Source organism: Actinomadura fibrosa (assembly GCF_900659615.1).
In the GTDB taxonomy this organism is placed as follows: domain Bacteria; phylum Actinomycetota; class Actinomycetes; order Streptosporangiales; family Streptosporangiaceae; genus Spirillospora; species Spirillospora fibrosa.
Map to the genome: position 1 here is coordinate 1 of NZ_CAACUY010000035.1, position 55848 is coordinate 55848.

The window sequence follows — 55848 nt, forward strand, 5'->3', positions numbered from 1 at the left end:
CGCTGCTCGGCGACGGCTGGCCCGCGCCCGAGCTGCGCGTCCCGCCGCAGAATCCGCCGCCCGCGGCGCCGCCGGCACCGGCGCGGCCGCCGGGGCTGCGCGAGCGCAAGAAGGCCCAGACCCGGCGGGCCATCAACCGCGCGGCGCTGGACCTGTTCACCGAGCGCGGCTACGACGACGTCGGGGTCCGCGAGATCGCCGACGCCGCGGGCACCTCGCTCGCAACCATGTTCACCTACTTCCCGGACGGGAAGGCGAGCCTGGTCTTCCCCGGCAGCCGGGCCGAGCGCACGGCCGCCCTGGTCCGCGCCGTCCGCCTCCGCCGGCCCGGGCAGACCGTCCTGCGGGCGCTGCACGACCACATGGCCACGCGCGGCCCGTTTAAGGCGGATCCCGCACCCGAGAAGAGACGCGTGCTCGACCTCGTCCGCGCCACCCCGCAACTCCGCGACCACGCGCTCCACTCCTGGACCGCCGCCGAGGACGACCTCACCGCCGCCATCACGCGAGAGGCCGCCCTCCCCGCCGGGGACCACACCGCCCGGCTGCTGGCCCGCTACGTCCTCCAGATCCCCGACCTGGCCCGCACCGCCGCCGACGCCCGCCGCGTCCTGGACGTCGTCACCGCCCTCCTCGAACACGGCTGGCCCGCAGGCACATGGGCGGCGGCCCCGGACGACGGCCGGTGAAGAGCGGCCGGCGTCGTCCTGGTGCCGATGTCCATCTCGGGGACCGCGGTGGCACGGGGTCGTCACCGGTGACGACCTGGCCTTCGCGGCGCTGTGGAGCAGGCTCGGGTCAGCTCGCGCTGCAAGTGACGGTGGGCCAGGTCGTGTTGCCGTTCTTCATGATGGTCACGCCCCAGTTGTTGCCGTTGCCGTTGGGTTTGGCGGTCATGACGTACCCGCTGGCGTCCCAGCTGGGGCTGATGTTCCAGGTGGCGCTGATCCTCTCCGGGTACGGCACCGTCATCACGACGGTCCAGTTGTTCGATCCGGTGACGCTGACGTTGAGGTTGTAGCGATCGGACCAGGACTGGCCCGCGGACAGGGTCGCGGTGCAACCGCCGCCACCGCCGTTACCGCCGCCGGTCCCGCCGTTGAGGGCGTCGAGGACGGAGGTGTAGGCGGGCTTCTTACTGCCGTTGCCGTCGAACAGCAGCGGGGTGTCGCCGGACCGCCAGGAGTCGGTGTCCCGCACGCCCCAGACCGTGATGCCGACGCAGCGCGACACGGCCAGGCATGCCTTGGTGACGTTGGCGTAGTCCGTGGGAGAGGCGCCCGCGATGTCCAGCTCGGTGATCGCGACGTCCACACCGAGGGCGGCGAAGTTCTGCAGCGTGGTCTGGAAGTTGCCGGGCACCGGGTTGCCGCTGTTGAAGTGGCCCTGGAAGCCGACGCAGTCGATCGGCACGCCGCGTGACGTGAAGTCCTTGACCATGTTGTAGACGCCCTGCGTCTTGGCGGCGCTCCAGTTCTCGATGTTGTAGTCGTTGTAGCAGAGCTTGGCGTTGGGGTCGGCCGCCCGCGCGGTCCGGAAGGCGACCTCGATCCAGTCGTTGCCGGTGGCCTGGAGGTTGGACTGGCGCCGGCCGCCGCTGCCGTCGTCGGCGAAGGCCTCGTTCACCACGTCCCAGTAGGCGAGTTTGCCCTTGTAGTGGGCCATCACACCGTTGATGTGATTGATCATCGCCTGGCGCAGCGCGCTGCCGCCGAGGCCCTGCGCCCAGCCGGGCTGCTGACCGTGCCACGCGAGCGTGTGGCCGCGCACCTGTTTGCCGTTCTGCGCGGCCCAGTTGTAGACCTGGTCGCCGGCGGTGAAGCTGAACTGTCCCTGGCTCGGCTCCGTGGCGTCCCACTTCATCTCGTTCTCGGGCGTGACCATGGTGAACTCGCGGTTCGCGATCGTGGTGTACGCCGAGTCGCCGAGCTTCCCGGAGCTGATCGCGGCGCCGAAGTACCGGCCGGTGCCGGCGGCCGCGGCGCCCAGCGTGGTGGCGGCCGGCGTGCCGCCGTCGCCCGTCCCGTCGAGGCCGAGGAAGGCGATGGCACGTTGGATCATGCCGCTCAGCGGCAGGTTGTGCCCGGCGCCGGAGACGCTGATCCCCTCGACCGGTGCCTGCGTCGTGTCGGTGCCGTAGCGGGTCCGGGTCCAGCCGGACTGCGGGCTGTCGCTGCGGACGGGTGTCTGGCCGACGCCCCGCAGGTTCGTCCACTGCTCGATCTCTTCGCCGAAGTTGTTGTAGTTCAGCGTCGCGTCGGCGGTGCCGTGCCACAGCTGCATGCGCGGGTAGGAGCCGCTGTAGCCGGGGTACATCGCCCGCGCCGCGTCGCCCCACTGCTGCGGCGTCTTGCCGACCTGGCCGTTCGCGCACTGGCTGTTCCAGGTGTTGCTGCTGCTGCCGGTCGCGAAGCAGGTGGCGGGCACCCCCATGAACGCCGATCCGGCCTTGAAGACGTCGGGGTACTCGGCGGCCATGACATTGGTCATCATCGCCCCGGACGAGACGCCGGTGGCGAAGACGCGGTCCGGGTCGACGTTGTAGTGGGACTTGGCGTAGTCGACCATCGACACGATGCCGACCGGGTCGCTGCCACCGCCGCGGGTGAGGGCCTGCGGGGAGTAGACGTCGAAGCAGTTGCCGCTGCGCGTCGCCTCGGGGAAGACGATGACGTAGTGGTACTGGTCGGCGGCGGTGACGTAGTCGTGGAAGGAGCCGTTGTAGACCGCGGACGCGCTCCCCTGGCAGAAGTGCATGGCGACCAGCAGCGCCGGATGGGAGGCGACGTTGTCCGGCACATAGACGTACATGTTGAGGTTGGTGGGGTTGTCGCCGAAGTTCGTCACCCGCGTCAGCGAGGCCGCGGCGGCCGGCTGTACGCCCAGCAGGGCGGTCCCGGCGACCAGCGGGAGCATCGCCAGGACCACCAGGGCTCTGAGGAATCGGTTCATCGGGAGCAGTCCTTCCTCTGGCGGACCCGGTCCGGCCGTGCGGAGGAAGCGATGCGGGAGCGTCCCGGCTCCGCCCTCACCCACCTGTCGCGCGCCCCGCCACCCACCGAACCGGGTGATCCTGGTGCGATGGTCTTCGAAATATTGCGATACAGCACGAGGGTTTTCAGAGCTTTCAGCGTTCATCTACGGCCTTCCTCCCTTCTTCCAGGGAGCATGAAGGCGTTCGAGCCGGTGACGCTGAGGAGTGTTCACGCCAGCATCGCGATGGCCAAAGGTGGTCATGTGCTGCGTGAGCTTCCGTCGGTCTCCGTCGGCGGGCGAACCGGAGGTGCCTCCGTCCGGCCCACGGCAGGCGCCCAACTGGCGCCAGAAATCTCTCGAAACTTTTCGAAAGTTGATCTGAACGCACTCAGGGAGCACCGCCGACGTCGTAGCCGCCTACCGCCCCGGCCTGCCGTTCGTCCCCGGCACCTGGGCCGCGCAGGTGGCCGCCCCGCTCACCGCAGTATGCACCGAGCGGGTCCAGCGCGGTGCATCCGCGGTCAGCCGTCGTGGGCCTGGTTCAGGAAGCCGGTGACGACGGTGTAGTAGTCGTGCGGCCGCTCCTCCTGGAGGTGGTGGGAGGTGTGGTCCATGACGTACAGGTGACCGCGCGGCACCATCCGGGCGAGCATCAGCGGATAGTCGGGGGTGAGGAACGCGTCGTGCATCCCCCACGCGAACAGCGCGGGAGCCGTGATGCGCCCCAGTTCGTCGGTGAGGTCCTGCCAGTCGCCACGCGGGTTGTCGGTGGCCGCGGCGAGCGCCATCTCCTCCGGGTCCAGGCTCTGCTGGTAGCGCAGGGAGACGGTCTCGTCCGGGACCGCGTCGGGGTCGTACCACTCCAGCCGCGCTATGAGGTCGCGCATCTTCTCCCAGGACGGGCCACCGCCGCCGTAGTAGGCGTCGCGGGCGTTGCGGCCGCGGCGGGCCCCTTCGGGCAGCGGCGCGAGCGGGCCGTAGAAGACCGGCATGCTCCCGGTGACCACCAGCGAGCGCACCCGCTCGGGGTACTTCGCCGCCAGGTTGAGCGCGATCGTCCCGCCCCAGGAGTTGCAGACGAAGTCGGCCCGGGCGATGCCGAGCGCGTCCATGAGCGCGACGGTCTTCGCGGCGTGGAAGTCCCACATCGGCCCGGTGATGACGCATTTCTCCGACCGGCCGTACTGCAGGATGTCGACCAGGAGGCACTCGCGGTCGCGCGCGAACAGCGGTGCGACGGGGCCGAAGTCCGACCAGGCGGTGCAGCCCGGCCCGCCGCCGTGCAGGAAGATCGTCGGGCTGCCCGCGCCCATGCGCAGGTAGTGGTACTTCACGCCGTCGGCGTCGGCGTACGCCCCCTCGGGAGCCGGTTGGATGTCCATGGCGCGATCCTCGCGCCGCCGGGGCCGCGCGCCGAAGCTCCTCGGTCCGCTGAGCGGTCCGCGTTCCTGACCGGCGGCGGGCGCCGTGCGTAGCGTGCACCGCAGGTGAACCCACCCCGGGAGGTGCCATCGTGGAAGCCGCGCTCGACGTCGCCGAGCGGCGCGCCCGCGCCCTCGTCGGCCGGGTCGGGCACCGGTCGCTCGGCGTCGTGCGGGCGGCCGAGGCCGCCGGGTTCGCGCGGGCCGCCGGGGAGACCTCCCCGTGCCTGGTCGACCCGGACGACGCCGGCTTCGTCGTCCACCCGATGTACGTCGTCAGCCTGCTGCGCGGCGTGCCGGGCGCCGGCGACGAGGAGTTCCGCCCGGACGGGATGTACCGCGACGAGGTCCCGGGGACCGACGGCCTCGACGTCGCCCTGATGGCCGGCGGCCAGGACGTGCGCTGGATCGCCGATGTGCGGCCCGGCGACCGGATCGACGTACGGCGCACGCTGACGGAGGTCGCGCGCAAGGGGCGCGGCGCCGGTTTCCTGCTGCTGACCGTCGAGAAGACCTACGGAACGGCCGAGCGCGGTGCCCTCGTCGAGGTCACGGAAAGGTTGATCGTCCGATGACGGACCAGGACGCCTCCACCACGGCCGGCGGCCGGCCGGCACTGCCCGGCGCGGAGATCGCGCCCGTCCGGGCGGTGCCGGACGCGGTCCGGCTGCTGCGGTTCGGCGCGGTGACGCGGAACGCGCACCGCATCCACTACGACGCCGAGTTCGCCCGCTCCGAGGGGCTGGCCGGCCCCGTGGTGATGGCGCAGCTGCACGGTTGCCTTCTCCACCGGGCGGCGACCGCCTTCGCCGGCGGCGACCCGCGCGCCGTCCGGGCGCTCGGATGGCAGAACCGCGCGCCCGCGCGTCCCGGTGACCGCCTCACCGTCACCGGCACCGTGCGCATGGTCGACGAAGCGACCGGTGAGGTCACGCTCGACCTGGAGGAGGCCCTCGACGACGGCACCGTCTGCTGCCGCGGGCATGCCGTCGTCGTCCTGCCGCCACCGATGCCGTCCGGGACCGGTGACGGCGCCGCCGACCGGTAGTCCGCTCGGCGGCGCCCTTGCCGGACGCGGTCAGTCCATTGTCAGGGCGACCTTCCCGACCGCCTCGCCGGTGCGCAGGCGTTCGATGGCCTCCGCGAACCGGTCGAGGCCGTACCGCTCCACGTTGAGGGCCAGGTCCCCGGCGGTGATCTCGGCCAGGAGCCGCCGGCCCACCTCGGCGAGGTCCCGGGCGCGGGTCATCAGGTTGACCGGCAGCAGCGCGACGTCGGCGAGCAGCCATTCCGCGAGGTCGACGGTGAGCTCCCGCCCCGCCGAGTAGCCGACCAGGGCGGCCCGGCCGCCGGGCCGGACGAGCGCGAGCGCGGCGGTCAGCACCGGCCCCCCGACCGTGTCGACGAGGGCGTCGACCCGGCCGCCCACGGCCTGTTCCGACAGGTCGCGGGCGAGGATCGTCTTGGCCCCGGACGGGACGTGCGGCAGCTTGGACGGCCGTCCGACGACGCCGATCACCTCCGCACCGGCCCGCGCGGCCAGCTGCACCGCCATGGACCCGACGGCTCCGGCCGCGCCCGTCACGATGACCCGCTCCCCTTCGCGGATCGCCGCCACGTCGTGCACCGCCGCCCAGGCGGCGCCCGCCGGGGAGAAGAACGAGCACGCGACGGCGGGGTCCGCGCCGGGGAGCGCGGCGGCGGCGGCCTTGTCGGGGACGACCGCGTGCTCGGCCCAGCCGCCGTCACGGCGCAGTCCCACTCCGGCGCCTCGCAGGAGCACCAGGGAGCCCACAGGGTGGACGTCCGACTCGATGACCGTGCCGCACGCGTCGGTGCCCGGCACGAACGGCGGCTCGGGCAGGATGCCGAACCGGCCGTCGATGACGTTCAGGTCGAGATGGCCGACCGCCGCGGCCCGCACCCGGACCAGCGTCTCGCCCGGCGACCGCGCGGGCACGGGCCGCTCCACGATCCGCGGCGGCGATCCGAACTCGTCCAGGACGAGCGCGCGGGAGTTCTCCGTGGTCACAGCTTCACCCCATAGCGGCGCAGGACACGTGAGGAGACGATGCGCAGCACCCGGTCGAAGACGAACCCGAGGATGCCGAGCGTGATGATGCCGACGAACACCCAGTCGATGCGGCCGTAGTTCCGCGACGTCCAGATCAGCGCGCCGAGGCCGACCTGCGCCGCCACGATCTCGGCCGAGACGATGGTCAGGAAGGAGTTCCCCATGGCCAGGCGGGCGCCGGTGACGATGTGCGGCACCGTGGCGGGCAGCACGATGCTCCGCATGACCTGCCACCGGTTCGCGCCGAGGCTGGTGGCCGCGCGGAGCTTGGACTCGTTGATCGACAGCACGCCGGCGATGGTGTTGAGCGTGACGATGAAGACGGACGTGTAGAAGATCAGCACGATCTTCGACGACTCGCCGATGCCGAGCCACACCACCGCCAGGGTGACGAAGGCGACCGGCGGGATGAACCGGAAGAACTCGATGTAGGGATCGAGCAGCTGCCGGATCACCGGGAGGCGGCCCATGAGCAGGCCCACGGGCACGCCGACGGCCACGCCGAGGCCCCAGCCGATGAGGATGCGGCGGCCGGAGGCGATGACGGAGTTCCCCAGCGTGCCGTCGGAGGCGAGCTCCCGGGCCGCCTTCAGGGTCTGCGCCGGCGAGGCGACGAGCGCGGAGCCGTACCGCATCGCCAGGAGCTGCCAGACCCCGATCCCGATGATGATGGAGATCGCGTACATGCCGGCGGTGCGGAGCGGGCCGGACGCCGCGCGGGGACGCCGGGCCCGGATCCGGGGGACGGCGTCCCCCTGCCGGGCGGTGTCGACGGTCGTCACCCGTCCTCCTCTCCGGAGGCGAGGCCCTGCTCCCGCAGGGCCGTGCGAACCTCCTGGCCGATGTCCTGCCGCAGCTTCTGGTGGAGCGCGATCGCGCCCGGCGACGTCTCGTCGCGGGGCCGGGGCAGCTTCACCTCGTAGACGTTCTTGATCGACGCCGCCGGGCCCGCCGTCATGACCGCGATGCGGTCGGCGAGGATGATCGCCTCGCCGATGTCGTGGGTGACGAACACGACGGTGCACCCGGACTCCCGCCAGATGCGGTCCATCTCCTCCTGCATGACCTGCCGGGTCTGGGCGTCCAGGGCGCCGAACGGCTCGTCCATGAGCACGATGCGGGGCCGGTTCGCCAGCACCCGGGCGATCTGCACCCGCTGCCGCATGCCGCCCGACAGCTGGTCGGGGAACGTGTCGGCGAACTTGCGGAGGCCGACGAGCCCGAGGTACTCGTCGGCCAGGGCGGCCTGCTTCGCGCGGGACATGCCGCGCATGCGGGGGCCGAAGGCGACGTTCTGCCGCACGGTCAGCCAGTCGAACAGCGCGTCGCTGTTCTGGAAGACCATGCCGCGCTCCGGTGACGGCCCGCTGACGGGCCGGCCGTCGACGGAGACGGTGCCGGCCGTGGCCCGGGTGAATCCGGCCAGCGCGGACAGCAGGGTGGACTTGCCGCACCCGCTCGGGCCGAGCAGGCAGAGGAACTCCCCCGCGGCGACGTCGAGGGAGATGTCCTCGACGGCGCGGTAGGCGCCGAAGCTGATGCCCACGCCGTCGATGCGCGTGGCCGCGCCGCGGGCGGCTTCCCGATCGATCTCGGTCGTCACGGCGTCCTCACTTCCCCGCATGCTGGGAGTACCAGTTCTGGAGCACGGCCGTCCGCACGTCCGGCTTCGCCTTGGCCTTGCCGGTCTCCAGGAAGAACTCGGCGGTCCGCTCGTACCCCTCCAGGTCGGCGGCGGTGATGTCGCGGACCCCGAAGTCGATCTCCCTGGCCGCGGTGACGGTCTGCTCGGCCGGCACCTTCGCGATCTTCTGCGTCGCCCGCGCCGCCGCCTGCGGATCGCTCTCGGTGAGCCTGGCCGCCTCGTCGAGCGCCGCGGCGACCTTGGCGGCCGTGCCCTGGTTGGCGGCCAGCCACCGGTTGCCGGCGATGAGCCACTGGACGTAGGACAGGCCGTAGTCTCCGCTGGTCTCGGTGATCTTCCCGCCGAGCTCCGCGCCCTTGGCGGGCCACGGCTCCCACAGGACGTAGGCGTCGACACTGCCCTTCTGCAGCAGCGCCGGGATCTCCGGCGGGTCGGCGGTGACGAAGGCGACCTTCTTCGGGTCGATCCTCTTGGATTCGAGGAACCGCGTCGCGGCGAGCTCCGACAGGCCGGGCACGGTCGCCATCTTCCTGATCTGGGACGGGTCGCCGACGTCCTTGCGCTGGACGACCTTCAGGAACTTCCCGGACTGCTCGTAGACGAGGAGCGCCCGCAGGTCGGGGTTCTGCTGGAGCTTGCCGATCGTCGTCGTGTCCGAGCTGCCGGCCAGCTGCACCTGCCCGGAGGCGATCGCGTCGACGGCGTCGCCGCCCTTGCCGAACTGGACCACGTCGACGTTGACGCCGCGCTTGGCGAACAGCCCCTTCTCCTGGGCGACGAACACGGGGGCGTACGCCGCGTCGATGCCGACCGCGAAGCGGACCTTGGGCCCGGCGGCGTTTCCGGCACCCCCGGAGTCGGTCGAGCCGGCGCTGCAGGCGGAGATGGTCGTGATCAGGGTGATGACGGCGGCGGCGCGCCAGAAGGTGGGCCGTGCTTGCATAGAGCACCTCGATGGCTGTGGGCCGGGAACCCAGGCGTGGATTCGGCGTAGGCCGGAGTTCGCTGAACCGTAAGGTGCCCGGCACCTGCGCCGCATGACCGAGGGTCCGCTCACCGGACCGTCCCCGGATCGCCGTCGCCGGCGGCCTCCGGGCGGCGGCGGTCTGCTGAGCGAGACGTTCCCGTAGGCGGGACCCGTCCGGCGTCCGATCATCTCGGCATCGCCAGTTGCATTTCGGGAGGACGACGCATGACCGAGCCCGACCCGTCCGCTTCCGGAGCCGGGGAGACCCGCGCGCCGGCACGGCGGCCCAAGCGACCCGGCCGGCAGGACTGGTCGACGTGGCCCGAGTACGACGCCGCCGCCGCGGGCTTCCGCGGGTACTGGTACCCCGTCACCTGGTCGAGCCATGTGACCGGCAAACCCATCGCGGTCACCCTCTGCGGCGAGAAGATCGCACTGGTCCGCGACGCCGGGAAGGTGCACGCCCTGCACGATCGCTGCCCCCACCGCGGCATCCCCCTGTCGCTCGGCGACCAGCAGTTCCCCGGCACGCTCAGTTGCGTGTACCACGGGTGGACGTTCCGCCTCGGCGACGGCGAGCTGTGCGCGGTCATCACCGACGGCCCCGACTCGCGGATCTGCGGCAAGGTGCGGGTGCAGACGTATCCGGTGGAGGAACGCCTCGGCATGGTGTGGGTGTACGTCCCGCTCGCCGGCGAGGAACCGCATCCGCTCGACTCGCAGCTGCCCGAGGAGCTCGTCGGCAACGCCTTCATGCTGGGCGGCCGCATCGAGCCCCGGACCGGGAACTGGCGGTTCGCGTGCGAGAACGGCTTCGACGAGGGGCACGCGAAGTACCTGCACCGGACGTCGCTGTGGCGGCTGCTCAAGCCGATGCCCACCTGGAACATCACGAGGATCGTGCCGGAGGGCCGGTGGATCTACCGGGTGCAGGACGAGGTGCACTGGGAGGCGGACTTCCCGGGCGTGGGCCGGTGGACGACCAAGCGCTGGTGGAAGTTCCAGCCGCCCAAGGAGACCTTCAACCTCGGCAACACCGGCAAGCCGAAGAAGGTCGACCCCGTCATCGAGTCCTGCGGGTTCCCCGGCTTCGCCTCGCTGTCCATGCCGGGCATCCTGCGCATCGCCTACCCGGGCTTCATCCACTACGAGTTCTACGTCCCGGTCGACGCGGACAACCACCAGTACGTCGGCATCATGGTCAACTTCACCGAGGGCTGGAAGAGCCTCGGCTTCTACGCCAAGTACCTCGGCGCGATCCGCTGGCTCTTCCACGGCCAGTTCTCCGGCCAGGACGCCTGGATGGTCGACGTGACGGACGCGCCTCCGGAGAAGCTCTACCGCCCCGACGTGTCGCTCACCGCCTGGCGCTCCCTCGCCGAGGAGGAGTTCGCCAAGAAGCGGGCCGAGATCGGCGCCAAGTGATCCCCGAGGAGCCTTCCGTGCGACGCACCCTGCTGACCCTGATCATCGGCGCGGCCCTCGCGGCGGCGGCACCGCCGCTGTGGCGCTGGATCGCCCGGACGAGCAACACCCAGGTCCACCGGATCAACCAGTGAGCGGACCGGACGGGCTGCACACGCTGGACGGACCGGACGCGCTGGACGGACCGGACGGGCTGGACGGGCTGGACGAGCGGCGCCGCGACCTGGTCGCGGCGGCGTGGAAGCACGTCACGGCGGCGCGGCTGCGCGAGCTGGTCGTCGGCCTCGTGAACGAGCCCAGCCCCACCGGCGGTGAAGGAGCGCTGGCGGGGCACATCGCGGGCACGCTCGGCGCGTCCGGCATCACGGCGGCGGTGCAGCCGCTCGACGACCGGCAGGCCAACGCGTGGGGGCGGCTCCACGGCGACGGCACCGGCCCCGACCTGATGCTGTACGCGCCGATCGACACGCTGACCACCGGCGACGCGGCCGAGGACGCGCCGTGGACGGGCCCGGACCTGCGACCCGACATGCGGCCCAGCGCCTCCGTCGTGGGTGACCTCGTGACCGGGCTCGGCGCCTCCAACCCGAAAGGGCACGCCGCCTGCGTGATGATGGCCGCCGAGGCCGTCCACCGGGCGGGGCTGCCGCTGACCGGGGACCTGCTGGTCGCGTTCGGCGCCGGGGGCATGCCCACGAACGCGCTGGACGGCGGTGTCCGGCGCAACACCGGCCAGGGCGCCGGCTGCTCCTTCCTCCTGGAGCAGGGGCACTGGGCCGACTTCGCGGTGATCGCCAAGCCCGGCTGGACGGTGTCGTGGGAGGAGGTCGGGCTCGCCTGGTTCGAGGTGACCGTACGCGGGATCCACACCTATGTCGGGTCCCGCCACCGGCTGCCGTACGACAACGCGATCGCCCGCGCGGGCGAGGTGGCCGTGCGGCTGGAGCGCTGGTTCGAGGAGTACGCCGAGCGGCACACCGAGGGCACGGTCGCCCCACAGGGCATCGTCGCCGCGATCGAGGCGGGACGGCCGCGGATGGCGGCGGTCACCCCGGCCTCCTGCCGGCTGCTGGTCGATCTGCGGCTGAGCCCCTGGACGACGCCGATGCAGGCCAAGCGGGAGTTCGCCGCCGCGATCGAGGGGATCCGTGCCGAGCTGCCCGGCGTCGAGCTGGTGTCGGAGATGGTCCTCGCCATTCCGGGCTCCGCGTCCGATCCGGGCATGTGGGCGTCCCGCAGCGCGATCGCCGCCTGGGAGGCGCTGGAGGGCCGCCCGCACGAGGTGATCCGCGGCAACAGCGGCGCCACTGACGCCAACATCCTGCGCAACCGGGGCGTGCCGACCGTGCGGATCGGCATGCCGAAGGTCACCGGCGCGCCGTCCGAGATCGACTTCGCCATGGGGATGAACGCCGTCGACGTCCGGGAGATGGAGCGCCTCACCCGGCTCCTCGTCCGCACGGCGGTCGACACCGTCACCCGTACCCGACGGGAGGTGGGGCTGTGACACGGATCGTGCTCGGTGTCGGCGCGTCGCACAGCACGCTGATGAACACGCACTGGGAGGAGACGGTCCACAAGGACGAGGCCGGGCGGTTCCGCGACGCCCTGTACGCCGCGCGCGACCGGATCGCCGCGGCCCGTCCGGACACCGTCGTCCTGGTGGGCTCGAACCACTTCCGCGGGTTCTGGCTGGACCTCATCCCGAGCTTCACGATCGGGGTCGGCGAGTGCGTCGCGAGCGGCGAGTCCGGCACGCCGAAGGGCCCGCAGCCGGTGGACGAGGAGCTGGCCCGCCACGTCGCCGGCAGCCTCGTGGAGGGCGGCCGCTTCGACGTCGCCTTCTCGGCCCGGCTCCAGATCGACCACGGCCAGTCGCACGCGATCCAGTACCTGCTCGCCGGGCTCGATGTGCGGATCGTCCCGATCGTCGTGAACGTCTTCGCGCCGCCGCTGCCCACGCTCGCCCGCTGCGACGCGCTCGGCCGCGCGGTCCGGGAGGCCGTCGAGGCGTTCCCCGGCGAGCGCCGCGTCGCCGTGATCGGCTCCGGCGGCCTGTCGCACCGGCTCCCCTGGCCGGACTGGCGCAGCCCGGACGGCGAGGACGAGGAGTTCATGGTCCGGGCGTGGCTCGACGGCCGGAACAACTGGCAGGACTACGACGCGCGCCGCCGCGAGATCATCCGGGCCGCCCGGGCGGCGATCAACCCGGAGTTCGACGACGCGTTCCTGGCCATGGTCGAGAAGGGCGAGCTGCACCGCATCACCGCCTACACCACCGAACGCCTCGAAGAGGCCGCCGGCAACGGCGCGCAGGAAGTGCGCACCTGGCTGGTCATGGCCGCCGCGCTCGGCCACGTCCCCGGCCGGCGGCTCGCCTACGAGGCCGTCCCCGAATGGCTCACCGGCATGGCCGTCGCCGTCATCGAGCCCGAGAACCACGGAAGGGTCCCCGCATGAGCATCTGGAACGCACTGGCCGACACCGACTACCGGCACGCGTACGTCGACGCGGGCGGGGTCAGGACCCGGGCCTTGCAGGCCGGACCGGAGGACGGCGAACACGTCGTCTTCCTGCACGGCACCAGCGGCCACCTGGAGGCGTTCGTCCGCAACGTCCCCGAGCACGCCCGGCACTACCGCTGCCACGCGATCGACATGCTCGGCCACGGCTACACCGGCAAGCCGGACGTCCCGCAGGAGATCCCCGCCTACGTCGACCACCTGATCGCCTACCTCGACGCCGTCGGCGCCGACCGCGCGCACCTGGTCGGCGAGTCGCTCGGCGGCTGGGTGTCGGCGTGGGCCGCGAGCGAGCACCCGGAGCGGGTCGCGTCCCTGCAACTGCTGTGCATGGGCGGGACCAAGGTCAACCCGGAGGTCATGGAGCGCCTGAAGAGGACGACGACCGCCGCCTCCCTGGAGGACGACATCGAACTGACCCGCGGCCGGCTGCGCCTGCTCTGGGCCGAGTGGGACGAGGAGTTCGGCGACGAGCTCACCGAGGCGCGCTACGCCATCTACCACCGGCCGGACTTCCAGAAGAACCTGCCGAACCTGCTGGCCTTGCAGGAGGTGGAGATCCGCGAGCGCAACCTGCTCCGCCCCGACCGGATGGCCCGGATCACCGCGCCCACGCTGGTCGTGTGGGGCAACAAGAACCCGTTCGGCGACGTCCCGGAGGCGCAGGCGATCGCCGCGGCCATCCCCGGCGCGCGACTGGAGATCTTCAACGAGTGCGGGCACTGGCCCCAGCACGAGCAGGCCGGCCGGTACAACCCGCTCAGCCTCGCGTTCCTCGCGGAGGCGCGATGATCCGAAAGGGGTACGCCGACACGTCCTTCGGGCAGGTGCACTACGCCGAGTGCGGAACCGGCGCGCCCGTGGTGCTCCTGCACCAGACGCCGCGCTCCTGGGACGAGTACCGCGAGGTGCTCCCCCTCCTCGGCCGGACGCACCGCGCGATCGCCATGGACACGATCGGCTTCGGCGCCTCCGCGCCGCTCGCCGAGCACAGCATCGAGAACTACGCCGCCGCCGTCCTGGAGTTCCTCGACGCGCTCGGCCTGGACCGCGCGACGCTGGCGGGCCACCACACCGGCGGCGTCATCGCGGTCGAGGCGGCGGCGCGGGCGCCGGAGCGCGTCGAGCGGCTGGTGCTCTCCTCCACCCCGTACGTCGACGCCGCCGCGCGCGAGGCGCGGCGGCACCGCCCGCCGATCGAGCATGGGGAGAGCGACCCCGACGGGGGTCATCTCACGGAGATCTGGCGGCGCCGGCAGCCCTTCTACCCCGCGGGCCGGCCGGACGTGTTCGACCGGCTCGTCCGGGACGTGCTGGTCCTCGGCCCGGACGCGGAGAAGGGCCACCGGGCGGTCGGCGCGTACCGCATGGAGGAGCGGATCGGCCTCGTCCGCTGCCCGGTGCTGTGCATCGGCGCGTCGGCCGATCCGTTCAGCTTCCCCGACCTGGAGCCGCTGTCGGCGCGCCTCGGCGATCCGGCCATTGCGGTGATCGAGGGCGGCATGGTCCCATTGATGGAGCTGCACTCCTCCGAGGTAGCCGATCTCATCGCGAGGTTCGCGTCATGACCGTGGTTCCGTTCGCTCGCCCCGCTACCGATCCCCCGCTCACCGCCCAGAACGATGCCGAAGCGATGAATTCGGTTCTCGGCAAGGCGCGATTGATCATCGAGTCCTTCACCGCGGAGGACGACGTCCTCTCCCTGGCCGAGCTGGTACGGCGCTCCGGGGTGGCGAAGGCCAGCGTGCACCGGCTCGCGCAGGAGCTCCTCGACTGGGGGGTGCTGGAGCGGGCCGGCAACCGCTACCGCCTCGGCCTGCGGCTGTTCGAGATCGGCCAGCGGGTGCCCCGGCAGCGCACCCTGCGCGAGGCCGCCCTCCCGTACATGGAGGACCTGCTGATCGCCACGCAGGAGGCCGTCCACTTCGCGATCCACGACGGCCTCGACGTGCTGTACGTCGAGAAGCTCATCGTGCACCGCGGCATCAACAAGCAGTCCCGCGTCGCCGGCCGCCTCCCGCTGTACTGCACCGCGACGGGGAAGATGATCCTCGCGTTCTCGCCGCCGTCCCTGTTCCGCGAGGTCGTGGACAACGGCCTGCGGCCGCTCACCCGCAAGACCGTCGTGCAGCCCGGGCTGCTGCGCGCGCAGCTCGCCAAGGTCCGCCACGACCGGCTGGCGGTCGAGGTCGAGGAGACGAGGCTCGGCTACATGAGCGTCGCCGTCCCCGTCTTCAGCGGCCCCACGACGCTCGCGGGCGCCCTCTCGATCACCGCGCCCACCTGCCGCATGCACATCGTCCGTTTCACCGCCGCGCTCCGCACCGCCGGCCTCGGCATCTCCCGCACCCTCCAGGCCCAGGCCTGACGCCCGGGCCCGGCCCGACTGTCCAAGGCCGACTGTCCAGGCCCGGGTCGGACGGTCCGGGCCCGGGCCTGGGACGCTCCGTCAGTGCGCGAGGTAGCCGCCGTCCACCGGCAGCGTCGCGCCGGTCAGGTAGCCGGAGTGCTCGCCGGCCAGCAGGAGCAGCGCGGCGGTCAGCTCGTGGGTCTCGCCCCAGCGGCCCACCGGCACCTCCTTGCGCACCATGGCGAGCGCCACCGGATCGTCGCGGGACGCCTCGTTCATCTCCGTCAGCACCGGCCCGGGCAGCAGGCAGTTGGCCGTCACGCCCGACCCGGCCAGCTCCAGCGCCAGGGACTTGGTCAACTGCACCACCGCGCCCTTCGACGCGGCGTACCCGGCGCGTTCCGGAGCACCGACGACGCCGAGGACCGAGCCGATCGTGACGATGCGGCCGTAACCGGCGGCGGCCATCCGCCTGCTCGCCTCCCGCACGGTGTACCAGGTGCCGAAGAAGTTGGTCGCCATGCAGGCGTGGAGCGCTTCCGTGCCGAGGTCGGCGACGCTGCCCCGGGCGAGGGTCCCGGCGCTGGTGACCAGGATGTCCGGGCCGCCGATGCTCTCGGCCACCCGCTCGACCGTGGCGCGCACCTGGTCCTCGGACGAGACGTCGCAGCCCAGCCCGACGGCCTCGGGGCCGATGCGCTCGGCGCACGCCGCGGCCCGGTCCGGGTCCCGCGAGGTGATCGCGACGCGCGCGCCGGCCGCGGCCATGGCGCGCGCCGCGGCGAGACCGATGCCGGAGGCGCCGCCGGTGATCAGCGCCGTCCGGCCGGCGAGGGAGAACATGTTCGACATGCGGCGAGCGTAGGAGCCGGCGCTGCTCCGGGCACCCTGTCCGGTCTGGTGACCGGAACGGCCACTCGATCAACCGGACGGGACGTACACCTCGACGGTGCCGGCGGCGCAGACGGTGCCCTCGGCCGCCGTCCCGGTGAGCGCCAGCTCGACGAGGTGGCCTTCGCCGGCCTCCCTGACCGCCGTCACCGTCGCCGAGAAGGTCAGGGGGACGTCGGCGTACGCGCTGGCGCGGTTGCGCCACTCGACGCGGCGCAGCACCGCGCCGGGACCGGCCCAGCGCAGCACCGTGCGGGCGAACATCTCGCCGTGCAGCGTCGACTGGACCACGACGTCCGGGAAGCCCTCGGCGCGGGCGTGCTCCTGGTCGTAGTGGATGCGGTGGGAGTTCCAGGTGACCGCGCTGAAGCGGAACAGCTGCACCCGCGTGGGCGTGAACTCCAGCGGCGGGCATACCGTGCCCGGTTCAGGCTTCATCGGCGTCCCCCAGCACGATGACGGACTCGTCCGACACCACCAGTGGCGTACCGGCCTCGTCGAAGTACTCGGTGCGCAGTCCGAGGACCACGAAGTCCCCGGCCTTGCCGCGCTTGCGGTCCGCGCCGGTCAGGGAGCGCTCCGCGTGGATCGTCATGCCGGCCTCCACGGGGGCGAGGAGGCGCACGGCCTGCCCGCCGTGCACCTGGCGGACCGGCAGCCCCTCGGTGCAGGGCGACTCCCGCACGCCCAGGCCGTCCGGTCGCAGCTCGCCTTCGGGCGGGCCGTCCTGCCAGCTCAGGATGCCGGTCAGGAACATCGGCGGCGCGGCGACCGGGCGGTCCGCCGCCTCCGCCGCGCGGGCGGCGACGGCGTACCCGTCGTCGCCGACCGCGATGGCGTACCGGCACAGGTCCCGGACGGTGATCCGGCCGAGGCGGACGCGTTCGGTGCGGCCGCGCAGCCGGGCGGCGCGGGCGCGGACCTCTTCCAGGGGGTCGCCGGTCACCTGGCGTACCTCTCGTACCAGCCGCGGACCATCACGGTCCGGAGGTCGGGCCGCGCCTTGATCAGCCCCTGTCCGAGGAGGAAGTCCAGTTCCCTGCCGGCGGAGGCGTAGTCGGCGTCCGTGAAGCCGCGCGCCGTGAAGTCGATCTCGGGGAGGACCTTGACGGTCGCGTCCACGGGCAGCTTGACCTGCCGCCGCGTCGCCTCGGCCGCGGCCCTCGGGTCCTTCGCCACGATCCGGTCGGCCTCGGCGACGACCTTGAAGATCTTGCCGGCCGCGTCGTCGTGGCCGCTCAGCCACTTCTGGTCGGCCAGGAGCCACTGCACGTAGCCGACGCCGAAGTCCCCGATCCGGCCGGCGATGTGACCGCCCTCCTTGACGCCGTTGGCCGCCCACGGCTCGAACAGGATGTAGCCGTCGATGGAGCCGCGGCCGAGCAGGCCCGGCATGTCCGGCGGAGACCCCTTGGCGATCTTGACGTCGGCGGGGTCGATGCCGTTGTGCTTCAGGTACGCGTGGGTGGCGTACAGGCCGATGCCCTGGATCGACCCCATCGTCCTGATCTGCTTCGGCGCGTCGACGCCCTTGCGCAGCACGACCTTGAGGTAGCGGTCGGAGGACTGGAAGACGCCCAGGGCACGCAGGTTCGCGTTGTTCGCCATCAAAGACAGCGCGGTGGAGTCCGCGTTGGCGGAGATCTGGGCCGTTCCCGCGATGACGGCCTGCGCCGCGGTCGGCCCGCCCTCGGTCTGCATCAGCTGGACGTTCACGCCCGCCTTGGCGAACATCCCCCGCTGGACGGCCAGGTAGAGCGGCGCGTACGCCGGGTCGACACCGGCGGCGATCCGGATGACCGGGCCCTTGGCCTGCGCGTTCGCGCCGCCGCTGTCCGTCGACCCCGCCGAGCACGACGCGGCCAGGACCAGCGCCGCGCACGCGGTGAGCGCTCCGGCCGCCCTGCCCGGGACCCGACCCGCTGCGCTCGCCGGGCGAGCGTTCCTCTTGACGGACATCAGTTCTTCTCCTTGGCGAGATCGTGGGCGATCCGGGTGATCCGGTCCTCCTGACCGCCGGGCGGGCGGCGGTCACCGCAGCGCGACAGGATCCGGGCCGGGCCGGGGTCGTACCGCTCGGCACCGCGGCCCGCATGCCCCGCGCCTCCTGTCACGCGGAGGATCCCAGCCGCTTTCCAGGGCGGACAGCCGATCGTCCTGCTCAGCGGACCGCCCGCCCCGGCGCCGGCGGACGCCGCCGCGCGGGCCGAGGAAAGGCCACTGAGCTCCGGGAAACGCCCGCTGCGGGCACGACGCCGAGGGCGGACGGGCGCCCGCGGCGGAGCGGACGGGCCGGCGTGGTCGGTGAAGGCATGAGTCCGCTGAGCGGACTGGCGGCATTGCACGCCTTTCAGGCGCGGCGAAGCATGACCCTCCCCCTCGTCCTCCCGGGAGGATCAGTGCGATCCATCGTCCGACGAGCGCTCGCCGTCCTGGCGGGCCTGCTCGCCCTCCTGACCGCCGTGTCAGCCGTACCCGCGTCGGCGACCCCTCCCCCTCTGACCGTCTCCACCGACAAGGGCCTGGTCACGGGCGCCTCGACAGGCGGGGTCGAGAAGTTCCTCGGCATCCCGTACGCCGCGCCGCCGGTCGGCTCCAGGCGCTGGCAGCCTCCCGCCCCCGCCTCTCCCTGGACGGGCGCGCGGTCGGCGACCACCTACGGCCCGCACTGCCTCCAAGGGGCCAACGGTGCAGCCTCGGGCATGAGCGAGGACTGCCTGTACCTGAACGTCTTCACTCCCGCCCGCCGCGCGAACCGTCCGCTGCCGGTGCTGTTCTGGATCCACGGCGGCGGCTTCTCCAGCGGTTCGGGGGACATCGACGGCTCGCAGATGGCGCGGACCCAGAACGTCGTGGTCGTCTCGATCAACTACCGGCTGGGCGTGTTCGGCTTCCTCGCCCTTCCGGGGCTGAGCGGCCGGGGTGCGGGCGACTACGGCCTGCTCGACCAGGAGGCGGCGCTCCGCTGGACCCGGCGCAACATCGGCGCCTTCGGCGGGGACCCGCGCCGCGTGACCATCGCGGGGCTGTCGGCCGGCGGCCACTCGGTCTGCGCCCTGCTGGCCTCGCCCCCGGCGCGGGGCCTGTTCGCCGGCGCGATCATCCAGAGCGGCGGATGCCCGAGCCACACGGTCGCCCAGGCCGTCTCCCGGGGGCGGAGCTACGCGGCGGCCGCCGGCTGCTCCGATCCGCCGGCCGGCGTGCCGTGCCTGCGGGCCAAGCCGGCCGGTGAGCTGCTGGCCGCCGGCAGCGGGTTCGTCGGCGGCATCGTGACCGGCCCCCTGCCCGTGGCCGGGGTCCCCGAACTGCCCCTCGCGCCGGCCGCCGCCGTCCGTTCCGGCCGGTACGCGAAGGTCCCCTTGCTCATCGGCAGTACGCGCGACGAGGTGCGCCAGTGGTCGCTGCCGTTCGCGAAGGCGACGAAGGACCAGTACGAGCGCGCCGTCCGGCTGGAGTTCGGCGAACAGGCCGGCGCCGTGCTCGCGCACTACCCCTACGACGCCTACGGCGGCTCGTACGCCGCGACGTACGCCATCAGTTCGCTCTGGAACGACAGCAGCGTCTTCTACGGGCTGGGCGGCTGCCGGTACCAGAACCTCACGGCCCGGTTCGCGGCCCGGCAACCACGGACGTACCTGTACGAGTTCGACGACCCGCACCCGCCCGTCTCCGGCCCGCCCGGTTTCGACGCCGGGGCGCCGCACGCCAGCGACCAGGCCTACGTGTGGCCCTCGTCGGCCTCGCGGCTGCTGACCCCGGAGCAACAGCGGCTGTCCAAGGAGATCGTGAGCTACTGGGGCTCGTTCGTGAATAAGGGGAACCCCGCGACTCCGGGGCTGGCCGCTTGGCCGCCGTACCGCGCCGGCACGTACATGTCGCTGCTGCCCGGTGGCGGCAGCCGGGCGCTCCCGTCCGGCGAGTTCGCGGCCCGGCACCAGTGCGCCTTCTGGAACTCCATCGGTTACGACTGGCTCACCACCGACCCGGGCAGCCTCGCCGCCCAGGTGGGCGTCCCCGCCTGATCACCCTTCTGCCTACGGCCGGCACGGTTCGCCGTGCCGGCCATAGGCATGCCATCAGGCGGATCGACGCGACGGCGCAGGCGTCCTGCTCACCGGACCGGATCCGTTGGTAGGACGCGGCGCCGTCCCTACCGTCCCGTGTCATGAGCACGCTTGCCGAGATCTCGACGCCAACGGACGAGAGCCCGCCCACCGAGGTCGACATCCTGATCGTCGGCGCCGGCCCGGCCGGCCTGTACGGCGCGTACTACGCGGGCTTCCGCGGCCTGCGGGTCGCGGTCATGGACGTGCTTCCCCAGCCGGGCGGACAGATCACCGCCATGTACCCGGAGAAGCCCATCCTCGACATCGCCGGCCTGCCCTCGGTCCGCGGCCGCGACCTGGTCGACGACCTGCTGACCCAGGCGGCGCCGTACGGACCGGAGTACCTGCTCGGTCATCAGGCCGTGGAGCTGTCCTACGACGGCGGCCTGCCCGTCGTCCGCAGCGCCCAGGGGGCGACCGTGCGGGCCGGGGCGGTCGTCGTCACGGGCGGGATCGGGACGTTCACCCCGCGGCCGCTGCCCGCCGCGCGCGCGTTCGAGGGGCGCTGGCTCGTCTACTTCGTGCGGCGCCTCGCCGACCACACCGACCGGGACGTGGTGATCGCGGGCGGCGGGGACAGCGCCTTCGACTGGGCCCACAGCCTGGCGCCCCTCGCCCGCTCGGTCACGCTGGTCCACCGCCGCGACCGGTTCCGGGCGCACGCCGCGACGGTCGAGCGCGTCCGGGAGGCGGGCGTCGACATCCTCGTCAACAGCGCGGTGACCGCCGCGGCGGGGACGGACGAGCTGGAGTCCGTCCAGGTCACCCACCTGCCGGACGGGACCGCGCGGGAGCTGAAGGCCCAGACCCTCATCGCCGCGCTCGGCTTCACCGCCGATCTCGGGCCGCTGCTCGGCTGGGGCCTCGACCTCCGGTCGCGGCGGATCGCGGTCGGCACCGACATGGCCACCAACCTGCCCCGCGTGTACGCCGCGGGCGACATCACCGACTACCCCGGCAAGGTCCGGCTGATCGCGGTCGGCTTCGGCGAGGCCGCCACCGCCGTCAACAACGCCGCCACCGTCATCGACCCGGAGGCGGAGCTGTTCCCCGGGCACTCCACCGACGGCCCCGCGGAGAGGAAGTGACATGCCCTACGTCATCGGCCCGGCCTGCGTGGACGTCATGGACCGGTCCTGCATGGAGGAATGCCCGGTCGACTGCATCTACGAGGGAGCGCGCAAGCTCTACATCCATCCCGTCGAGTGCATCGACTGCGGCGCCTGCGCGGAGGTCTGCCCGGAACAGGCGATCTCCGTCGACCGGACCGCCGACCCGGACCACCGGCTGGACAACCGGCGATTCTTCGAGAAGCCGCTGCCCGGCCGGGAGGAGCCCGTCGGCTCGCCGGGCGGCGCGGCGAGGATCGGCCCGATCGGCGCGGACACCGAGCTGGTCGAGGCGGGCTGACGTGCGCATCGGGATCCGCCTGCCGCCCTGCCGCCCCGTCGGCGAGGTGGCCGAGGCCGCACGGCGAGCCGAGGAGCTCGGCTTCGACGACGTCTGGGTGCCCGACTCCCAGACGCTGTGGCGCGACGCCTACGCCGCACTCGCCTGCGCGGCCCTGCGCACCGAACGGATTCGCCTCGGCACGGCCGTCACCAACCTGGTGACCCGCCATCCCAGCGTCGTCGCCGCCGCCGCGCGGACCATCGCCGAACTCGCCCCGGGCCGCTTCGTGCTGGGAGTCGGCGTCGGCAACAGCTCCGTCGAGCCCGTCGGGCTCCGCTCGTCCACCACCGCGGAGCTGCGCGCGGGCGTGCTCGGGCTCCGCGCCACGATGCCGGGAATTGCCGTCCACGTCGCGGCGAGCGGACCGCGCAACCTCGCGCTCGGCGGCGAGCTCGGCGACGGCGTGATCCTGCTCGCGGGGGCCTCGGCGTCCCGCGTCCAGGACGCGCTGAGCATCGTCCGCCGGCACGGCACGTCGCCCGAGGTGACGGTCTCCGCGTTCTGCCGCGTCACCGACGACCTCGAACGGGACGCGCCCGCACTGAAGCCGGTGTGCGCGGCGCTGGCCCAGAAAGGCGGCGGCGCCGCCCTTGCCGCCGCGGGCATCGAGGTGCGCGTCCCGCGGCAGGTGCCCGAGGTCCGTCCCGACCTGCTGCACGCGGCGGACTGGGAGCACGCCGTCGAGGTCTGCTCCGCATGGGTGAGCGACGCCGACGCCGTCCGGTTCGCCGAGGAGTTCTGCCTGTACGGCTCCGTGGAACGGATCGCCGACCGGATGACCGTCCTGGAAGGGCTGGGCGTCACCGGCGTCCTGCTCCAGCACGTCGGCTCCTACACCCTCCCCCACGAACTGATGGAATCGCTCGGAAAGGTGCTCGCGTGATCCGTGTCCTGGAGATAGGCGACTACGCCGCGCCGGACGCCGGGCGCATGCTCGTCGGCCTCGGCGCGGAGGTGACGGTCGTCGAGCCGCCCGAGGGCGTCGCGGCCCGCCGAACGGACCCCGCCGGCTTCGCGCACCGGACGGCCGGGAAGTCCTCCGCCCTACCGAAGGACGCGCTCGCGCTCGCGCCCCAGTGCGACGTCATCCTCGACGGCACATGGGGCGGTCCGCTCGCACGGGTCGCCGCCGACCTGGCGGAAGCCGCCGGAGACGGGGTCGTCCACGTCGTGCTGGCGCCGTACGGGGACGCGGGTCCGGCTGCCGGCTGGGCCGCGACCGACCTCACCGTCGCCGCCGCGGGCGGCATGCTCGCGCTGATCGGCCGGCCCGGCCGCCCGCCGCTGCGCCCGTACGGCGAGCAGGCCGACCAGCTCGCCGGGCTGAACGCCGCGATCGCGACCCTGATCGCCGCACGAGCGGACGGCGGGCAGCGCGTGGTCGTCTCCGGGCAGGCCTCGGTCGCGGCGAGCCTGGAGTTCGGCGCGATCACCTACATCCACACCGGCCGGGTCCCGGAGCGGACGGGCAGCACCCACCCGCTGGCCCCGCACACGCTGTTCGCCACGGCGGACGGCCTCATCGCCGGCGGCCTGGGCGGCAGCCCGCGGATGTGGGACGCCACGCTCGCCTGGCTCACCGAGAACGGCACGGCCGGCGACCTGACCGACGAGCGATGGCAGGACCCGGTGTACCGGGCCCGGCACCGCGAGGAGATCTTCGACCGGCTCGCCGGCATCGTCCGCGAGATGAAACGCGACCAGCTCTTCCACGAGGGACAGGCGCGGCGGCTCCCCTGGGCCGCGGTGCTGCGCCCGGAGGAACTGGCCGGCAACGCCCAACTGGTCGACCGCGGCTTCTTCGCCGACGTCATGACGCCCGAAGGACCGGCGCGCGACGTGGGCTTCGCGGCCCGCGTCGGCGGAGCGGCCCCACCGGCCCCACTGCGCGTCCCCGAACCGGGCGAGCACGCCGCGACCACCGAACGAGCACGGCCCGCCCCGGCCGAACCCCGGCGGCTGCGGAACGCCGCACCGGCCCCGCCACGGCAAGGGGCCCTCGACGGGATCCGGGTCCTCGACCTCACCTGGGTGCTCGCCGGACCGTACGCGACCAAGACCCTCGCCGACCACGGCGCGGAGGTCATCAAGATCGAATCGCGGCACCGGCCCGACCCGACCCGCTTCGCCCCCGGGTTCCACCTCTCCCGGTCCGGCGAGACCGACCCCGACACCAGCGGCTACTTCAACAACGTCAACCGGAACAAGAAGAGCATCACCGTCAACCTGCGCACGCGGGAGGGCCGCGACCTCGCGCTCCGGCTCGCCGCGCACTGCGACGTCGTCGTGGAGAACTTCGCGGCCGGCGTGCTCGACCGGCTCGAACTCGGCTACGACCGGCTGCGCCGGGTCCGCGAGGACATCATCGTCGTGAGCATGTCGGGCATGGGCCACACCGGCCCCTGGCGCGACTACGTCTCCTACGCCGACGCGGTCTCGGCGCTGTCCGGCTGGACGGCGCTCACGGGAGAGCCGGGCGAGCGGCCCGTCGGGGTGGTCTACGGCCTCGCCGACATCATCGCCGGCCATCACGCCGCCCTGGCCGCGCTGGCCGCCCTCGCCGTCCGCGACCGCACCGGCGCCGGGCAGCACGTCGACATGTCCCAGCTGGAGACCGCCGCCGCGCACCTGGGCGACGCGATCCTGCGCGCCGACCGCGGCGAGACCGTCGAGCCGCTCGGCAACCGCCATCCGCGGATGGCTCCGCACGGGGTGTTCCCCTGCCTCGGCGACGGCACCTGGATCGCCGTCGCGGTCCGGACGGACGAGGAGTACGCCCGCCTGGCGGCCGTCGCCGACCTGCCCGACGACCCGAACTGGGCAACCCTGGCCGGACGCAAGGCGAACGAATCCATCCTGGAGGCCCACATCGCCGCCTGGACGCGATCTCAGCCCGCCGAGGCCGTCGCGGAAACCCTCCAGCGCAACAACATCCCCGCCTACCCGGTACGCGACGGCCGCACGCTCGTCGAACACGACGCCGCACTGCGCGCCTGGGAGTTCTACGTGCCGCTCACCCACCCGGCAGCGGGCACTTTCCTGCACGAAGGACTCCCGGCGCGGCTCACCCGCACACCGGGCAGCATCCACACACCGGCACCCCGCCTAGGCGAGCACACCACCGAACTCCTCACCGACCTCCTCGCCCTGGACGAGACCGAACAAGCGGCACTGCGAGCCAACGCCGTCCTCGAATGACGCCACCACCGACACGTAGACACCTCGCACTCGTGGATCTCTCCGCTGGCCAAGTGCAGGCGGACGCCGGTCTCATAGGCGCGTCCGTCCCGCTGCTGAGCGCCGAGGTAAGGTCGAGATCAGATTCTTGGGCTTTCGGTCCCGACAGATGCGCGCGTGAAGTGGAGGTGATCACGGTGCATCCGGTCTTGTGACAGCCCCAGCCCGGGGCGTCGCGGAGCCGAAAGGTGACCGTATGAGCAAGACCGACAAGACCCGGCCCTGGTGGGTGGGTATGGCCGAAGCGCCGATGGTGAACTGCCGGCCCGTGCATGACCACCGTTTCGGGCCCTGCACGCTGCCGCAGGAGATCACCGCTGAAAGCGCGTCCATGAACCGCCGCGGGACGAGCGGCTGCTATTGGGGCGCCACCGACCACTTCCTGTTCGACTGCGGCAGCCTCACCGGTGGCCGGGAGTGGTACCGCTTCCGGCGCGACGACCGCCGCCGCAGCCGCCGCCAGGCACGCCGCGAACTGCGCGCCTACAACGGCGAAGACTAACCAAAAAAGGCCGGGCCCAGATCAGGGCCGGCCCCGTCCCTTCCTGCCAGCGATCAGCACTTCAGGCTCGCTGCCACCGGTTCACTACACGAAACGGCGACTTTCATCGTCAGCCCAAGGGCGTTCACCAACGTTGAGACGGGATGTCGCTTTAGATCGACACACATGCCTTGTCACGCCGCAGAGGACCGCTCCATGGTCCAGGCGACACCGTGTCCCACCTCACCGGCGCGGCCCAGGCGCCCGCGAACTCATCCAATTAAGGAACGAGGAGGGCTGGAGGCGGGCGAGGGTTCCGATCCGGAGAGGCTTTCCCAAGTTGTCATTGTCGCAGCGCGCAGCGAACTCGACTGGAGGTCCGCGATGCGGTCGTCCAGGGCTGTCGGTTCCCGGGTTGACCTTCTCATCGGTGTGAAGGGTTAACGTCGTCCGGAAACGATCATTTCGTGACGCTGGGGACATGGATGACCACACTCGTTCACCGCGACGGGCAGCCGGTGACCATCGCGGAACTTGCGCCGCTCGCCTTCGCCGGGTACGCCCACTTCACCGCCATGCAGGTACGCGGAGGCCGGATCCGGGGCCTTGACCTGCATCTGGAACGGCTGCGGTCCGCGTCGGCGGAGCTGTTCGGCCGGACGCTGCCCGACGACCGGGTGCGGTCCTTCCTGCGGACCGCGCTGGAGGCCGGTCCCGCGGACGTCTCGCTGACCGCCACCGTGTACGTGGCCTCGGGGCAGTTCACCGCGGACGAGACCGCGGAGCCCGAAATCTTGATCCGCACCGGACCGCCCGCGTCCGGCCCGGCGGGGCCGCTGGCCCTGGCCGCGGTCGAGTACGAACGGTTCCTGCCCGCGGTGAAGCACGTCGGTGAGGTCGCCAAGACCTACCTCATGCGGCGGGCCGTCCGGGACGGCTTCGACGACGCCGCGTTCGTCGACCGCCGCGGTCGGATCAGCGAGGCCACGATCTGGAACCTGGCCTTCTGGGACGGCGACGCCGTGGTGTGGCCCGACGCCGCGATGCTGGCCGGCACCATGATGGGCATCGTCCGCAGGCAGCTCGACCGGCTCGGCGTCCCCCAGCGCGTCCAGGAGATTGCACCCGCCGACGTGCCGGCGATGGCCGGCGCGGCGGTCATGAACTCCTGGACGCCGGGCGTCGCTGTCCACCGGATCGGGTCGGCGCCCGTCCCCGAAGCGCCCCGCTTCCTCGACCTGCTCCACCAGGCCCATCAGGCCGAACCGCTCACCGAGCCCTAGGTGTGTTCGCGGGCGCGGGTTCGACAACGTCGTGCACTCTCAGCTGGCCTTCCCTGGATACTTCCGGAGAGGATTGCCGGAGAAGCACCGGGGAGGGGACGATGCTGTTCAGGCGGGAGGTCCTTGAGGGGATCGCGGGCGGGCGGATCGATCGGGTGTTCCGGGTGTGGGCCAAGCCCCCGGTGCGCACTGGGAGCACTCAACGCACCTGGGCGGGGATCATCGTCATCGACGCGGTCACGGCCGTCACTCCCGAGGAGATCACCGAGGAGGACGCCCTCCGTTCGGGTTTCGCGGACCGCGCGGCGCTGCTCACCGCCCTGTCCAAGAGCCGCAAGCAGGGCGGCTACCATCGCGTCATGCTCCATCTGGGCGGCCCCGACCCCCGGTCGGAGCTCGCCGGGAACGCCGATCTGACCGATGAGGAGCTGGCCGGCCTCAAGGCCGCCTTGGACGCCATCGACACCCGCAGCCGCCGCGGCCCCTGGACCCGCGAGGTCCTCCGCCTCATCGAGGAGCACCCCGGCCTGCGCGCCCTGGACCTGGCCGAACGCCTGGACCGCGACAGGCTTCCTTTCAAGGCCGACGTCCGCCGCCTCAAGGCCCTCGGGCTCACCGAGAGCCTGGAGACCGGTTACCGCCTCTCCCCACGCGGCGAGGCCCTCATGGCCTACCTACGGTCCCTGACCGGATGATCCATCGGGACGCGGTCACGTGATGCGCCTGAGTTACAGGCCAGTGCGGCGGTGGATTCGAGCTGTAGGGTCCGCCCCATGACGATCCGCCGTGCCGTGCCGGACATCACGACTGCCGACCAGGCGGCCAGCAGCCGGTTCTACCGGCTTCTGGGCTTCCGCGAGGAGATGAACCTGGGCTGGGTGGTCAACCTGGTCTCCCCGTCCAATCCGACCGCCCAGGTCATTCTCATGACCCAGGACGCGTCGGCCCCGGTGAATCCGGACATCAGCGTCGAGGTCGAGGACGTGGACGCCGTCTACGAGGCGGTGCGCGCGACCGGCGCCGAGATCGTCCATCCGCTCTCCGACGAGGAGTGGGGCGTGCGCCGCTTCTTCGTCCGCGACCCGGACGGCACGGTGGTGAACGTCGTCGGCCACCGCTGACCCGGCCCGTGGGATCCAGCCGAACTGGGGTGACGCGCCCTAGCCCCCAACCCCCTTACCTTGGCATCCTGCCTACAGTCGAGAAGGTCCCGAGTTCCCGCACCGCCCTGACGGTGAACGGACGGTGGTCTTCTGCGGCCACTGGGACGGCGACCCGGCGTCGCTGCCGCTCACCGAAGGGGTCCGGTTGGCGTTCTTCGCGCCCGCAGCGCTCGGCGGGTTGCTGGTCCCGCCGTGGGTGCTGAAGGCACTGGACTGCTCCTGCCCGCCTAAGCGTGCGTGTGACCGGTGGTCGGCCGGTCCGCTCGGTCGCGGTCGCCTCCGGAGACCTGGGTGTAACTGGCCACGACGGCCTCCAGTTCGGCGGGGGTGATCACGTCCTCGATGCGGTCGAAGCCATCCGGAGCCCGGCGCTCGACCTCCTCGATGACCTGTTCCGGGCCGCCGAGCCGGTTGCGGAGGACGATCTCGGTGGTGGCGGGCAGGCGGTCGCGCTGGTACGCGAGCAGGGCCTGGGCGGGGTCGGTGTGGGCGGCCAGGTGGGCGCTCAGGTTCACCGCGTCCAGGATGGCCTGGCCGGCGCCGTTGGAGCCCATCGGGTACATGGGGTGGGCGGCGTCGCCCAGCAGGGTGACCCGGCCGCGCGTCCAGTACGGGAGGGGATCGCGGTCGCACATGGGGAACTCGAACCGGTCCCGGGTCGACTCGATCATCGCGGCGTGGTCGAACATCTCGCAGGTGAAGCGCTTGACGTGCGCGGCCAGGGCCGCCGGGTCCGCCGGACGCGTCCAGTCCTGCTCGTCGGGCGGCGGGTCGCCGGGACGGCCGGTCGCGATGCCCATCGCCCAGTTGGTCAGCCTGGTGCCCGGCTCCGCGCCCGCCGCGATCGGGTACACGACCAGTTTGGCGGTGTTCCCGCCGGCGATCACCATGGTCCGGCCGGTGCCGAACGCGGGCAGGTCGGTGGCGCCGCGCCAGGTCATCATGCCGCTCCAGCGCGGTGGACCCTCCTCGGGGAACAGGGTCGACCGGGTGACCGAGTGGATGCCGTCGGCGCCCACCAGGACGTCCGCGCGTGCGTGCGAGCCGTCGGCGAACCAGGCGGTCACGGCGTCGGCGTCCTGCTCGAAGCCGGTCAGGCGGTGACCGGTGCGCACCGCGTCCGCGCCGAGCCGCTCCACCACCGCGCGGTGGAGCAGGCCCTGGAGCCGGCCGCGATGCACGCTGATCTGCGGGTGCGCGAACCCGGCGGCCATCCCGCAGGGCCTGCGCATGATCTCCTGTCCCAGCCGGTGGGTGTAGACCAGCTCGCCGGTGCGCACCCCGATCTCGTCCAGGCCGTCCAGCAGGCCCACCGCGTCCAGTTCCCGGACCGCGAACGGCAGCGCGTTGATCCCCACACCGAGCTCCCGGATCCGCTCGCCGCGCTCGTAGAGCACGCAGCCGATGTTCACGGCGTGCAGGCGCAGCGCGGTGAACAGCCCGCCGATCCCGGCTCCGACGATCATGACTTTCACGACTTCGCCTCCTCGTCGCCGTCGCCCGGCGAGCCATCGACCCGGCCGTCCGCGGTTCTCGGACGGAGCGAACGGGTCCTGATCAGCTGTGCGATGACGCGGACGATGGCCAGAGCGGCCACGCCGACCAGGCCGGAGAGCACGAGACGCAGGGTGGGCGCCCACGGCCACGCCGGGCCGGACGGGCCGCGTCCGGCGTCGGGGTACTCCAGGATCTTGCGGGTCCACCGGGCCGTGGGCCTGTCGAACGTGCGGGCCAGGGAGCCGAGCACCGGGTCGAACGCGAAGCCCGGCTGCCGGTGCGGGTACTCCAGCGGGACGCCGGCGCGGCGGGCGGCGGCCGCGATCCCGGCGTCGGGGTTCGCCGCGGCGGCCGTGCCCGGGACCATCAGGCGGTCGACGTCGTCTCCTGTGTCGGCGAGCCGTCTCCGTGGCAGGAAGGTCAGCCCGTGCCGTGAGCGCACGGTGGCCGTGGACGCGATCGCGACCGTCCGGGCGGCCTTGACCTCGCCGTACGGGCTGAACACCGAGGCGAGTTCCAGTTCGCCGACGCCGCCGGTGAGCACCACCCCGATCGTGCTGGTGTCCGAGCGGTATCCGAGGTTCAGTATGTGCACGATCGCGTTGGACGGGGACAGCCGCGACTCGGGCATGCGCGCGGGCGCGCCGGGAGAGTAGTGACGCCACCCGGCGGCCCGAGCGGCCGCGGCGGCGGTGTCCGGGCCGGCCAGCCGCTCGATCACGCGCAGCGACCCGTCCACCGAGGACAGCAGCCCGCCCGTGGAGATCACGTTTCCGTCGTCGAGGTAGCGGACCCCGCGCCGCCAGCGCACCGCGGGATGCGCCCGCCGCAGGCCGGCGAGCCGGTACCAGTGCGTGGTGGCCTCGCGGCCGTCGAAGAGACCGGCGTCGGCGACCAGCCGGGCTCCGGTGCACACGCTCAGCACCAGTCCCCGGCTCGCGGTACTTCGCAGCCAGGCGACGACGCGCCGATCGCTGTCCTCGTCGGACGGCATCTCCGGCACCACGGTGACGTCCGGCGCTTCGCCGCCCAGCCGCCGGTCCAGTTGCGCGAAGTCCAGGTCCGGGACCAGGTCCAGTCCTCCGAGCAGCGGCACGGGACGGCGCTCGGGCGCGACCGTGTAGACGTTGAACTTCCCCGTGCTCGCCAGGACGTCGTAGGGGACGAGCGTGTCGGCCACGTTGGCACCTGCGTTGCCCACCACGATCGCGACGGTGGGCTTGCCCGGAACATGCGCGGGCGGAGCCACGGCGGGGAGGCGCCCGACGTCCGGTGGCACGTACCGGTAGGAGGCGAAACTCCGTGCGCTGATGAGGAACTCAACGCTCGGGACGAGGAGGAAGGCCACGAGGACGATCAATCCGCGGCCGAGAACCCGCAGGACGCGCGCGCCCCGTACCTTCATCACGACGTCACCTGTCCGCATTGACCCCGCTCCTAGGGACCGGCCGCAGCTCGGCCGTGCTCCCACGAGCGTGCAGGCCGCGGCCGGCACTGTCGTTGCCTCTCAGCGCACTCCTGTTGCGCCTGGGCGCACTGTCGCGCATTCGTGGCGGAACTGGCGCGGCGAAAGGCCATAAGCGGTGCGGAAGGCCCGGCTGAAGTGCGCGGAATCGGTGAACCCCCAGCGAGCCGCGATCGCGTTGATCGGCTGCTCCGCCAGGCCGGGATCGGCCAGATCGCGATGGCACGACTCCAGGCGGCGCTCGCGGATCCAGCCGGCGACGGTGTGCCCGTCCTGCTGGAACAGCTTGTGCAGGTAGCGCAGGGAGATGTGGTGAGCCGCGGCGATGGCGGGAGGAGTCAGATCCGCGTCGCCCAGGTTCTTCTGGATGAAGACGTGGATCCGCGCCGTCAGCGCTCGCCGTCTCGTCGGACAGGGCACAGCGCTCGGAACGTCCAGCGCGTCGCCCAGCGCCGCGGTCAGCACGTCGACGGCCAGCGTGGACAGCCGGATGGTCTCGGCCGCGCTGAGCTCGTCCAGGTGCCGGGCCAGTTGCAGCATGAACTGCGAGGACAGCGCACCGACGCCCCGGTCGCCCGGGATGCGGACCGTGCTCAGCCGCCGCAGGTCCTTCTCCGGCAACGGCAGCAGCGTGCGCGGGAACCGCAGCAGCAGTACCCGGCTCTCCGGGACGTCCGGAGCGAACTCGCTCAGGTAGGGCCGCGACGTGTCGTACAGCATCAGGTCCCCGACGACCAGATCCACACGCCCGCCGTCCTGCTCCTTCATGCCGCCGCCGCGCACGATGCAGCCCAGCTTGAACACCTCGGGATCGGACTGGCGGATGAGCTTGGGCGTGCGGAGGATCGTGTGCGGCATCGTGGTGATCAGCGTCGCCTGCACCGGACCGAAGTCGCTGATCCCGACCTGTGCCTGGAACCGGTGCTCCAGCCCCGGATCGCAGCGCAGGTCATAGGGCGCCCATAACTTGCCGTTCAGCTCATGCCAGAAGGCGAATCGCTCTTTCGCCGGAACGTCGGCGGTTCTGATCGTTTCCATGCCCCACTCACGTGTGTCGTCGGCGCGGGGCCGAACCAGGATCACCCGGCCGCACCGCGAACGCAACCCTCACGCTCCCGGGCTCACCGGCGAGACGTCGGACGTGACGATCCTGCGGCTCCGCTTTGCACACCCGCCCGCCGAAGCCCGAACGCACCGTCCTCCATAACGGCGCCATAGGTGCGCGGGCTGCGGGCGCTTCACGAGAACCGTTCCCACGCGCGCGTCCCGAGTGCTGCGGCGGCGGGGCTGACACCTGCCTTCCGGCGGTTGTGCCACGTCCAGCTCGCCACCGTTTTTGGACGGGCCCGCACGACGGGGCCGCAGAGCGCCAGGTGATGGGCCGGCGCCCTGCGGCGTGTGGAGCACCGGGTCATACCACCGCAGGGGCGGGGATTTCCGGGACTCCGGTGAGTCGCTCACCCGGGCGTTCTCCGGGTGCCGGCGTGGAAGACGCCCTGAGGGTCAACTGCGGGCGAAGGAGTAGATGAGCAGCTCCGCGTTGGTGTGGTACTTCGGGACCACCTTGCCCTGGCCGGAGCAGTTGATGGCGGGGAAGAAGATCAGGTCCCGGTCGCTGCGGTTGGCGACGGACTCGAAGCCGGGCTGGCCGGGACCGACGGTGAAGCAGATGCCGTAGTTGGTGGGTGCCGGGGTGTCGCAGGCCGGTGGTGTCTGCAGAGGCTTGCGGTACAGGCGCAGCGTCCCGCCGTTGCAGGTGAAGTGGTGGATCGGGCCACGTGCGGCGGCGCCGCGGTGAGCGTCCTGGGATGCCCGCGAGACCCGCAAAACGTGAGTTCGACCTACTGCGCCGGGCCGGAGGCCGCCGCCGGGGCAAGCACCGACTCTCCCTCTCCGACCTGGTCACCCTGGTACGCCGCCGCCACGGCACCGAAGTCCCCCGCAGCACGCTCGACAACTACCTCAGTGGCCGCACGCTGCCTCCACCGGCGGTGTACGACGCCATCCTCCTGGCCCTGGACGTCGAGCCCGCCACGTTGCGGCTCTGGGGCGACGCATGGGACCGGCTCGATGAAGCCCGGCGCACAGTCCCGCGGACAGCGCCGCGCGATGGCAGCGCCAGCGCCAGCGCCTCGCCCCTTCCCCTCCTTGAAGCCGAGAGCCCGGCGCCCCCATCCCAGCCCGGCTCCACCCACTCCCCTCGTCCGTCCCGGTCCGTCTCGTTCCGGCGGAGATACGTAGTGACCGGTGCGGTGGCGGTACTCGCCTCGACCGCCACAACGACGGCGCTGGTCATCTCCATGTCCGGCCGGCCCCGGCCGACGTCCGCCAGCCCACCGGAACTGGCCGAGTGCGCCTACAAGCCCGTAGGCGAGATCATCCGGGTGCACCCGACACCCACGTTCGACACCGACCGCGGCTTCGAGACGATCAACGACGTCCACCAGACGATCATCGGATCCTGCCGTCCCACCCGGGCCGAGCCCGGAACCCGGACGTGCGGCGTCGGTGCCGTCCCGGTGAACACCTGGATCCGGGTCCGCTCCCCCTACACGGGGTGGATCTTCGAACCCTGCCTGCGCCTGAAGGTCGACCACCCTCGATGAGCTGTTTCAGAGGGGCCACAGGCTTCGCCAACCAACCAATTCCCGGGCGGCGCTCGACCGGCTTCAGATTGGCGCGGTGCTCGCTTTGAGCCGACAGCTGGCCGACCCGCACGGCGACGCTGATCGGTCGCGCGGTCATGCCGATACCGGCGTGGCGGCGGACTGCTGTGGAGTCGGCGCGCGGAGCTGCCGGACCTGGGGGGACAGCAGTGCCGCCGCGGTGGCGGCCAGGATGAGAGCGGCGGCCGCGGTGGCGGTGATCGAGAGGCCGACCGCGGTGGTGAGGGGCCCAGCGATCAGGAGCCCGAGCGGGGCCAGGGCGAGCACGCCGAGCAGGTCCCAGCTGGCGACCCGCGACAGCGCGTCGGCCGGGACATCGTTCTGGACGGTGGTGGACCACAGCACTCCGAAGGTCGTCTGGCAGACGCCCGCACCGAGCATCGTCGCGGCGACCAGCGGCCAGGGGACGTCCAGGCCGACGCACAGCATCGGGCCGGCCAAGGGGGCGGTGGCCAGCACGGCGACCAGGATCGGCCGCTCGGGGTGGAGCCTGGCGGCCAGGGCGCCGCCGAGCAGGGTCCCCAGAGCCTGGCAGCCGGCCATGATGCCCCAGGCTCGCGAGCCGCCGTTGCCGTGGTCGGCGAACAGCGGGCCGATCACGCCGGCATAGGCAGTGGTCGCGGCGACCACTGCGGTGTATTGCAGGGTGATGACCCACAGCCACTGCCGGGCGGTGAACTCGCGCCATCCCTGGCGCAGCTCAGCCGCCAGCGGCGCCTTGTGGCGGGTGCGGGGCGGCAGCCGAAGCCGCGAGAGCAGGACTGCGGAGGCGGCGAAGGAGACGGCGTTGGCCGCGGCCGCCCACGCCGGGCCCACGGTGGCCACGGTGACGCCGGAGACCGCCAGCCCGAGGATCAGGCCGGTGGACGTGGATTGGCGCAACACCGCGTTGGCGGCCGGGCGCCGGTCCCCGGCGACCAGGTCGGCGACGATGCCCTCGGCGGCCGGGGTGAACATCGCGGTGGCCACGCCGCTGCAGACCGCGAGCGCGGAGATCAGGGCGAGCGGCGCGGACCCGGCGGTGAAGCAGACCGCCAGCCCGGTCCAGGTCACGGCGGACAGCAGATCGGCGCTGATCAGGACGGTGCGGCGGGGGAACCGGTCACCGGCCACTCCCCCGGCCAGCACCAGCAGCAGTTGCGGCAGGGCCTGGCAGGCGAGCGCGACCGACAGCCCGCCGGGCCCGTACCCCAGGTGGAGCGTGCCCCAGGCGAGCGCGACCCGCCCGAACCCGTTGCCGGTGGTGGAGACCCCGCGCGCTATGAACAGCGGCGCGACGGCGGGATCTTTGAGGACGCCGAGCAGAGTGGGTCTGGGCACGGGGCGGGACGCTACGGCACCCGGGGCCCGCCGCGCCCGGCGTCACCCTCGACGGTTATCGATGTGACACGCTCGATCACGCCCACCATAGCCCGCCACCTTTACATTGTAGATTCCGAACAGCGGTCTCCGCCGGGCGGCGGTCTCCACGACCTTCAGAACAGGGATCGCCACTCGCAAGGGCGCCAGGCGTTGCTGGTGCTTCTCACAGCCGCAACCATTCACCGCCTAGCCCCTGAAGAGGTGAGGTCGCCGGACGTGGCGTTCGCTCAGGTGACCCGCGCGGCCACCAGGGTCTCGAAGGTGTAGGGCCGCAGCCCATCGGTACGGCCGGCGAAGTACCGCTGCTGGAGGTCCGCACGTGCGGGATGGTCCACGACCTTCAGCCCGCACCGGCTGATCAGCCTCTCGATCTCGATCACCGGCCAGCCGGGCTGAAGAGGCTCGCCGGCGGAAGCCGCGATCGGCGTGTAGATCCGGGCGAACTCCGTCCCCACGTCGTCCAGCGCACAGTCCTCGGCCCGGTAGGAGAACACCACCTCGGACCCGGGAGCGGCCGCCGCGATCGTGCGCAACGTCGACTCGATCGCCCGCGCCGTCAGGTAGGGAGCGACACCCGTCCAGCAGAACAGCGCCGGCTGCGCCCAGTCGAACCCGGCCGCGCCCAGAGCATCCCGAACCGTTTCGGCCTCGAAATCGACCGGCACGAACACCTGCGAGTCGCTGAGCGGCAAGCCGAGCTCCCTGACCCGCTCCAGCTTCCATGCCTGGGACGCGGGATGATCAACCTCGAACACCGTCAGCGAGCCGAGCAGGTCCGGCCGCCGCCACGCGAACGAGTCGAGTCCCGCGCCGAGGATCACGTACTGCGTGAAGGCGCCGGCGGCCAGCCGGTCCTCGGCGTACCGGCTGCGGGTGCAGACAGCCGTCCGGGACTCACGACGGACCGGGCCGGGGAACAGCGGATCGAACCGGTCTTGCAGCTCCCGCCACACCGGGCCGACAAGCACCAGGGCCAGCACATCATCCAGTACCCACGGCGACACCGTCTCCAGGCGAAACAGTCCACGCGACACGGCCGCGAACATCGCCGTCCTGCTCGGCGCGCCGTCCATACATTCCTCCTCGCCGCGCGCCCACTCCGCACACTCCACAGGATGCACCTGAGGCCCCCTGACGGCCACAGCCGCCACGATTTGCTCACCATCGGGATCGTCCAGAACGGCCGTAACGCGTTTATGTCGCGGCCTTGGCCGGACGAAGGACGACCGGTCGTGCTGGGCGCGGATCCGGGGTTCTTCGGCGAGCTCGACGTGCGGATGCTCGGACAGCTGAACCGGCCCGGACTACCGATTCACGCCGACCGCGATGGATGCCGGCCGCGGTGCTGCTCCGGCCGCTGACAGCCGGTTCGGTGCCGCCGCGCGGCGTAGCATGAATCGTTCGCCGCCGCTGCGGTCGTGATGGTCTGTGGACTCCGTGGGGTGGTTGATGTCGCCCATCCGCGACTGGGCCGCCCGCTGGCCCGCGCCCTCGGGACGTCACGTGGGGGCTAGTTAACCGAGACTGGGGCTGGCGGGTCGATTCACCCTTGCTGATCTCGTCTGTAGGTCCCCGGCGCGATCCCGTACTCCCGTTTGAATGCCTTCGCGAAGGCGAACTCCGAGCGGTAACCCACCTGCCGGGCGACGGCCGCGAGCGGCGCTCGGTCCCGGCGTAGCAGGCGGGCCGCCGTGATCATCCGCCATCGGGTGAGGTAGGTGAGCGGAGGTTCGCCGACCAATCTGGTGAAACGGCGGATGAACGTGGCTCGCGCCAAACCGACCTCGTCGGCGAGGCGGTCCACGGTCCACGGGTCGGCGGGCCGGGTGTGCATCTGGTGCAGGACGTGCCCGATCGCCTGGTCGGCCGTCGCCGCGATCCAACCCGTGGAATCGCCGTCATACCAGGCGCGCAGGATATAGATGAGCAGCGCGTCCACCAGGGCGCCGACGATGGCGTCTCCGCCCGGTTCGTGCGCCTGGATCTCGGCGCCGAGCAACTCGACGGCCGCGGCGAGGCGATCCCGCCGCCGTCCGGACAGATTCACGACCTCGGGCAGGCCGGCGAGCAGCGGGTGGCGCACGCCCTGCTCGATTCGGTACGCCCCGGACACCACGATGGTCTCCGCGCCGTCACCGCCGACGGTGACCCTGTCGACGCGGCGGTCCACGACGAGATCGACGGGCTCGGCGGCATCGTGGTCCGCGAGAGTGTGCGCCGCCCCGCTCGGTATCAGCACGACGTCCCCGGCGCGCAACAGCACCGGTCGCGCACCGTGACGGAGCAGCAGGCACTCGCCGCGCACGATCACATGGAACCCGAACCCCCGCCGCCCACCGAACCGCAATCCCCACGGCGCGCGGGCGCGGATGTGCACGGACAGGGCGGGCGCGGTCGTCACCGCGGCCACCGCGTCGCTCAGGACATCGCTCTCCATCGCACCCTCCCGTGATCCGATCGAGCATGTTCCGGGCATATTCGACCATGGTTCGGATCAACTCCGACCCATAACGTCGGTGGGGCGAACGCAATCCGGATCATCATGAGGAGATCGCGCATGTCACCCACTCCGACCGTCGTCGTCACCGGCGCCGCCCGCGGCATCGGCCGCGCCGTCGCCGAGCGGCTCGGCTCACAGGGAGCCCGTGTCGTCGTCAACTATCGTTCCGACATGGCGGCAGCCGGGGCTGTCGTCGCCACCATCCGCACCGCAGGCGGCGACGCGACGGCGGTACCGGCCGATGTCGCTGTCCCCGAACAGGTTCAGCGGCTGTTCGAGGTCGCGCGGCAGCGATTCGGCGCGCCGGCCGTCGTGGTGCACAGCGCGGCCGTCACTCACTTCACGCCGCTGGCCCAGGCGACCGACGCCGACTACGAGCGGGTTTTCGACGCCAACACCCGAGCCACGTTCGCCACCTTGCGCGCCGCCGCCCGCGAGGTGGCCGACCAGGGCCGGATCATCGTCATCTCCAGCGGGGCGGCCGTGGTTCCGCGCGCGAACGCGGGCCTGTACGCCGCGAGCAAGGCCGCCGGCGATCAACTCGTCCGCGTCCTGGCCACCGAACTCGCGGCCCGCGGAGTCACCGTGAACAGTGTGCGGCCCGGCCCGACCCGCACCGAGACGGTCGCGGCCACGATGCCCGACGACCAGCTCTCGGCGATCACCGCCGACATCCCGCTCGGCAGGCTCGCCGAGCCCGCCGACATCGCCGACGTCGTCGCCTTCCTCGCCTCCGATGCCAGCCGCTGGATCACCGGCCAGGCCATCCACGCCGGCGGCGGAATGTTCTGACCCGCTCCGGAAGTCCGCTCCCGCTGCTCACCGCCACCCCGGATTCCACGCGCCGCCGACATCGCTGCCGTCGGCGACGAAGCCGGCGGCGCCCGCGCCGGCGTGTTCATGTGCCGTCTGCAGTTCGCCAGCTGCGGGCCCACGCGCCCCGGGTGCGTGGTGCCGAGGGCGATACCGGTGACGGGCTCTATCGGTCGAGGAGATGGGTGAAGGAGGTGGGGTGACCGGGCGTTTCCGTCGGCTGAAGTGTCACCGCAAGGCCGTTCAGGCGGAGCGCCGTGGCGCCGCGCAGGTGCGGAAGGTCCGCTGAGCCGTCGCCGGTGCGGGTGAGGAAGGCGACCTGCTCGGTCCAGGTCAGGTCGGTCGATCCGGCGTCGCCGTCCAGCTGGACCGTCACGAGGGACGTCCAGCGCAGCACGTCGTTGACCGTGGACGCGTAGACGTAGACGATGCGGCGGTCCGGCACGATGTCGAGGTAGCGCGACCGGTAGTCGAGACGCTCCGGGGGCGCGTCCAGAACGGTGAAGGTGCCCTGGGCGGTCTCGCCGCCACCGACGCGGAACTCGTGGTGGTATGCCGACCCCGACCCGGGAAGCTTGGCCCAGCGGCGCCGGACCTCGGTGTCGGCGAAGGCGGCGAAGACCTCGGCCGGGGGCGCGTTCAGGTGCCGGACGATCGTGAAGGTGTCGTGCCGGACGTCGCCTGCTCCGGCCGACCGCCCCCGTGAGCTGTCCTGATCGCTCATCCGCGTTCTCCGTTCGATGGCCGCCGCAGCGGGCCTCCACACTTACGATCGGTAGGAATCGCGGCCCGGCAGGTATTAATCCCCCTCGCCGATACGCACTTTGAAGTAAGCGATACACCGGGAAGGCCCACGAGCATGGACGCTGCGCTCCGCGCCGAACTGACCGCGCGAGGGGTCGCGCCCGACTGCGTCGAGACCATCGGGCTCGTCCGCGACGTCCTGGCCCGTGTCGGCGACAAGTGGACCGTCCTGATCGTCACGGAGCTGGCGTCCGGCCCGATGCGCTACACCGCCCTGCACGAGAGGATCAGCGGCATCTCCCAGCGCATGCTCGGCCACACCCTGCGCGCGCTGCACCGCGACGGCCTGGTCACCCGGACCGCCTACCCCGAGGCCCCTCCACGGGTCGAGTACGAGCTCACCGCGCTCGGCCGCTCGCTCGCGCAGGCCGTCGACCACCTCGTCCTCTGGGTGCGGGCCCACCAGCCCGCCATCGCCGCCAACCGCGAAGCCTTCGACGCAGCCGACTAACGCACGCCCCCGCCCCCGCCCGCGAACGGGCGGGGGCGGGAACGGACGATCGTCAGGCGGTGTACCCGCCGTCCACGGCCAGGGCGGTTCCGGTCACGTAGCGGCCGCCGGGACCCGCCAGGTAGACCACCGCGGCGGCGACGTCCTCGGCCTCGCCGTACCGCCCCAGCGCGGTGAGGGAGCGCTGGAAGTCGGCGGTCTCGCCGCCGGCCGGGTTCATGTCGGTGTCGATCGGTCCCGGGTCGACGACGGTGGCGGTGATCCCGCGCGGCCCCAGCTCCCGCGCGAGCCCCTTGGTCAAACCGACGAGCGCGGACTTGGCCGTCGCCTGCAGGACGAAGTTCGCGCCGGGAACGCGCCCGTTGAAGCACGACCCGATGCTGATGATCCGCCCGCCGTCGCCCATGTGGCGCGCGGCCGCCCGGGCGGCCAGGAACACCGACCGGACGTCCACGGCGAGGACCCGGTCCAGTTCCTCGTCGGTCACCTCCGCCAGCGGACCGTAGGCGAGGAAGCCCGCGTTGTTCACCAGGATGTCGATGCGACCCAGTTCCCGCACCGTCCGCTCCACCGCCTCCGCCGCGGCGCCAGGACGGGTCAGGTCGGCCTGAACCACCGCCGCCCTGCCGCCGTCCGCCTCGATCTCCTCGGCGACCTTCCGCGCTCGGTCCGCCGCCTCGACGTAGGTCAGCGCGACCGCCGCCCCCGCGCCGGCCAGCCGCTTCGCCGTCGCCGCGCCGATTCCGCGGCTGCCGCCGGTCACCAGCGCCACCTTGCCGGTCAGTTCACTCATCGCTGCTTCCCTCCCTGGACGATCCGCTCGTCATGGCGGCAAGGTAGGAGCTCACATTGGTGTCAGGTTCAAGTCGTCTTCACGGGGTGCGGGATGCGGATCGGTGAGCTGGCCCGGCGCAGCGGAGTGAGCGAGCGTTCCCTGCGCTACTACGAGGCGCAAGGACTGCTCCGCGCCGAACGGACGCCCGGCGGGCACCGGGACTACGGCGAGTGGGCGGTCGACCGCGTCGTGCGCATCCAGACCCTCTACGCCGCGGGCCTGAACAGCAAGAAGATCGCCCAGCTCCTGCCGTGCCTGAGAGACGGCGACGGCCGGCCGAGCGAGGCCGCCACCCCGAAGCTCGTCGGAGAGCTCGCTGCGGAACGCGACCGCATCAACCGCCTGATCACCGACCTCTTCCGCTCACGCGACGTCCTCGACGAAGTCATCGACGCGGCCTCCGCGAGCCCGCCACCGGCCGCCCGCTGACATCGCGGACCGGACCCCTCGGGTGCACCGAGCGGGTGAGCACGGCCTATGAGCAGGCGTGGGAGATCCGGGACGCCTACGGCTGCCGTCCGTGGGCGGTCGTGCCGCGCTGGTGGCCAGACGCGAGGGCGCAGCGTCGGCAGCGCGGTTCTGGGTCACCTGGGTCCGGCCTGGAGGCGGAGGCCTGACAGAGTGAGCTCCAGCGCGGCGAGGAACTGGTCCCTGTCGTCGTGCCCCGCGAATTCGTCGGCGATCTGCTGCACGAACGGGAATTCGGTGCTGTCGAGCGACCGCCACTGCTCGACGAAGCGGCCGAGGTACGCGTCGCGGTCAACGTGGCCGTCGAGCAGTTCCTGCGGGGTCTCCAGGCCCAGGTTGGCGGCCGTGCCGATGACAACGCCCGTGATCGCCGACACCGCGTGGAAGCGCTGCCGCGGTGTGAGGTCGAGGCGGAGGGTCTGCTGGCCGAGCTTCTCGTACAGCCGCAACGAGTTGCCCTGGACGTCGGTGTTGCGCATGAAGTAGGCCGTCAGCCATGGCCGGTCCACGATCTCGTCGAACAGCGTGACGGCCATCGCGCGCAGGTCGGCGATCGGATCGTCGGTGCCCGGCTGCTCCTCGACGGCGGCCAGGACCCCGCCGATCGCGTGGTCGGTGGCCCGGTCGAGCAGTTCGTCCTTGTTGGAGACGTACCAGTAGATGGTCCCGACGCCCGTGCCGAGCCGGGCGGCGAGGGCGCGGAACGTCAGCGCCGGTTCGCCCGCCTCGTCCAGCAGGGCCACGGCCGCGTTGAGGACGGCCTCCATGGAGTGCGACGCGCGCCGGCGCCCCCGGGGAGCACCTTCGACGACGCGTGTTCGCGGGCGTGCCATGGCACCCATCTAAGCACAGCTTGCCACTTTATCGAACCATGTTCTATCATCGAACCTGGTTCGATAATCGATGACGTACCGAGAGGAGGCCGGCCATGACCGTCACCACCGGGCCCGCTTCGACCCGTACCTACCCGTCGCTGCGCGCGGCCTGGATTCCGCTGGCCGCGCTGTGCCTGGCCTTCTTCGTCGAGATGGTCGACAACACGCTGCTGTCGATCGCGCTGCCGACGATCGGCCGCGACCTCGGCAGCGGCACGACCGCCCTCCAGTGGGTGACCGGCGCCTACTCGCTGACGTTCGGCGGCCTCCTGCTCACGGCAGGGTCGCTCGCCGACCGGCTCGGGCGACGGCGCGTGCTGCTCGTCGGCCTCGCCGCGTTCGGGCTGCTCAGCCTCTGCGTCGTCGCCGTCGACTCCGCGGGGCAGCTCATCGCGCTGCGCGCCGGGCTCGGCATCGCCGCCGCCGCCATGGCGCCCATCACCAACTCCCTCGTCTTCCGCCTCTTCGACGACCAGTCGCTGCGCATGCGCGCGATGACCCTGATGATCGTCGTCGGCATGTCCGGCTTCGTCCTCGGCCCGCTGCTGGGCGGCACGGCCCTCGCCCACGTGCGCTGGGAGTGGCTGCTCGTGATCAACGCGCCGATCGCGCTGGTCGCGGCCATCGGCGTGCGCCTCGGGGTGGCCGCCGACCGGCCCGAGGACCTGACCGGGGACCGGCTCGACCTGCCGGGCGCCGTCCTGAGCGTCCTGACCATCGGCCTGGCCTGCTACTCCCTGACCAGCGGCGTCGAGCACGGCTGGCTCTCCGCGGCCACCGTCGCGTCGATACTCGGCGCCGTGGCCGCGGGCGTCGCCTTCGTGTGGCACGAGCGCCGCAGCGCCGCGCCCATGCTCGACCTCGCCATCTTCTCCAGCGGCACCGTCCGCGGCGCGGCCATCGCCCAGATCGGCACGTCCATCGCGATGGCCGGCGTGATGTTCGGGCTGATCCTCCACTTCCAGTACGCCTACGGATGGAGCCCCGTGCGAGCGGGCCTCGCGAACCTGCCGATCATCGTGACCATGATCGTCGCGACGCCGCTGTCGGAATGGCTCGGCAAGCGGTTCGGGCACCGGGTCGCCTGCCTGGTCGGCGCGGCCTGCCTGGCCGCTGCCCTGGCCGGCCTCGCCTGGGGCGTCGACCACGGGTACGCCCCCATCGCCGTCTCCATGGTCGTGATGACGATCGGGCTGCGCACCGTGATGACGATCTGCGCGATCGCCCTGGTCGACGCGATGCCGGCCAACCGCACGTCGATCGGCACCGCCCTCAACGACACCGCCCAGGAGGTCGGGACCAGCGTCGGCACCGCCGTCGTCGGCACCCTGATCGCGGCACTGGTCACCACCCGGCTGCCCGCGGGCGTGTGGAGCGGCGACCTCGTGCGGTCCTTCTTCCACGGCGAGCGGATCACGTACGCTGTACTCGCGGTGGTCGTCGGCCTGATCGCGGCAGGCGGTGCGCTCACGCTCACCGACTCCCACTCCGTCGAGGAGCCGACCTGAACCACAGCGGCCGGGGCCGATAGCGCTCACCTCCGCCGCCGCTCGCGCCGCGCACCGAGACTGGCGTGATCTGTGGGTCCCTGTCGTTGTCGAGGGCGTCGTACTGGGCCTTTCCGGTCACCATGCACCACAGGTACTGAAGAGCGACGCAGTCGAACGAATCCCGGGTCCGAGCGGCTCGGCGCGTGCGTGGCCGCATGCCCGCCGATCACCGCCTCGCTTTCAGGGCGTCCAGGCGTATTGGTGCTCTGGGCGTCCTGTTGCTCCGTATCGGAGGGAGATCTGGACCGGGCCCGCTTCGCTGAGCGTGGCCAGGTACCGCTGGGCGGTGGCCCGGGACACCCCGACCTGCTCGGCGATCTCGGCGGCGGAACGAGGTCCGGCGGCGGTGCGGAGAGCCTCGGTGATCAACCTGGTCGTGACCGGCGACTGTCCTTTCGGGACGCGCGGTTCCGCGGTCAGTGGTGCGTGCAGTGCTCGAACGGCGCCGTCGACCCCGCCTTGGGTCAGTTCCCGGGTGGTGCGCAGTGCCTGGCGGTAGCGGGCATAGGCGGCGAGGCGGGCGCCGAGCACCTCGGCGGTGAAGGGTTTGATCAGGTAGTGCCTCGCGCCGCGGGCCAGCGCGAGCTGCACCGTTGCGGGGTCGGTCGCGGCGGTCGCCACGATGACGTCCGCGTCCAGGCCCGGCATCAGGTTCAAGCCCGGTTCGTCCGGTAGATAGACGTCGAGCAGGACCAGGTCGGGAGACAGTTCGGCTGATTTCGCGCGGGCCTCGGCGGCGGTGTGCGCCAGGCCGGCGACGGTGAAGCCCGGTACCCTGCCCACGAAGCCGGCATGGACGTGAGCGACGCGGAAATCGTCGTCGACCACGAGGACCTTGATCACTGGTGGGCCTCCGTTCCGAGTACACCGGGCAGGCCGGCGACCACGACCGCGCCGCCGCCGTCGGCCGGGTCGGCGAATCTCACGTCGCCGCCCAGCGAGCGAGCCGTCCTGCGGGCCAGTCCGAGTCCGAGGCCCCGGGCGCCGTTCGCCTCGGCGTCCTTGGTGGAGACGCCGTCGCGGAAGAGCTCCTCGGCCAGGCCGGGTGCGATGCCGGCGCCCGAGTCGGCCACCATGACGTGCAGGTCGTTTCCGTCACCGAGCAGCTCCACCTCGACGTGGGACGGGCCGTGGTCACCGGATCGGGCCGCCTCGACGGCGTTGTCGACCAGGTTGCCGAGGACCGTCGTCACGACGAGCGGGTCGACCACCCGGCCCGTGACGAGGCTGTTCCCGCCGATGTCGAGGCGGACCCCCTTCTCGGCGGCGACCGCTGCCTTCGCCGACAGGAACGCCTTGAGGAACGGGTCCAGCGGTGGCCCGGATCCGGTCGCGGGAGTGATCGCCCCGGCCCCGGCATCGGCCATGAGCATGGCGACGTACGAGGTCGCCTCGTCGACGTGCTCCAGCTGGAGCAGGCCGGACAAGGTGTGCAGCCGGTTGGCGTACTCGTGGCGCTGGGCGCGCAGCGCGTCGAGCAGTGTGCCGACCGAGTCCAGCTCACGGGCCAGGGTCTCCAGCTCGGTGCGGTCGCGGAGGGTGATGACCGCGCCGAGGTCGCGCCCGTTCCGGTGCACCTGGCGGCGTTTGACCACCAGCGTCCGCTCGCCCGCCGTGACGAAGAGGTTGTCGGCCTCGCGGGCACCGGTCAGCACGTCCCGCAGAGCGCCCTCCGCCGCCAGGTGCTCGACGCGACCGCCGTGCTCGGGGGCTGCTCCCAGCAGCCGTCCGGCCTCGTCGTTGCAGACCGCGACCCGCCCGGCGGGGTCCACCGCGACGACCCCCTCGCCGACCCCGTGCAGGACCGCCTCGCGCTCCTGGACGAGTTCGACCAGTTCGTACGGTTCCAGGCCGAGAGTCTGACGCTTCAGCCGGCGCCCGATGACGACGGAGGCGAACACTCCGAGCAGCGCCGCACCCGCCACGAACAGCCCCAGGACGCCGAGGTCGCGTTCGCGTTCACGGTCGATCGCCTCGGCGTCGAATCCGACGCTGACCTCGCCGGCGATCGTCCCGTCGCGGCCGTACAGCGGAACCTTGCCGCGCCGACAGGCCGAGCGTCCCCCGTTCGACCCGGACGACCTCCCGGCCCGCCAAGGGGTCGGACGGATCGGTGCTGACCCGCCGCCCGAGCAGGGCCGCGGTGGGGTGGGAGTAGCGGATGCCCCGATCGTCGGTGACGACCACGAAGAGCGCACGGCTGCGGCGCCGCACGCGTTCGGCCCGCTCCTGGACGGTCCGCCGCGGGTCGCCCGCCTCGACCGCGTCCGCGATCGCGGGGTCGGCGGCGACGCTCCTGGCCAGGGTGAGGGCGCGCTGCCCGTACTGGCCGCGCAGTTCGCCGTCCAGCCGCCAGGCGACCAGGGCGAAGCCGAGGCAGGCGACCGTCATCACCACACCGACCTGCATGACGAGGACCTGACGCGCGAACGGGATCCGGGGGCGGAGCGCCATGACGAGTCACGGTAACCGATCGCCGAGGAGGTGCCCATCCCCGTGTGAGCAGATTGCGCTAAAGCCCGGTTAACGCACAAAACGCCTGCTTATGCGGCTTGCAAGCACATCGCGGGCAAGCTTCCTGTGACCCCCGACACGTTCGTACGGTGCGGTCATGCCGAAGCACGTACCCCCCGACGGCCCCGTGATCGAACTCCACGGAGTCACCAAACGTTTCCGCGCGGCCGACGGCGGCGTGCACACCGCCGTGCGCGGCGTGGACCTGACCGTGGCGCCCGGCGAGTTCGTCGCCGTGGTGGGCCCGACCGGCTGCGGCAAGTCGACCACGCTGTCGCTGGTCTCCGGCCTTGAGCCGCCCTCCGAAGGACGGGTGCTGGTCCACGGCCGGCCGGTCGCCGGCATCCCCGAGGGCGTCGGCTACATGTTCCAGTCCGACGCCGTGCTGCCCTGGCGGACCGTGCTGGGCAATGTGGCCACTGGTCCGCGCTACCGCGGGATGTCCAAGCAGCGGGCCCGTGACAGGGCCCGCGACTGGGTGAAGCGCGTCGGGCTGGAAGGCTTCGAGGGCTACTACCCCCACCAGCTCTCCGGCGGCATGCGCAAGCGGGCGGCGCTGGCGCAGACCCTGGTGAACGAGCCCACGGTGCTGCTCATGGACGAGCCGTTCTCCGCCCTGGACGTGCAGACCCGCGGGCTCATGCAGGACGAACTGCTGCGGCTCTGGTCCGGGTCGGGCGCGGCGGTCGTCTTCGTCACCCACGACCTGGAAGAGGCGCTGGTGCTGGCCGACCGGGTCGTCGTGATGACGGCCGGCCCGGCGACGATCAAGGGCTCGTTCCCGGTGCCGCTGGAACGACCCCGCGACGCCGAGGAGATCCGGCTGACACCCGGCTTCCTGGAGATCTACCGCGAGGTCTGGGAGTCACTGCGCGAAGAGGTCCAGATCACCCGCGAGAGGGGGGCCGGCCGTGCGGCATGACACCGAGACCGCCGATGGCACCGGCACGGCCGAGGTGAACCCCGCCGTGACCGCGACCGGCGCCAAGGCCGTCGACGACGGCGCCGAAGCGCGCATGCGGGCGGCGGGCCTGCGCCGCGGACTGACCGTCAACGGCGTGCGGGGCGTGCTGGTCGCCGGGTGGCTGATCTCCTGGGAGCTGGCCGCCGCGCACTGGATCGACCCGTTCTACTACTCCCAGCCGACGAGGATCTGGGATCGGCTGGCCGGCTGGTTCACCGACGGCACCTCGCAGGGGTCCATCTGGGAACAGATCTCCTACACCCTGCAGGAGGCGGTCGCCGGGTTCGCGCTCGGCGCGCTCGGCGGCGTGGTGCTGGGCATCGTGCTGGGCCGCGGCAGGTTCCTGTCGGACGTGTGCGCGCCGTTCATCAAGGCCGCCAACGCGATCCCGCGGATCATCCTGGCCTCGCTGTTCATCATCTGGTTCGGGCTGGGCATGCAGTCCAAGATCGCGACCGCGTTCGTGCTGGTGTTCTTCGCGGTCTTCTTCAACGCCTTCCAGGGCGCCCGCGAGGTGGACCGCAACCTGGTCGACAACGCCCGCGTCCTCGGGGCCGGGCGCGTCCAGGTCCTGCGCACCATCGTGGTTCCGAGCGCCACCTCCTGGATCCTCGCCTCGCTGCACTCGGCGTTCGGCTTCGCGATCATCGGCGCCGTGGTCGGCGAGTACAGCGGTGCCGACAAGGGCCTCGGCCTCCTGATCAACCACTCGCAGGGCACGTTCGACTCGGCCGGGATCTACGCCGGAATGATCATCATCACGGTGATCGCACTCCTCGCCGAATGGCTCCTCACCCTGCTGGAGAACCGTCTGCTGCGCTGGCGGCCGCCCGCGGCGAGCGACCACATCGCGATCTGACCCACCCCGTCCGAGGAGACCGCTCACATGCGCATCACCACCCGGGCGACCGCCGCCCTCCTGGCCACGGCCACCGCACTGTCCCTGGCCGCCTGCCGCGACTCGCGCTCGACCGGGAAGGGCGACACCGTGAAGATCATGGTCGGCGGCATCGACAAGGTCATCTACCTGCCCGCCGAACTCACCGAACGGCTCGGCCACTTCAAGGAGCAGGGCCTCGACGTCCAGCTGCTCACCGAGCCCGCCGGTGCCCTGGCCGAGAACGTACTGATCTCCGGTGACGTGCAGGGCGTCGTCGGCTTCTACGACCACACCGTCGATCTGCAGACCAAGGGCAAGTGCGTCACCAGCGTCGTCCAGTTCGCCGACGTCCCCGGCGAGGCCGAAATGGTCGCGACCTCCAAGGCCCAGAAGATCACCTCGCCCGCCGCGTTCAGGGGCACCAAGCTCGGAGTGACCAGCCCCGGCTCGTCCACCGACTTCCTCACCCGTGCGCTCGCCGTCCGCAACGGCGTGCGGACCTCCGACTACACGACGGTCAAGGCCGGCGCCGGCGCCACGTTCATCGCCGCCATGAACAACGGCGGCATCGACGCGGGCATGACCACCGACCCGACGATCGCCAAGCTCACGACCACCGGCAAGGCCAAGATCATGGTCGACATGAGGACCAAGGCGGGCACGCAGAAGGCCCTTGGCGGCCTCTACCCGGCGAGTTCCCTCTACATGGACTGCGACTACGTCAGGTCCAACAGGGATACGGTGCAGAAACTGGCCACCGCCCTCGTCAAAACGCTCAGCTGGATCAAGGCCCACTCCCCCGCCGAGATCGCTGCGAAGATGCCCGCCGACTACAACGGCGGTGATCCCGAGCTTTACGAGAAGTCGATCGGCGACTCGATGAACATGTTCACCCCCGACGGCGTCATGCCTGCGGAGGGCGCCAAGAACGTCCTCGAAGTGCTTTCCCAGTTCTCGCCCAACGTCCAGGGCCGCAAGGACCAGATCGACCTCTCCAAGACCTACACCACCGAATTCGTCACCAAGGTCGGCAGGCAGTAGCCGACCGCCCGTCCTGAAGCAGGGACGAAGGCCGGAGCCGCATGCGCATCGCTGCTGCGCATGCGGCCTCGCCGCTACCTCGTGCTCCCAGCGCGTCCCAACGCCGTCTTTCACTACCGCGTTCTTCACGGCCGCACCGCGAGCCGCGGACCTCAGCCTGGCTTCTCGCCTGGGGTGTTGCGCATGATGTGCGGCGGAGGCGGCTGGGTGTCGCACGTCAGCGGACCGGTCTTGGGCACGAGGCGCTCGACGGATCCGGGGTTGCCGTTGACGGCGGCGAGCTGGGCCGGGGACAGGTAGCCGATGAACAACTGCTGCCCGGCGGGCATCGCCCGGGGGTCGAAGATGAGGTTGACGCGGCCGTCGCTCTGCCGCTCCCCGCGCATGACACGCTCGACGCCGTCACCGCTGCCGCTCGGGCTCAGGTGCCCGTCGTCGTGCGGGCCCTTGCAGAAGACGCCTTCCTTGACCAGGACGGGAAAGCCGGCCGCGCGCAGGGCGCTCTCCAGCCCCGCGTGGTCTTTGAAGTACTTGTCCTTGTCCCACGTCACCCGCAGCGTGCCGTCGGTCTGGCTGTCCAGCGTGAACGCGGCCGTGCGGACGTGGACCCCGCCGGCGCTCTGCCCGGGCGGAGCGGTCGAGGGGTGGCCGAGTGCGGGCACGCCGAGCGCGATGCCGGTGATCGCCACGACGCCCGTCGCCACCCCTGCGGCGCGGCGCCGCCGACGGCGGGCACGACCCGTGGTGATGATCTGATCGATCGGGGTCCGCATGGTGACGCCGTCCAGTGAGTTCTTCAGCGCCGACATCACATCCGTGTCGTCTGTGCTCATGCCCCGGCCTCCGGGTGGTCGATGGTGACGAGATGGCCGCGCAGCGTCGTGACGGCTCGCGACAGGTGGGCGGTGACGGTGCCCGGGGCGATCCCGAGGACCTTGGCGGTGGTCTTGGTGTCGAGGTCGAGGAAGACCCGGAACACGATCACTTCCCGCTGTCGCCGCGGCAGCCGGCGCAGCGCGGTGAGCAGCGTGGGGTCCAGGCCGGGGTCTCCGACCGCGGCGGCGACGTCGAGGCCGCCGTCCAGCGCGACCTCCCTCCGCCGCCGGCGCCACCACGACACCCGGGTGTTGAGCGCGGTCCGCACGATCCACGCGGACGGCGCCGGATGCCAGCGCACGTTGTGCCATGACACCCAAGCCCTGGTGAACGCCTCGGCGACCAGATCCTCGGCGAGTTGCCGATCACCGACTCCGGCCAGGACCGCCCGCAGGCACCCGTCCCGGCTGGCCTCGTAGAACTCCTGGAACTCCCGCTGCTTCACATCCCGTACACGCTTTCGAGCACCGATCCACTTACACCCTCGGCCAGTCTCTTCCGCCTGAGCACACCACTGCTGATCACCCCACCAACCAGGTGCCGTTCTCGCGGCGCTCTTCTCCACGTGCTAACCGTGTTGACCGCAGACGCGATCGCTTCAGGACTTCCCGGACGGCGAACGCTCGCCCGCGAGGTGTGGCCGGTGCTCGCCCTGTCCCTGGGCGCCTCAGAGTCTCGGCGCTCATCTCCTCCCTGGGCTCGGTCACCGCAGGCAAGGCACAGAACGATCAAGCAACCTCGCCTGCCACCGACGCCGACGCTGGGCTGCATTCCACGCAGAGCGGAACCTGCGGCGCGGCGCCACCGTGGCCGCCGTCACCGGCGGCTCGGGGCTCGTCCTCTACCTCGCGGCGCACGCCCTCGGCGCCGACCTCACCGTCGTCCCCTCAACGCTGGAAACGTACGGTGGCAGGCTTCGGCGCCCTGGCAGGCAAGATGGCCTCATCTTCGCCCGGCTCTACCGCCGCTGAGGCCGCACGATGCCGCTGCTGATCGCACATTCCCTCATCAAAATCGTCGCTTTCACTGGCTCGGTAGCACTGACGGGAAGAGTCCGGCCCCACCCGGTCAGATTGGAATGTGGGGCGTGGGTCCGCTGACGCCGAGGTCGTGCCGGATGGCCTGCCGCAGCGCGTGAAGGTGCTCACCGTAGGCGGTAAGCACGGGCTCGTACTGGGCCTGGGTATCACCGGCGCCGATGCGGTCGCGCATTGTCCGCAGGTCGCGGAAGGCGTCGTCAGCTGAACTGACCACGGGTTCAGGTGCGATCAGGATGATGTGCTCGCGGGCTTTGGAGACTCCAGCGGCGCGGAATGCGGCTCTGGCCGCGGCCTTGCGCGTGAGCTCGGGCGGGTGCTCGCCCAGCGAGACCGCGCGCATCCCCTCGTTGGCGTCATGGAGGGATGACAGGTAGTTGGCATAGGCCTCGCGACGGGCGATCTTCCATTTGTCGGTCTGCTCACGCCGGGAGCGCAACTGGTCGGTAAGCAAACCTGAGCCGAGTCCGATGATCGCGCCGATCACGGTGGCCAGCAGGGGAATCCATGACATGGCAGCGGATCCTAGGCTGCATCGCAAGCCGATAGGAGTCGGTGCCGGTTTCGATGACGGTGGCACAAAGACCTGCGGCTTCGACCAACTCGTTGGCCAGCCGGGCGGCCCGCACGTATTCGACTCGGAACCCGGCCATGGCGGCCTCGGTGCCCAGCGCGATGAGCAGATGTGATTTGCCGCTCCCTGAGTCGCCGATCAGGCAGAGCGGTCGTCCGTTGCGACCCCATTCGCTGTTGACAAGGCCGTGAACCACCGCAGCCGGAACGTTGGGGTTGGCGTCGAAGTCGAATTCGCCGATCCTTTTCCGCCTTGGGAAGCCAGCAACCTTGACCCGGCGTTCGGAGCGGCGGCGCTGGAGGTCTTCACACTCGGCCCTCAGCAACTCGACGCGTAAGCCGCGCTAGGTGAGCTGTACGCGTTGGGCGGCGACAGAGGTGGCGACGAACTGGCCGCGGATGGTGGGCAGCCGCAGCATCCGGCAGGCCTGATCGACGGCGGCCTCGGCGGCCGTTCATGGACCGCTGCCTCGGAGGCTGCGATCACCTGGCGCATTATCACCGGCGGTCATCGGTGAGCCGTCCTGCGAAGGTCGGCTCGTGCTGGGCGATCCAGGCTTCAGCCCGTGGCATGCGGTCTTTGACGCCGTGTTCCCACAGCCGCCGGAACACTGGGGCGTTCTCGGCTGCTGTGTGGCTGGTCAGGTGGAGGCGGTGGATCGTCCGCCTGGCCCTTGGGACTAGACCGTGACGCTGCTGCTGGGACTTCCTGTCGGCGTCGGCGGACGTGATCATCGACGTCCAGCCGGTGCGTCACCTCGTCGGTACCTGGATCAGCAGTCGCTGCCCGGCCCCGTTGCCTGCGGGTTCGGGGGCGGGCAATTGATCGCGGCGACGCGAGTGCGCGCTGACGTCCTCACAGTGCCGGAGTAGCGGATCCGCGCGGAGATGCGGTCGGCGGATGAGGACGCCGCGATCGGCTTGGTGCCGGGGACGCACTGCTCGTCGGTGCAGTCCCGGGCGGGTGCCACGACCGGTCGGGTACCGGAAAGGCATTTGGGTTCGCTGCACTCCAGAGCGTGCGCCGGCGCACTCCCACCGCGTCCTGGAGAGCCGGTGTACGCGCCGGCCGCTCCTGAGACGAGCCCGACCAGGAGCGAGACCACCGCGACGACCAGAACGGTGCACCGTGCACCCGAGCGCGAGAGAGCTTCCTTCATCGTGACCTCCGGGAAAGGACGGCTGCCCTGGACCGCGCAGCCTCTTACATAGGAGGCGTTCCATCCCGTTCCACCGTCGCGGCCGCGGGTTCACGGCTGCCCTCGCGACCGTGCGCGGTCGCATGTCGGCCAATCAGCGACCCTGCGGGCACCAAGGGCGCAGGGGTGCATCGCCGTGGTCCTCCTGGCAGAGCGGCGGTACGCACCGCCTCGGTGACCTCGACCAGGTAGAAGGCGTCGCCTACGTGCAGGCGGCGCAGCCATCGTGGAGATCATCGCCACCGGCATTGACTGGCGCCGCCGTACCTTCCGCGACGCGAACGGCGACTCCCGCGTCCTCCGCATCTGGGACCAAGTGCTCACGCCGGTGAAAGGGAAGGCCGCTCCCGCTAGGCACCTGGTTCGGCCAACCGGCCTGAGCGCCTCATTAACGGTCGTCTCAGGTTCGCTCAGTAGGAAGCAGGCATCAGAAAAGCGATGTAACCCGTGTGTAGGAGGCCAGTGATGGCAGTCAAACCAGCGCCGTCCGGGGAAGCGCCGGCCGGTCGGTTGGCCGGTCGGTGGGTGCCGTGGTTGGTGATCGGCATGTGGGTGGTGCTGGCGGCGTTCATGGTGCCGCTGAGCGGAAAGTTGAGCTCGGTCACCACCGACAAGGCCGTGGACACCCTGCCGGCCAGTGCCGAGTCCACCAAGGTGGCGGTGCTGGAGGACAGTCTCCCGGACGGGGACGACAACACGTTCGTCTTCGTGTACCACCGCGCCGGCGGCATGACCGACGCCGACCGCGCGACGGTCGAGCGCCACTACAACACCCTCGCCAAGCGGTACCCGCCGAAGGTGGCGGCCCCGGACGGCGGCGAGGACGAGGGCCCGCCGACCAGATCCTCCACCGACGGCAAGGCGATGATGTTCACCCTCTCGGTGAGCACGGCCTACGGCGGACCGGAGACCATCGTCGGCCCGTTGCGTGACGCCGCGAAGGACCGCCCCGCCGGACTGGAACTCGACGTGACCGGCCCCGCCGCGGTCGACGGCGACATGGACGCCGTCTTCGACGGCATCGACGTACAGGTCCTTCTCACCACCATCGTCGTCGTCACGCTCCTGCTCATCCTCACCTACCGCAGCCCGGTGCTGTGGTTCATCCCGCTGGTGGCCGTGGGCGCGGCCGCACTGACCGCGATGGCGACCGTCTACCTGCTCGTCAAGGGCTTCGGCATCGTGGTCAACGACCAGAATTCGGCGCTGCTGACGATCCTGGTGTTCGGCGTCGGCACGGACTACGCACTGCTGATCATCTCCCGGTACCGGGAGACACTGCACCACCACGAGAACGTCCGGGTCGCGATGGTCCACGCGCTCCGCGGCGCGGCGCCGGCCATCGTCGCGTCCGCGGCCACCGTGGTCGCCGGCCTGCTCTGCCTGCTCGTCGCGGACCTGAACAGCACGAGCGGGCTGGGCCCGATCGGTGCGGCCGGCATCCTGTGCGCGCTGGTGGCCATGCTGACGCTGTTCCCGGCGGTGCTCGTGGTGCTCGGCAGGCGGATCTTCTGGCCGGCCATCCCGCGGTTCAGCACGGCCGTGGAGGAGAAGCCGGGGCTGTGGGGACGGCTCGGTACCGCCATCGCCCGCCGCCGGTGGGTGGCGACGCTCGGCTTGCTCGGGGTCCTCGGCGTGCTCGCCACCGGGCTGGCGGCCAACACCGGCGCCCTGCGGGAGCAGGACCAGTTCCTGTCCGCGCCGGAGTCGGTCACCGGCTTCACCGTCCTCCGCCAGCACTTCCCGGAGCTCGGCGGCCAGCCGATGACGGTCTTCACGCGGCCGGCGTACCAGGAGCGGGTGCTCGACGCCGTCAAGGGCACTCGCGGTGTGGCCCTGGCCACCCCGGACCAGACCAGCGGCGGCTGGGCCGGCATCTCCGTATTCCCGAAGGACGCGCCGGACACCGCCGCGGAGTACGACACGATCAAGCGGGTGCGCACCGCCGTGCACGCGGTGAGCGGGGCGGAGGCGATCGTCGGCGGGCCGAGTGCGGAGAACCTCGACACCGAGGTGACCACCAGCCGCGACGAGAAGCTGGTGATCCCGCTGATGCTCGCCGTCGTCCTGATCATCCTCGGGCTGCTGCTGCGCGCGATCGTGGCCCCGCTGGTCCTGATGGCCACCGTGATCGTCTCCTTCGCCGCGGCCTTCGGCGGCAGCGTGTTCGTCTTCGACACGATCCTCGGGTTCAAGGGGATCGACTATTCGGTGCCGCTGCTGGCATTCCTGTTCCTGGTGGCGCTCGGTGTCGACTACAACATCTTCCTGGCCAGCCGGGCCCGGGAGGAGGCCGTGCGTCTCGGCACCGGAGCGGGCGTGCTCAAGGCCCTCTCCGCCACCGGCGGCGTCATCACCTCGGCAGGCCTGGTCCTGGCGGCCACGTTCGCGGTCCTCGCCACACTGCCGCTGGTGATGCTGATCGAGGTCGGGTTCCTGGTCGCCTTCGGCGTGCTGCTCGATGCCCTGCTGGTGCGGTCGGTCCTGGTGCCCGCCCTCACCCTGCTGATCGGACGGCGGATCTGGTGGCCGAGCCGGCTGTCCCGTCCAGCGGCGGAGCTGCCGGACGGCCAACAGTCGCTCGCCGACGACGAGGAGCCCACGCTGCAACGGTGAGCGCGGCGGCACGGACGAGATCCGGGACGGGCCCCAGGCCCGTCCCGGTTCTTTTATGGGCCCGACGGCCGCCGCCCTTTGGTCCTGCGCCGCGCGCCAGGGCTGGGGGCGGCGTACCGCGGTGTCCTACCCGGTGGTGGGCCGCGCGGGCCATGCCCGAGGGCCGCCGTCTCCTGTTCTGCGCCGCGCCGCCGGGGCGGGTCAGCGCACCGTGCTGTCGTCCCCGGCGGTGGGCCGCGCGATCGGGGTGGGCGGGGCCGCGGCCGGAAGGTCGACCCGGAGCAGCGCGCCACCGCGTGCGGAGCGGGCGACGGTGGCCCGGCCGCCGTGGGCGTCGACGACCCGCTGCACGATCGACAGTCCCAGCCCGGATCCCGGCAGCGCCCGGGCGCTGTCGGCGCGGTAGAACCGGTCGAACACCCGCGGCACGTCGGCGTCGTCGATGCCCGGCCCGGCATCGTCGACCTCGAGCACCGCCGACGCGCCCTCGGCCCGGAGCCGGACCTGGACCGGCTGGTCCGCGGGGGACCACTTGCCGGCGTTGTCAATGAGGTTGAGCACCGCCCGCTGGAGCGCGGCGGGACGTCCGCTCACCCACACGGACGTCACGTCGAGCGCGACCTCGATGTCGGGCACGCGGGAGCGCGCCCGGGTCGCGGCGGCCACCACCACGTCGGCGAGGTCGAGCAGCTCGGTGCTCTCGTCGCTGACGTCACCGCGCGCGAGGTCGGTCAGCTCGGCGGCGAGGGTGCTCAACTCGGCCACCTGGGCGCCGAGGTCGTTGAGCAGCCGGGTCCGGCTCTCCGCCGGCAGTGCGCTGTCGAGGGTGCCGCGCCGATCGAGCCGGATCAGCAGCTCGACGTTGAGGC

At 71.7% G+C, this 55848-nt stretch carries 57 protein-coding genes (1 of these 57 only partly in view); 28 read left to right on the forward strand and 29 right to left on the reverse strand.

Annotated elements, in window-relative coordinates; translation table 11 throughout:
- On the forward strand, positions 1–689 hold a 689-nt coding region (locus E1300_RS15070), incomplete at its 5' end, for a TetR/AcrR family transcriptional regulator (RefSeq protein WP_207399739.1).
- A gap of 109 nt (positions 690–798) precedes the next feature.
- Here E1300_RS15070 and E1300_RS52475 read toward each other — a convergent pair.
- Together E1300_RS52475 and E1300_RS15080 are read right to left on the reverse strand one after the other, a co-directional pair.
- Positions 799–2952 carry an extracellular catalytic domain type 1 short-chain-length polyhydroxyalkanoate depolymerase gene (locus E1300_RS52475; RefSeq protein WP_165502846.1) on the reverse strand — a complete coding sequence of 718 codons (2154 nt, stop codon included), beginning with the start codon at positions 2950–2952 and terminating at the stop codon, positions 799–801.
- 545 nt (positions 2953–3497) lie between these two features.
- Positions 3498–4358, reverse strand: coding sequence for an alpha/beta fold hydrolase (locus E1300_RS15080; protein WP_131757619.1), 861 nt, complete (start codon positions 4356–4358; stop codon positions 3498–3500).
- A gap of 131 nt (positions 4359–4489) precedes the next feature.
- On the opposite strand from E1300_RS15080, the gene E1300_RS15085 reads away from it, so the two are divergent.
- Both E1300_RS15085 and E1300_RS15090 read left to right on the forward strand, forming a co-directional pair.
- Positions 4490–4972: an FAS1-like dehydratase domain-containing protein gene (locus tag E1300_RS15085; RefSeq protein ID WP_131757620.1), complete on the forward strand. Its 483-nt coding sequence runs from the start codon at positions 4490–4492 to the stop codon at positions 4970–4972.
- Entirely contained in the window at positions 4969–5445 is a 477-nt protein-coding gene (locus E1300_RS15090; RefSeq protein WP_131757621.1) for an FAS1-like dehydratase domain-containing protein, read from the forward strand. The genes E1300_RS15085 and E1300_RS15090 overlap by 4 nt, the downstream gene beginning before the upstream one ends.
- A 30-nt stretch (positions 5446–5475) precedes the next feature.
- Here the strand turns inward: E1300_RS15090 and E1300_RS15095 are convergent, their stop codons facing one another.
- Genes E1300_RS15095 through E1300_RS15110 form a run of 4 tightly spaced genes read right to left on the reverse strand, consistent with a single transcriptional unit; the run spans position 5476 to position 9059 of the window.
- Positions 5476–6429, reverse strand: coding sequence for a quinone oxidoreductase family protein (locus tag E1300_RS15095; RefSeq protein ID WP_131757622.1), 954 nt, complete (start codon positions 6427–6429; stop codon positions 5476–5478).
- A complete protein-coding gene (locus tag E1300_RS15100; protein WP_207399740.1) occupies positions 6426–7253 on the reverse strand; it encodes an ABC transporter permease in 828 nt (275 codons plus the stop codon). The genes E1300_RS15095 and E1300_RS15100 overlap by 4 nt, the downstream gene beginning before the upstream one ends.
- Positions 7250–8074, reverse strand: a complete 825-nt coding sequence (locus E1300_RS15105) for an ABC transporter ATP-binding protein (protein ID WP_207399741.1) — start codon at positions 8072–8074, stop codon at positions 7250–7252. Before E1300_RS15105 ends, E1300_RS15100 begins: the two co-directional genes overlap by 4 nt.
- Positions 8075–8081: 7 nt before the next feature.
- The gene (locus tag E1300_RS15110; protein WP_131757624.1) at positions 8082–9059 is read right to left on the reverse strand and encodes an ABC transporter substrate-binding protein; all 978 of its coding nucleotides are present in this window, start codon (positions 9057–9059) and stop codon (positions 8082–8084) included.
- Positions 9060–9308: 249 nt separating this feature from the next.
- Here E1300_RS15110 and E1300_RS15115 point away from each other — a divergent pair, with 249 nt between their 5' ends.
- From E1300_RS15115 to E1300_RS15140, 6 genes are all read left to right on the forward strand, one after another.
- Positions 9309–10508 carry a Rieske 2Fe-2S domain-containing protein gene (locus E1300_RS15115; RefSeq protein WP_131757625.1) on the forward strand — a complete coding sequence of 400 codons (1200 nt, stop codon included), beginning with the start codon at positions 9309–9311 and terminating at the stop codon, positions 10506–10508.
- Between the two features lie 130 nt (positions 10509–10638).
- On the forward strand, positions 10639–12015 hold the full coding sequence (locus E1300_RS15120) for a M20 family metallopeptidase (protein ID WP_207399742.1): 1377 nt from the start codon (positions 10639–10641) through the stop codon (positions 12013–12015).
- Complete coding sequence (locus tag E1300_RS15125; protein WP_131757626.1) at positions 12012–12968, forward strand: DODA-type extradiol aromatic ring-opening family dioxygenase; 957 nt, start codon at positions 12012–12014, stop codon at positions 12966–12968. Before E1300_RS15120 ends, E1300_RS15125 begins: the two co-directional genes overlap by 4 nt.
- Entirely contained in the window at positions 12965–13822 is an 858-nt protein-coding gene (locus tag E1300_RS15130; protein ID WP_131757627.1) for an alpha/beta fold hydrolase, read from the forward strand. Before E1300_RS15125 ends, E1300_RS15130 begins: the two co-directional genes overlap by 4 nt.
- Entirely contained in the window at positions 13819–14598 is a 780-nt protein-coding gene (locus E1300_RS15135; protein ID WP_131757628.1) for an alpha/beta fold hydrolase, read from the forward strand. The genes E1300_RS15130 and E1300_RS15135 overlap by 4 nt, the downstream gene beginning before the upstream one ends.
- A 65-nt stretch (positions 14599–14663) precedes the next feature.
- Entirely contained in the window at positions 14664–15398 is a 735-nt protein-coding gene (locus E1300_RS15140) for an IclR family transcriptional regulator (protein ID WP_207399743.1), read from the forward strand.
- Between the two features lie 81 nt (positions 15399–15479).
- On the opposite strand, the gene E1300_RS15145 is transcribed toward E1300_RS15140, so the two are convergent.
- The 5 genes from E1300_RS15145 to E1300_RS51550 all read right to left on the reverse strand — a co-directional run bounded on the left by E1300_RS15145 (position 15480) and on the right by E1300_RS51550 (position 18385).
- Entirely contained in the window at positions 15480–16232 is a 753-nt protein-coding gene (locus tag E1300_RS15145; protein WP_131757630.1) for an SDR family NAD(P)-dependent oxidoreductase, read from the reverse strand.
- 69 nt (positions 16233–16301) lie between these two features.
- Positions 16302–16709 (reverse strand): hotdog family protein, encoded by a 408-nt coding sequence (locus E1300_RS15150; protein WP_131757631.1) that lies wholly within the window; start codon positions 16707–16709, stop codon positions 16302–16304.
- Positions 16699–17217 carry an FAS1-like dehydratase domain-containing protein gene (locus E1300_RS15155; RefSeq protein WP_207399744.1) on the reverse strand — a complete coding sequence of 173 codons (519 nt, stop codon included), beginning with the start codon at positions 17215–17217 and terminating at the stop codon, positions 16699–16701. The genes E1300_RS15150 and E1300_RS15155 overlap by 11 nt, the downstream gene beginning before the upstream one ends.
- Positions 17214–18230 carry an ABC transporter substrate-binding protein gene (locus E1300_RS15160; RefSeq protein ID WP_131757632.1) on the reverse strand — a complete coding sequence of 339 codons (1017 nt, stop codon included), beginning with the start codon at positions 18228–18230 and terminating at the stop codon, positions 17214–17216. The genes E1300_RS15155 and E1300_RS15160 overlap by 4 nt, the downstream gene beginning before the upstream one ends.
- On the reverse strand, positions 18230–18385 hold the full coding sequence (locus tag E1300_RS51550) for a 4-hydroxy-2-oxovalerate aldolase family protein (RefSeq protein WP_207399745.1): 156 nt from the start codon (positions 18383–18385) through the stop codon (positions 18230–18232). The genes E1300_RS15160 and E1300_RS51550 overlap by 1 nt, the downstream gene beginning before the upstream one ends.
- Positions 18386–18670: 285 nt before the next feature.
- On the opposite strand from E1300_RS51550, the gene E1300_RS15170 reads away from it, so the two are divergent.
- The 9 genes from E1300_RS15170 to E1300_RS15210 all read left to right on the forward strand — a co-directional run bounded on the left by E1300_RS15170 (position 18671) and on the right by E1300_RS15210 (position 27951).
- A complete protein-coding gene (locus E1300_RS15170) occupies positions 18671–20293 on the forward strand; it encodes a carboxylesterase/lipase family protein (protein WP_165502847.1) in 1623 nt (540 codons plus the stop codon).
- Between the two features lie 143 nt (positions 20294–20436).
- The gene (locus tag E1300_RS15175; protein ID WP_131757635.1) at positions 20437–21465 is read left to right on the forward strand and encodes an NAD(P)/FAD-dependent oxidoreductase; all 1029 of its coding nucleotides are present in this window, start codon (positions 20437–20439) and stop codon (positions 21463–21465) included.
- Between the two features lies 1 nt (position 21466).
- Positions 21467–21787, forward strand: coding sequence for a ferredoxin family protein (locus E1300_RS15180; protein WP_131757636.1), 321 nt, complete (start codon positions 21467–21469; stop codon positions 21785–21787).
- A gap of 1 nt (position 21788) precedes the next feature.
- A complete protein-coding gene (locus E1300_RS15185; protein WP_131757637.1) occupies positions 21789–22712 on the forward strand; it encodes an LLM class flavin-dependent oxidoreductase in 924 nt (307 codons plus the stop codon).
- The gene (locus tag E1300_RS15190) at positions 22709–25027 is read left to right on the forward strand and encodes a CaiB/BaiF CoA-transferase family protein (protein WP_207399746.1); all 2319 of its coding nucleotides are present in this window, start codon (positions 22709–22711) and stop codon (positions 25025–25027) included. Before E1300_RS15185 ends, E1300_RS15190 begins: the two co-directional genes overlap by 4 nt.
- 235 nt (positions 25028–25262) lie before the next feature.
- The gene (locus E1300_RS15195) at positions 25263–25568 is read left to right on the forward strand and encodes a hypothetical protein (protein ID WP_131757638.1); all 306 of its coding nucleotides are present in this window, start codon (positions 25263–25265) and stop codon (positions 25566–25568) included.
- A 464-nt stretch (positions 25569–26032) separates the two neighbouring features.
- Positions 26033–26830, forward strand: coding sequence for an aminotransferase class IV family protein (locus E1300_RS15200; RefSeq protein ID WP_131757639.1), 798 nt, complete (start codon positions 26033–26035; stop codon positions 26828–26830).
- Positions 26831–26931: 101 nt separating this feature from the next.
- Positions 26932–27525, forward strand: coding sequence for an ASCH domain-containing protein (locus E1300_RS15205; protein ID WP_131757640.1), 594 nt, complete (start codon positions 26932–26934; stop codon positions 27523–27525).
- A 78-nt stretch (positions 27526–27603) separates the two neighbouring features.
- Entirely contained in the window at positions 27604–27951 is a 348-nt protein-coding gene (locus tag E1300_RS15210; RefSeq protein WP_131757641.1) for a VOC family protein, read from the forward strand.
- A 269-nt stretch (positions 27952–28220) separates the two neighbouring features.
- On the opposite strand, the gene E1300_RS15215 is transcribed toward E1300_RS15210, so the two are convergent.
- The 4 genes from E1300_RS15215 to E1300_RS15230 all read right to left on the reverse strand — a co-directional run bounded on the left by E1300_RS15215 (position 28221) and on the right by E1300_RS15230 (position 32782).
- Positions 28221–29459 carry a flavin-dependent oxidoreductase gene (locus E1300_RS15215; protein WP_242619160.1) on the reverse strand — a complete coding sequence of 413 codons (1239 nt, stop codon included), beginning with the start codon at positions 29457–29459 and terminating at the stop codon, positions 28221–28223.
- Positions 29460–29464: 5 nt separating this feature from the next.
- Positions 29465–30895, reverse strand: a complete 1431-nt coding sequence (locus E1300_RS15220) for a DJ-1/PfpI family protein (protein ID WP_165502848.1) — start codon at positions 30893–30895, stop codon at positions 29465–29467.
- A 102-nt stretch (positions 30896–30997) separates the two neighbouring features.
- Entirely contained in the window at positions 30998–32038 is a 1041-nt protein-coding gene (locus E1300_RS15225) for an AraC-like ligand-binding domain-containing protein (protein ID WP_207399747.1), read from the reverse strand.
- 420 nt (positions 32039–32458) lie between these two features.
- Entirely contained in the window at positions 32459–32782 is a 324-nt protein-coding gene (locus E1300_RS15230; protein WP_131757644.1) for a hypothetical protein, read from the reverse strand.
- 413 nt (positions 32783–33195) lie between these two features.
- Between E1300_RS15230 and E1300_RS51555 the strand changes: the two genes are divergently transcribed.
- The gene (locus tag E1300_RS51555) at positions 33196–33561 is read left to right on the forward strand and encodes a hypothetical protein (RefSeq protein ID WP_207399748.1); all 366 of its coding nucleotides are present in this window, start codon (positions 33196–33198) and stop codon (positions 33559–33561) included.
- A gap of 135 nt (positions 33562–33696) precedes the next feature.
- On the opposite strand, the gene E1300_RS15240 is transcribed toward E1300_RS51555, so the two are convergent.
- The 3 genes from E1300_RS15240 to E1300_RS15250 all read right to left on the reverse strand — a co-directional run bounded on the left by E1300_RS15240 (position 33697) and on the right by E1300_RS15250 (position 37420).
- Entirely contained in the window at positions 33697–34941 is a 1245-nt protein-coding gene (locus E1300_RS15240) for an MFS transporter (RefSeq protein ID WP_131757646.1), read from the reverse strand.
- Positions 34942–35210: 269 nt separating this feature from the next.
- Positions 35211–36104: a class I SAM-dependent methyltransferase gene (locus E1300_RS15245; RefSeq protein ID WP_207399749.1), complete on the reverse strand. Its 894-nt coding sequence runs from the start codon at positions 36102–36104 to the stop codon at positions 35211–35213.
- Positions 36105–36526: 422 nt separating this feature from the next.
- The gene (locus E1300_RS15250) at positions 36527–37420 is read right to left on the reverse strand and encodes an AraC family transcriptional regulator (RefSeq protein WP_131757647.1); all 894 of its coding nucleotides are present in this window, start codon (positions 37418–37420) and stop codon (positions 36527–36529) included.
- 120 nt (positions 37421–37540) lie between these two features.
- Between E1300_RS15250 and E1300_RS15255 the strand changes: the two genes are divergently transcribed.
- A complete protein-coding gene (locus E1300_RS15255; protein WP_131757648.1) occupies positions 37541–38275 on the forward strand; it encodes an SDR family NAD(P)-dependent oxidoreductase in 735 nt (244 codons plus the stop codon).
- Between the two features lie 187 nt (positions 38276–38462).
- Here E1300_RS15255 and E1300_RS15260 read toward each other — a convergent pair whose 3' ends face one another.
- Positions 38463–39020 carry an SRPBCC domain-containing protein gene (locus tag E1300_RS15260; protein WP_131757649.1) on the reverse strand — a complete coding sequence of 186 codons (558 nt, stop codon included), beginning with the start codon at positions 39018–39020 and terminating at the stop codon, positions 38463–38465.
- Positions 39021–39155: 135 nt separating this feature from the next.
- Here E1300_RS15260 and E1300_RS15265 point away from each other — a divergent pair, with 135 nt between their 5' ends.
- On the forward strand, positions 39156–39551 hold the full coding sequence (locus tag E1300_RS15265) for a winged helix-turn-helix transcriptional regulator (protein WP_131757650.1): 396 nt from the start codon (positions 39156–39158) through the stop codon (positions 39549–39551).
- A 52-nt stretch (positions 39552–39603) separates the two neighbouring features.
- On the opposite strand, the gene E1300_RS15270 is transcribed toward E1300_RS15265, so the two are convergent.
- Positions 39604–40344: an SDR family NAD(P)-dependent oxidoreductase gene (locus E1300_RS15270; RefSeq protein ID WP_131757651.1), complete on the reverse strand. Its 741-nt coding sequence runs from the start codon at positions 40342–40344 to the stop codon at positions 39604–39606.
- Between the two features lie 93 nt (positions 40345–40437).
- Between E1300_RS15270 and E1300_RS15275 the strand changes: the two genes are divergently transcribed.
- On the forward strand, positions 40438–40815 hold the full coding sequence (locus E1300_RS15275; RefSeq protein WP_131757652.1) for a MerR family transcriptional regulator: 378 nt from the start codon (positions 40438–40440) through the stop codon (positions 40813–40815).
- Positions 40816–40970: 155 nt separating this feature from the next.
- Here E1300_RS15275 and E1300_RS15280 read toward each other — a convergent pair whose 3' ends face one another.
- Complete coding sequence (locus E1300_RS15280; RefSeq protein WP_131757653.1) at positions 40971–41621, reverse strand: TetR/AcrR family transcriptional regulator; 651 nt, start codon at positions 41619–41621, stop codon at positions 40971–40973.
- A 161-nt stretch (positions 41622–41782) separates the two neighbouring features.
- Here E1300_RS15280 and E1300_RS15285 point away from each other — a divergent pair, with 161 nt between their 5' ends.
- Positions 41783–43237, forward strand: a complete 1455-nt coding sequence (locus E1300_RS15285) for an MFS transporter (protein ID WP_131757654.1) — start codon at positions 41783–41785, stop codon at positions 43235–43237.
- A 222-nt stretch (positions 43238–43459) separates the two neighbouring features.
- Here E1300_RS15285 and E1300_RS15290 read toward each other — a convergent pair whose 3' ends face one another.
- The 3 genes from E1300_RS15290 to E1300_RS51560 are packed head-to-tail and all read right to left on the reverse strand — an operon-like array spanning position 43460 to position 45733.
- Positions 43460–44122, reverse strand: coding sequence for a response regulator (locus E1300_RS15290; protein WP_131757655.1), 663 nt, complete (start codon positions 44120–44122; stop codon positions 43460–43462).
- Positions 44119–45204 carry a sensor histidine kinase gene (locus tag E1300_RS15295; protein ID WP_207399750.1) on the reverse strand — a complete coding sequence of 362 codons (1086 nt, stop codon included), beginning with the start codon at positions 45202–45204 and terminating at the stop codon, positions 44119–44121. The genes E1300_RS15290 and E1300_RS15295 overlap by 4 nt, the downstream gene beginning before the upstream one ends.
- A gap of 34 nt (positions 45205–45238) precedes the next feature.
- On the reverse strand, positions 45239–45733 hold the full coding sequence (locus tag E1300_RS51560) for a sensor histidine kinase (protein ID WP_207399751.1): 495 nt from the start codon (positions 45731–45733) through the stop codon (positions 45239–45241).
- 157 nt (positions 45734–45890) lie between these two features.
- Between E1300_RS51560 and E1300_RS15300 the strand changes: the two genes are divergently transcribed.
- From E1300_RS15300 to E1300_RS15310, 3 genes are read left to right on the forward strand one after another with little or no spacing between them, the layout of a single operon-like run.
- Positions 45891–46715 carry an ABC transporter ATP-binding protein gene (locus E1300_RS15300; RefSeq protein ID WP_131757656.1) on the forward strand — a complete coding sequence of 275 codons (825 nt, stop codon included), beginning with the start codon at positions 45891–45893 and terminating at the stop codon, positions 46713–46715.
- Entirely contained in the window at positions 46705–47616 is a 912-nt protein-coding gene (locus E1300_RS15305; protein ID WP_242619159.1) for an ABC transporter permease, read from the forward strand. The genes E1300_RS15300 and E1300_RS15305 overlap by 11 nt, the downstream gene beginning before the upstream one ends.
- 27 nt (positions 47617–47643) lie before the next feature.
- Positions 47644–48678: an ABC transporter substrate-binding protein gene (locus tag E1300_RS15310; RefSeq protein ID WP_131757657.1), complete on the forward strand. Its 1035-nt coding sequence runs from the start codon at positions 47644–47646 to the stop codon at positions 48676–48678.
- Between the two features lie 152 nt (positions 48679–48830).
- On the opposite strand, the gene E1300_RS15315 is transcribed toward E1300_RS15310, so the two are convergent.
- Together E1300_RS15315 and E1300_RS15320 are read right to left on the reverse strand one after the other, a co-directional pair.
- Positions 48831–49511 carry a hypothetical protein gene (locus E1300_RS15315; protein WP_131757658.1) on the reverse strand — a complete coding sequence of 227 codons (681 nt, stop codon included), beginning with the start codon at positions 49509–49511 and terminating at the stop codon, positions 48831–48833.
- A complete protein-coding gene (locus E1300_RS15320; RefSeq protein ID WP_207399752.1) occupies positions 49508–49999 on the reverse strand; it encodes a sigma factor-like helix-turn-helix DNA-binding protein in 492 nt (163 codons plus the stop codon). Before E1300_RS15320 ends, E1300_RS15315 begins: the two co-directional genes overlap by 4 nt.
- A 361-nt stretch (positions 50000–50360) precedes the next feature.
- Between E1300_RS15320 and E1300_RS50070 the strand changes: the two genes are divergently transcribed.
- On the forward strand, positions 50361–50525 hold the full coding sequence (locus E1300_RS50070) for a hypothetical protein (protein WP_165502849.1): 165 nt from the start codon (positions 50361–50363) through the stop codon (positions 50523–50525).
- Positions 50526–50622: 97 nt separating this feature from the next.
- Here E1300_RS50070 and E1300_RS15325 read toward each other — a convergent pair whose 3' ends face one another.
- Positions 50623–51105, reverse strand: a complete 483-nt coding sequence (locus tag E1300_RS15325; protein WP_131757659.1) for a hypothetical protein — start codon at positions 51103–51105, stop codon at positions 50623–50625.
- Positions 51014–51490 carry an ATP-binding protein gene (locus E1300_RS53955; protein ID WP_207399753.1) on the reverse strand — a complete coding sequence of 159 codons (477 nt, stop codon included), beginning with the start codon at positions 51488–51490 and terminating at the stop codon, positions 51014–51016. Before E1300_RS53955 ends, E1300_RS15325 begins: the two co-directional genes overlap by 92 nt.
- Positions 51491–52888: 1398 nt before the next feature.
- Between E1300_RS53955 and E1300_RS15335 the strand changes: the two genes are divergently transcribed.
- On the forward strand, positions 52889–54979 hold the full coding sequence (locus E1300_RS15335; RefSeq protein WP_207399754.1) for an MMPL family transporter: 2091 nt from the start codon (positions 52889–52891) through the stop codon (positions 54977–54979).
- A gap of 201 nt (positions 54980–55180) precedes the next feature.
- Here E1300_RS15335 and E1300_RS15340 read toward each other — a convergent pair whose 3' ends face one another.
- Positions 55181–55848, reverse strand: the 3' portion of a protein-coding gene (locus E1300_RS15340; protein WP_131757661.1) for a HAMP domain-containing sensor histidine kinase. It continues 781 nt past the right edge of the window; only the last 668 of its 1449 coding nucleotides appear in the window; the start codon falls outside the window, past its right edge; its stop codon occupies positions 55181–55183.

What these genes read in the sequence shown, in the direction of transcription:
- E1300_RS52475 (WP_165502846.1), bottom strand. Translation starts at nt 2,952, where the DNA reads ATGAACCGATTCCTCAGAGCCCTGGTGGTCCTGGCGATGCTCCCGCTG.
- E1300_RS15080 (WP_131757619.1), bottom strand. Translation starts at nt 4,358, where the DNA reads ATGGACATCCAACCGGCTCCCGAGGGGGCGTACGCCGACGCCGACGGC.
- E1300_RS15090 (WP_131757621.1), top strand. Translation starts at nt 4,969, where the DNA reads ATGACGGACCAGGACGCCTCCACCACGGCCGGCGGCCGGCCGGCACTG.
- E1300_RS15110 (WP_131757624.1), bottom strand. Translation starts at nt 9,059, where the DNA reads ATGCAAGCACGGCCCACCTTCTGGCGCGCCGCCGCCGTCATCACCCTG.
- E1300_RS15115 (WP_131757625.1), top strand. Translation starts at nt 9,309, where the DNA reads ATGACCGAGCCCGACCCGTCCGCTTCCGGAGCCGGGGAGACCCGCGCG.
- E1300_RS15130 (WP_131757627.1), top strand. Translation starts at nt 12,965, where the DNA reads ATGAGCATCTGGAACGCACTGGCCGACACCGACTACCGGCACGCGTAC.
- E1300_RS15135 (WP_131757628.1), top strand. Translation starts at nt 13,819, where the DNA reads ATGATCCGAAAGGGGTACGCCGACACGTCCTTCGGGCAGGTGCACTAC.
- E1300_RS15140 (WP_207399743.1), top strand. Translation starts at nt 14,664, where the DNA reads ATGAATTCGGTTCTCGGCAAGGCGCGATTGATCATCGAGTCCTTCACC.
- E1300_RS15145 (WP_131757630.1), bottom strand. Translation starts at nt 16,232, where the DNA reads ATGTCGAACATGTTCTCCCTCGCCGGCCGGACGGCGCTGATCACCGGC.
- E1300_RS15150 (WP_131757631.1), bottom strand. Translation starts at nt 16,709, where the DNA reads ATGAAGCCTGAACCGGGCACGGTATGCCCGCCGCTGGAGTTCACGCCC.
- E1300_RS15160 (WP_131757632.1), bottom strand. Translation starts at nt 18,230, where the DNA reads ATGTCCGTCAAGAGGAACGCTCGCCCGGCGAGCGCAGCGGGTCGGGTC.
- E1300_RS15175 (WP_131757635.1), top strand. Translation starts at nt 20,437, where the DNA reads ATGAGCACGCTTGCCGAGATCTCGACGCCAACGGACGAGAGCCCGCCC.
- E1300_RS15180 (WP_131757636.1), top strand. Translation starts at nt 21,467, where the DNA reads ATGCCCTACGTCATCGGCCCGGCCTGCGTGGACGTCATGGACCGGTCC.
- E1300_RS15195 (WP_131757638.1), top strand. Translation starts at nt 25,263, where the DNA reads ATGAGCAAGACCGACAAGACCCGGCCCTGGTGGGTGGGTATGGCCGAA.
- E1300_RS15200 (WP_131757639.1), top strand. Translation starts at nt 26,033, where the DNA reads ATGACCACACTCGTTCACCGCGACGGGCAGCCGGTGACCATCGCGGAA.
- E1300_RS15205 (WP_131757640.1), top strand. Translation starts at nt 26,932, where the DNA reads ATGCTGTTCAGGCGGGAGGTCCTTGAGGGGATCGCGGGCGGGCGGATC.
- E1300_RS15210 (WP_131757641.1), top strand. Translation starts at nt 27,604, where the DNA reads ATGACGATCCGCCGTGCCGTGCCGGACATCACGACTGCCGACCAGGCG.
- E1300_RS15215 (WP_242619160.1), bottom strand. Translation starts at nt 29,459, where the DNA reads ATGATCGTCGGAGCCGGGATCGGCGGGCTGTTCACCGCGCTGCGCCTG.
- E1300_RS15220 (WP_165502848.1), bottom strand. Translation starts at nt 30,895, where the DNA reads ATGAAGGTACGGGGCGCGCGCGTCCTGCGGGTTCTCGGCCGCGGATTG.
- E1300_RS15250 (WP_131757647.1), bottom strand. Translation starts at nt 37,420, where the DNA reads ATGGAGAGCGATGTCCTGAGCGACGCGGTGGCCGCGGTGACGACCGCG.
- E1300_RS15255 (WP_131757648.1), top strand. Translation starts at nt 37,541, where the DNA reads ATGTCACCCACTCCGACCGTCGTCGTCACCGGCGCCGCCCGCGGCATC.
- E1300_RS15260 (WP_131757649.1), bottom strand. Translation starts at nt 39,020, where the DNA reads ATGAGCGATCAGGACAGCTCACGGGGGCGGTCGGCCGGAGCAGGCGAC.
- E1300_RS15265 (WP_131757650.1), top strand. Translation starts at nt 39,156, where the DNA reads ATGGACGCTGCGCTCCGCGCCGAACTGACCGCGCGAGGGGTCGCGCCC.
- E1300_RS15270 (WP_131757651.1), bottom strand. Translation starts at nt 40,344, where the DNA reads ATGAGTGAACTGACCGGCAAGGTGGCGCTGGTGACCGGCGGCAGCCGC.
- E1300_RS15275 (WP_131757652.1), top strand. Translation starts at nt 40,438, where the DNA reads ATGCGGATCGGTGAGCTGGCCCGGCGCAGCGGAGTGAGCGAGCGTTCC.
- E1300_RS15280 (WP_131757653.1), bottom strand. Translation starts at nt 41,621, where the DNA reads ATGGAGGCCGTCCTCAACGCGGCCGTGGCCCTGCTGGACGAGGCGGGC.
- E1300_RS15285 (WP_131757654.1), top strand. Translation starts at nt 41,783, where the DNA reads ATGACCGTCACCACCGGGCCCGCTTCGACCCGTACCTACCCGTCGCTG.
- E1300_RS51560 (WP_207399751.1), bottom strand. Translation starts at nt 45,733, where the DNA reads ATGGCGCTCCGCCCCCGGATCCCGTTCGCGCGTCAGGTCCTCGTCATG.
- E1300_RS15300 (WP_131757656.1), top strand. Translation starts at nt 45,891, where the DNA reads ATGCCGAAGCACGTACCCCCCGACGGCCCCGTGATCGAACTCCACGGA.
- E1300_RS15310 (WP_131757657.1), top strand. Translation starts at nt 47,644, where the DNA reads ATGCGCATCACCACCCGGGCGACCGCCGCCCTCCTGGCCACGGCCACC.
- E1300_RS15315 (WP_131757658.1), bottom strand. Translation starts at nt 49,511, where the DNA reads ATGAGCACAGACGACACGGATGTGATGTCGGCGCTGAAGAACTCACTG.
- E1300_RS15325 (WP_131757659.1), bottom strand. Translation starts at nt 51,105, where the DNA reads ATGTCATGGATTCCCCTGCTGGCCACCGTGATCGGCGCGATCATCGGA.